The 54335-nt window shown below is 40.7% G+C and carries 56 protein-coding genes and 1 tRNA gene (1 of these 57 running past the window's edge); 51 read left to right on the top strand and 6 right to left on the bottom strand.

The window, feature by feature from the left end:
• The first annotated feature begins 492 nt into the window (after nucleotides 1-492).
• From F8N35_RS04205 to aroB, 25 genes are all read left to right on the top strand, one after another.
• A complete protein-coding gene (locus F8N35_RS04205; protein WP_293050100.1) occupies nucleotides 493-1191 on the top strand; it encodes a Bax inhibitor-1/YccA family protein in 699 nt (232 codons plus the stop codon).
• 11 nt (nucleotides 1192-1202) lie between these two features.
• Nucleotides 1203-1781 (top strand): NAD(P)H-dependent oxidoreductase, encoded by a 579-nt coding sequence (locus F8N35_RS04200; RefSeq protein ID WP_293050099.1) that lies wholly within the window; start codon nucleotides 1203-1205, stop codon nucleotides 1779-1781.
• Nucleotides 1782-2013: 232 nt separating this feature from the next.
• Nucleotides 2014-2667 (top strand): HD domain-containing protein, encoded by a 654-nt coding sequence (locus tag F8N35_RS04195; RefSeq protein ID WP_293050098.1) that lies wholly within the window; start codon nucleotides 2014-2016, stop codon nucleotides 2665-2667.
• A 376-nt stretch (nucleotides 2668-3043) separates the two neighbouring features.
• Nucleotides 3044-3283, top strand: coding sequence for a hypothetical protein (locus F8N35_RS04190; RefSeq protein WP_293050097.1), 240 nt, complete (start codon nucleotides 3044-3046; stop codon nucleotides 3281-3283).
• A 2-nt stretch (nucleotides 3284-3285) separates the two neighbouring features.
• Nucleotides 3286-3633, top strand: a complete 348-nt coding sequence (locus F8N35_RS04185; protein ID WP_293050096.1) for a hypothetical protein — start codon at nucleotides 3286-3288, stop codon at nucleotides 3631-3633.
• A 192-nt stretch (nucleotides 3634-3825) separates the two neighbouring features.
• On the top strand, nucleotides 3826-5790 hold the full coding sequence (locus F8N35_RS04180) for an ATP-binding protein (protein ID WP_293050095.1): 1965 nt from the start codon (nucleotides 3826-3828) through the stop codon (nucleotides 5788-5790).
• 233 nt (nucleotides 5791-6023) lie between these two features.
• Nucleotides 6024-6821, top strand: a complete 798-nt coding sequence (locus tag F8N35_RS04175; protein WP_293050094.1) for a PKD domain-containing protein — start codon at nucleotides 6024-6026, stop codon at nucleotides 6819-6821.
• Nucleotides 6822-7110: 289 nt separating this feature from the next.
• On the top strand, nucleotides 7111-7923 hold the full coding sequence (locus tag F8N35_RS04170; RefSeq protein WP_293050093.1) for a KilA-N domain-containing protein: 813 nt from the start codon (nucleotides 7111-7113) through the stop codon (nucleotides 7921-7923).
• A gap of 97 nt (nucleotides 7924-8020) precedes the next feature.
• The gene (locus F8N35_RS04165) at nucleotides 8021-8617 is read left to right on the top strand and encodes a DJ-1/PfpI family protein (protein ID WP_293050092.1); all 597 of its coding nucleotides are present in this window, start codon (nucleotides 8021-8023) and stop codon (nucleotides 8615-8617) included.
• Between the two features lie 147 nt (nucleotides 8618-8764).
• Nucleotides 8765-9265 (top strand): GNAT family N-acetyltransferase, encoded by a 501-nt coding sequence (locus tag F8N35_RS04160; RefSeq protein WP_293050091.1) that lies wholly within the window; start codon nucleotides 8765-8767, stop codon nucleotides 9263-9265.
• A 55-nt stretch (nucleotides 9266-9320) separates the two neighbouring features.
• Nucleotides 9321-10736 carry an SDR family oxidoreductase gene (locus tag F8N35_RS04155; RefSeq protein ID WP_293050090.1) on the top strand — a complete coding sequence of 472 codons (1416 nt, stop codon included), beginning with the start codon at nucleotides 9321-9323 and terminating at the stop codon, nucleotides 10734-10736.
• Between the two features lie 309 nt (nucleotides 10737-11045).
• A complete protein-coding gene (locus F8N35_RS04150; RefSeq protein ID WP_293050089.1) occupies nucleotides 11046-11261 on the top strand; it encodes a hypothetical protein in 216 nt (71 codons plus the stop codon).
• A 166-nt stretch (nucleotides 11262-11427) separates the two neighbouring features.
• On the top strand, nucleotides 11428-11733 hold the full coding sequence (locus F8N35_RS04145; RefSeq protein ID WP_293050088.1) for a hypothetical protein: 306 nt from the start codon (nucleotides 11428-11430) through the stop codon (nucleotides 11731-11733).
• A gap of 65 nt (nucleotides 11734-11798) precedes the next feature.
• Entirely contained in the window at nucleotides 11799-12515 is a 717-nt protein-coding gene (locus F8N35_RS04140) for a hypothetical protein (RefSeq protein ID WP_293050087.1), read from the top strand.
• Between the two features lie 308 nt (nucleotides 12516-12823).
• Nucleotides 12824-13519 (top strand): DUF5020 family protein, encoded by a 696-nt coding sequence (locus F8N35_RS04135; RefSeq protein WP_293050086.1) that lies wholly within the window; start codon nucleotides 12824-12826, stop codon nucleotides 13517-13519.
• 57 nt (nucleotides 13520-13576) lie between these two features.
• Nucleotides 13577-14950: an NCS2 family permease gene (locus F8N35_RS04130; protein WP_293050085.1), complete on the top strand. Its 1374-nt coding sequence runs from the start codon at nucleotides 13577-13579 to the stop codon at nucleotides 14948-14950.
• 136 nt (nucleotides 14951-15086) lie between these two features.
• Complete coding sequence (locus F8N35_RS04125) at nucleotides 15087-16007, top strand: TIGR01777 family oxidoreductase (protein WP_293050084.1); 921 nt, start codon at nucleotides 15087-15089, stop codon at nucleotides 16005-16007.
• A 249-nt stretch (nucleotides 16008-16256) separates the two neighbouring features.
• Nucleotides 16257-16991 carry a subclass B1 metallo-beta-lactamase gene (gene bla / locus F8N35_RS04120; RefSeq protein WP_293050107.1) on the top strand — a complete coding sequence of 245 codons (735 nt, stop codon included), beginning with the start codon at nucleotides 16257-16259 and terminating at the stop codon, nucleotides 16989-16991.
• 84 nt (nucleotides 16992-17075) lie between these two features.
• Nucleotides 17076-17495, top strand: a complete 420-nt coding sequence (ruvX, locus tag F8N35_RS04115) for a Holliday junction resolvase RuvX (RefSeq protein WP_293050083.1) — start codon at nucleotides 17076-17078, stop codon at nucleotides 17493-17495.
• A gap of 28 nt (nucleotides 17496-17523) precedes the next feature.
• Nucleotides 17524-18078: a peptide deformylase gene (gene def, locus F8N35_RS04110; RefSeq protein WP_293050082.1), complete on the top strand. Its 555-nt coding sequence runs from the start codon at nucleotides 17524-17526 to the stop codon at nucleotides 18076-18078.
• 9 nt (nucleotides 18079-18087) lie between these two features.
• Complete coding sequence (locus tag F8N35_RS04105) at nucleotides 18088-18630, top strand: LptE family protein (RefSeq protein WP_293050081.1); 543 nt, start codon at nucleotides 18088-18090, stop codon at nucleotides 18628-18630.
• A 13-nt stretch (nucleotides 18631-18643) separates the two neighbouring features.
• Nucleotides 18644-19279: a hypothetical protein gene (locus F8N35_RS04100; protein ID WP_293050080.1), complete on the top strand. Its 636-nt coding sequence runs from the start codon at nucleotides 18644-18646 to the stop codon at nucleotides 19277-19279.
• Between the two features lie 4 nt (nucleotides 19280-19283).
• Nucleotides 19284-19661 (top strand): preprotein translocase subunit SecG, encoded by a 378-nt coding sequence (gene secG / locus F8N35_RS04095; protein ID WP_293050079.1) that lies wholly within the window; start codon nucleotides 19284-19286, stop codon nucleotides 19659-19661.
• Between the two features lie 78 nt (nucleotides 19662-19739).
• Nucleotides 19740-19816, top strand: a tRNA-Pro gene (locus F8N35_RS04090).
• Between the two features lie 95 nt (nucleotides 19817-19911).
• Nucleotides 19912-20970, top strand: coding sequence for a 3-dehydroquinate synthase (gene aroB / locus F8N35_RS04085; RefSeq protein WP_293050078.1), 1059 nt, complete (start codon nucleotides 19912-19914; stop codon nucleotides 20968-20970).
• 12 nt (nucleotides 20971-20982) lie between these two features.
• Here aroB and F8N35_RS04080 read toward each other — a convergent pair whose 3' ends face one another.
• Nucleotides 20983-21507 (bottom strand): shikimate kinase, encoded by a 525-nt coding sequence (locus F8N35_RS04080; RefSeq protein ID WP_293050077.1) that lies wholly within the window; start codon nucleotides 21505-21507, stop codon nucleotides 20983-20985.
• A 245-nt stretch (nucleotides 21508-21752) separates the two neighbouring features.
• Between F8N35_RS04080 and pyrB the strand changes: the two genes are divergently transcribed.
• The 16 genes from pyrB (at nucleotide 21753) to F8N35_RS04000 (ending at nucleotide 38063) form a co-directional block, all read left to right on the top strand.
• Nucleotides 21753-22658: an aspartate carbamoyltransferase gene (gene pyrB / locus F8N35_RS04075; RefSeq protein WP_293050076.1), complete on the top strand. Its 906-nt coding sequence runs from the start codon at nucleotides 21753-21755 to the stop codon at nucleotides 22656-22658.
• A 41-nt stretch (nucleotides 22659-22699) separates the two neighbouring features.
• On the top strand, nucleotides 22700-23314 hold the full coding sequence (locus F8N35_RS04070; RefSeq protein WP_293050075.1) for a hypothetical protein: 615 nt from the start codon (nucleotides 22700-22702) through the stop codon (nucleotides 23312-23314).
• Nucleotides 23315-23322: 8 nt separating this feature from the next.
• On the top strand, nucleotides 23323-23790 hold the full coding sequence (gene pyrI, locus F8N35_RS04065) for an aspartate carbamoyltransferase regulatory subunit (protein ID WP_293050074.1): 468 nt from the start codon (nucleotides 23323-23325) through the stop codon (nucleotides 23788-23790).
• Nucleotides 23791-23795: 5 nt separating this feature from the next.
• Nucleotides 23796-24371 carry a flavin reductase family protein gene (locus tag F8N35_RS04060; protein ID WP_293050073.1) on the top strand — a complete coding sequence of 192 codons (576 nt, stop codon included), beginning with the start codon at nucleotides 23796-23798 and terminating at the stop codon, nucleotides 24369-24371.
• A gap of 62 nt (nucleotides 24372-24433) precedes the next feature.
• Complete coding sequence (locus F8N35_RS04055; RefSeq protein ID WP_293050072.1) at nucleotides 24434-25861, top strand: glycosyltransferase family 39 protein; 1428 nt, start codon at nucleotides 24434-24436, stop codon at nucleotides 25859-25861.
• A 54-nt stretch (nucleotides 25862-25915) separates the two neighbouring features.
• Nucleotides 25916-27001, top strand: coding sequence for a peptide chain release factor 1 (gene prfA, locus F8N35_RS04050; RefSeq protein ID WP_293050071.1), 1086 nt, complete (start codon nucleotides 25916-25918; stop codon nucleotides 26999-27001).
• A 452-nt stretch (nucleotides 27002-27453) separates the two neighbouring features.
• On the top strand, nucleotides 27454-28578 hold the full coding sequence (gene dnaN, locus F8N35_RS04045) for a DNA polymerase III subunit beta (RefSeq protein WP_293050070.1): 1125 nt from the start codon (nucleotides 27454-27456) through the stop codon (nucleotides 28576-28578).
• Nucleotides 28579-28617: 39 nt separating this feature from the next.
• On the top strand, nucleotides 28618-29049 hold the full coding sequence (locus tag F8N35_RS04040) for a thioredoxin family protein (protein WP_293050069.1): 432 nt from the start codon (nucleotides 28618-28620) through the stop codon (nucleotides 29047-29049).
• Nucleotides 29050-29057: 8 nt separating this feature from the next.
• Nucleotides 29058-30275: an S-adenosylmethionine:tRNA ribosyltransferase-isomerase gene (locus F8N35_RS04035; RefSeq protein WP_293050068.1), complete on the top strand. Its 1218-nt coding sequence runs from the start codon at nucleotides 29058-29060 to the stop codon at nucleotides 30273-30275.
• A 110-nt stretch (nucleotides 30276-30385) separates the two neighbouring features.
• The gene (locus tag F8N35_RS04030; protein WP_293050067.1) at nucleotides 30386-31906 is read left to right on the top strand and encodes a metallopeptidase TldD-related protein; all 1521 of its coding nucleotides are present in this window, start codon (nucleotides 30386-30388) and stop codon (nucleotides 31904-31906) included.
• A 119-nt stretch (nucleotides 31907-32025) separates the two neighbouring features.
• Nucleotides 32026-33345, top strand: a complete 1320-nt coding sequence (locus F8N35_RS04025; RefSeq protein ID WP_293050066.1) for a TldD/PmbA family protein — start codon at nucleotides 32026-32028, stop codon at nucleotides 33343-33345.
• 180 nt (nucleotides 33346-33525) lie between these two features.
• Nucleotides 33526-34788, top strand: coding sequence for a sigma-54 dependent transcriptional regulator (locus F8N35_RS04020; protein WP_293050065.1), 1263 nt, complete (start codon nucleotides 33526-33528; stop codon nucleotides 34786-34788).
• Complete coding sequence (locus tag F8N35_RS04015; protein ID WP_293050064.1) at nucleotides 34788-35369, top strand: TIGR00730 family Rossman fold protein; 582 nt, start codon at nucleotides 34788-34790, stop codon at nucleotides 35367-35369. The genes F8N35_RS04020 and F8N35_RS04015 overlap by 1 nt, the downstream gene beginning before the upstream one ends.
• 27 nt (nucleotides 35370-35396) lie before the next feature.
• Entirely contained in the window at nucleotides 35397-36230 is an 834-nt protein-coding gene (locus tag F8N35_RS04010) for a DUF4271 domain-containing protein (protein ID WP_293050063.1), read from the top strand.
• Nucleotides 36231-36246: 16 nt separating this feature from the next.
• Nucleotides 36247-37005, top strand: a complete 759-nt coding sequence (locus F8N35_RS04005; protein WP_293050062.1) for a uroporphyrinogen-III synthase — start codon at nucleotides 36247-36249, stop codon at nucleotides 37003-37005.
• 68 nt (nucleotides 37006-37073) lie between these two features.
• Entirely contained in the window at nucleotides 37074-38063 is a 990-nt protein-coding gene (locus F8N35_RS04000) for a methyltransferase domain-containing protein (protein ID WP_293050061.1), read from the top strand.
• Here the strand turns inward: F8N35_RS04000 and mazG are convergent.
• From mazG to F8N35_RS03975, 5 genes are all read right to left on the bottom strand, one after another.
• A complete protein-coding gene (gene mazG, locus F8N35_RS03995) occupies nucleotides 38058-38846 on the bottom strand; it encodes a nucleoside triphosphate pyrophosphohydrolase (RefSeq protein WP_293050060.1) in 789 nt (262 codons plus the stop codon). The genes F8N35_RS04000 and mazG overlap by 6 nt on opposite strands.
• Nucleotides 38847-38886: 40 nt before the next feature.
• Complete coding sequence (locus tag F8N35_RS03990) at nucleotides 38887-39447, bottom strand: manganese efflux pump MntP family protein (RefSeq protein WP_293050059.1); 561 nt, start codon at nucleotides 39445-39447, stop codon at nucleotides 38887-38889.
• Between the two features lie 85 nt (nucleotides 39448-39532).
• Nucleotides 39533-41050: an alpha-isopropylmalate synthase regulatory domain-containing protein gene (locus F8N35_RS03985; RefSeq protein ID WP_293050058.1), complete on the bottom strand. Its 1518-nt coding sequence runs from the start codon at nucleotides 41048-41050 to the stop codon at nucleotides 39533-39535.
• A 225-nt stretch (nucleotides 41051-41275) separates the two neighbouring features.
• The gene (gene fabG, locus F8N35_RS03980) at nucleotides 41276-42022 is read right to left on the bottom strand and encodes a 3-oxoacyl-[acyl-carrier-protein] reductase (protein WP_293050057.1); all 747 of its coding nucleotides are present in this window, start codon (nucleotides 42020-42022) and stop codon (nucleotides 41276-41278) included.
• Nucleotides 42023-42312: 290 nt separating this feature from the next.
• Nucleotides 42313-43323, bottom strand: a complete 1011-nt coding sequence (locus F8N35_RS03975; protein WP_293050056.1) for a hypothetical protein — start codon at nucleotides 43321-43323, stop codon at nucleotides 42313-42315.
• 434 nt (nucleotides 43324-43757) lie between these two features.
• On the opposite strand from F8N35_RS03975, the gene F8N35_RS03970 reads away from it, so the two are divergent.
• The 10 genes from F8N35_RS03970 to F8N35_RS03925 all read left to right on the top strand — a co-directional run.
• Nucleotides 43758-45683 carry an ABC-F family ATP-binding cassette domain-containing protein gene (locus tag F8N35_RS03970; RefSeq protein WP_293050055.1) on the top strand — a complete coding sequence of 642 codons (1926 nt, stop codon included), beginning with the start codon at nucleotides 43758-43760 and terminating at the stop codon, nucleotides 45681-45683.
• Nucleotides 45684-45881: 198 nt separating this feature from the next.
• Nucleotides 45882-46733, top strand: a complete 852-nt coding sequence (locus F8N35_RS03965) for an ABC transporter permease (RefSeq protein ID WP_293050054.1) — start codon at nucleotides 45882-45884, stop codon at nucleotides 46731-46733.
• Nucleotides 46734-46954: 221 nt separating this feature from the next.
• Nucleotides 46955-47638, top strand: coding sequence for a class I SAM-dependent methyltransferase (locus tag F8N35_RS03960; protein WP_293050053.1), 684 nt, complete (start codon nucleotides 46955-46957; stop codon nucleotides 47636-47638).
• A 27-nt stretch (nucleotides 47639-47665) separates the two neighbouring features.
• Nucleotides 47666-48970: an ABC transporter ATP-binding protein gene (locus tag F8N35_RS03955; RefSeq protein ID WP_293050052.1), complete on the top strand. Its 1305-nt coding sequence runs from the start codon at nucleotides 47666-47668 to the stop codon at nucleotides 48968-48970.
• Between the two features lie 6 nt (nucleotides 48971-48976).
• A complete protein-coding gene (locus F8N35_RS03950) occupies nucleotides 48977-49813 on the top strand; it encodes a class I SAM-dependent methyltransferase (protein ID WP_293050051.1) in 837 nt (278 codons plus the stop codon).
• Entirely contained in the window at nucleotides 49813-50844 is a 1032-nt protein-coding gene (locus F8N35_RS03945) for a glycosyltransferase (RefSeq protein WP_293050050.1), read from the top strand. Before F8N35_RS03950 ends, F8N35_RS03945 begins: the two co-directional genes overlap by 1 nt.
• A 19-nt stretch (nucleotides 50845-50863) precedes the next feature.
• Nucleotides 50864-51754 carry a glycosyltransferase gene (locus F8N35_RS03940; protein ID WP_293050049.1) on the top strand — a complete coding sequence of 297 codons (891 nt, stop codon included), beginning with the start codon at nucleotides 50864-50866 and terminating at the stop codon, nucleotides 51752-51754.
• Nucleotides 51751-52944, top strand: a complete 1194-nt coding sequence (locus F8N35_RS03935; protein WP_293050048.1) for a glycosyltransferase family 4 protein — start codon at nucleotides 51751-51753, stop codon at nucleotides 52942-52944. Before F8N35_RS03940 ends, F8N35_RS03935 begins: the two co-directional genes overlap by 4 nt.
• Nucleotides 52945-52946: 2 nt before the next feature.
• The gene (locus F8N35_RS03930) at nucleotides 52947-53906 is read left to right on the top strand and encodes a glycosyltransferase family 2 protein (RefSeq protein ID WP_293050047.1); all 960 of its coding nucleotides are present in this window, start codon (nucleotides 52947-52949) and stop codon (nucleotides 53904-53906) included.
• Between the two features lie 24 nt (nucleotides 53907-53930).
• Nucleotides 53931-54335, top strand: partial view of a glycosyltransferase gene (locus tag F8N35_RS03925; RefSeq protein ID WP_293050046.1) — the start only. The gene runs 591 nt beyond the window's last position; the window shows 405 of its 996 coding nt (coding positions 1-405); its start codon is at nucleotides 53931-53933; its stop codon lies off the right edge, out of view.

Here is a 54335-nt window from a genome sequence, read left to right as displayed (position 1 = left end):
ATGATCTGCGGAAGTTAGGGAGCGCTTCTCTTTGGGAAAAGAGAAGCCTCCTGTTTTTTAAAACGACCCTCTGCTAAACTACCACCATTCTGCTTCTCCGAAGCAAAAGATCGGCATTATATCACTTTAGACACAATGTATATCTTTGCTTTTTTACCCCAAACCCCTTAAGGGGCTTTAATCTGCTTGTTGATATTTCTTCTCGTTTTGCAAATATGTTTTGTTCCATCCCGGAAAACGTTTTCAAGTCTTTCTGTTTGCACCGGTCAAAAGTCCCCTTAAGGGGATTAGGGGTAAAAACAATTTCTATTTACAACACATTTAACTAAAATTCAATCACATATGTCGTATTCACATAAAAGAGACCATTTCGTTTGAGCATTATCGGAAGCACTTTCTCTAATATCTTCAATACACAATCTCTGCCCGAATATTTTTCCCGTTTAATTTTTTGCTCATATATTTGCATCGTTACATTCTAACCTCCCAAAGATGGAAAACAACGACAAATATTCTGCACGGCAAATTGCGGCCGAAACGCAACGTTACATCACCAAAGTTTACCTGTGGATGTCGCTGGCATTGATCATTACCGGCGGTGTGGCAGTATGGACGGCTTCAAGTCCCGATCTTATTGCGCTCCTTCTGGGCAACAAATACGTCTTCATGGGACTGCTGATTTCCGAATTCCTGCTGGTGGCATTTCTCGTCGGATGGGTCAAACGCATGTCTCCCGAAGTGGCTTCGCTCGTATTTTTGGGCTACTCGGCACTCAATGGATTCACCTTTTCGGTCATTTTTCTGACCTTTACCATGTCGTCCATCGCCACCACGTTTTTTATTACGGCCGGAACATTTGCCGTCATGAGTATATACGGCTATTTCACAAACACGGACCTCACCCGGTGGGGTAATCTACTGATAATGGCACTTTTCGGTTTGGTCATCGCTTCGTTTATCAACCTGCTGTATCAAAGCGAAACGCTTGACTGGATCACTACGTACGCCGGCATCTTCATCTTTGTGGGACTGATTGCCTACGACACGCAGAAAATCAAGCAAATGAATATTATCGGCAACGAAGGCTCCGACGACGACAAACGCGAAGCCATCATCGGTGCGCTTACGTTGTACCTCGATTTCATCAACCTGTTCTTAAAACTGCTTCGCCTTTTCGGCAGAAGAAAATAAACACTCACGCAATGAAAAATATACTGATCATAAACGGTCATCCCGACAAAGAGAGTTTGTGCTCAGCGCTTGCCGAAGCATACGCTACTGGATTAAAAGAGTCCGGCGCCGAATGCACCTTACTGCACCTCGCCGACCTGCAATTCAATCCTATATTGCAACACGGCTACCGCAAGCGCACCGACTTGGAGCCCGACCTGCTAATGGCGCGGGAATTGATCACCAAAGCTGACCATCTTGTTTTCGTATACCCGATTTGGTGGGCTACCGAACCGGCGCTTCTCAAAGGCTTTATCGACCGCACCTTTCTTCCGGGCTTCGCCTTCCAACCAAGAGAAAATTCGCCTTTATGGGATAAGTTGCTGACCGGCAAAACCGCCCGTCTGATAGTAACGATGGATGCACCCAAATGGTACAATGCGCTGATGTACCGCAACGCCGGAATCATCGCCTTCAAAAAGGGCATTCTGGAATATTGCGGCGTGAAGCCGGTGAAAGTCACCTCATTCGGACAGGTAAAAAACTCTACAGAAGCTACCCGCGCGCAGTGGCTCGAACAGGTAACACAACTCGGACGAGCCGTAAAATAATATGACATTATATCGTTTAATTTGCTTCTTCATTTTAGCATTTGACCTCTCCCCAACCCCTCTCCCGAAGAGAGGGGCTTCACATCTGAATGAATGAGTTTTATCTCTTATTTTTACTGACGTGTTCCTCCTCGCCTTGGGAGAGGAGGTTAGGAGGAGAGGTCTAAACAAAGTAGTATTTTTATTCGATATAAACTAAAACATTTACCCACCACCCTACTCTTATATATCAATGGATCAACAGGAAATCATCGACCAGACAGCAACCTTCATTAAAAAACAACTCAGCGGCGAAAGCTCCGGCCACGACTGGTGGCACGTGTATCGTGTATGGAAAAGCGCCGTACACATTGGCAAGCAGGAGCAGACCAACCTGTTTGTGGTGGAACTGGCCGCACTGCTGCACGATATTGCCGACTGGAAATTTCACGACGGCAACGACGAAGTGGGCCCTCAACGGGCTGCCGAATGGCTACAAACGCTGCATGTTGACGATGCGACCATTGCCCACGTGTGCGACATTATCCGCCACATCTCTTTCAAAGGCGCCGGAGTAACTACCGCAATGCAAACCATCGAGGGCAAAGTGGTACAGGATGCCGACCGGCTCGATGCAATCGGCGCTATCGGCATTGCGCGTACGTTTGCGTATGGCGGCAGCAAAGGGCGCGAAATGTATAATCCCGACGTATCGCCACTTCTTCACGACTCGTTCGAAGCATACAAGCAAAACCAAAGCCACACTATCAACCATTTCTACGAAAAGCTACTGCTGCTGAAAGAGCGCATGAATACCGCCACCGCCCGCCAACTTGCAGAACAACGCCATCGGGTGATGGAAGACTACCTCAACCAATTCTATCGCGAATGGGACGGCGAAGCATAAAGCTTTGCCTCCCCGCCGATAGCCATAAACACCCATTCTGCTTAACAATCTTCTGCAATTATTGGGTTAGTCAATCGTTGATTAATCCAACAGAATCTTCTTTTCTGCCCATCCACTAAGTAGCATTTATTTTATTAAATAAAGTTTTTATATTTACAACTCGTTGATTTGTTGTTTTACCTCAAAGCTTTGTGACAAAACACACATCACAGCACATTAAATAACAACCGATTACAACAAGTCGATTCTCAGAAATCACATTTGAACAGAAACTTGTTTTAGCAAAAACACTGATACAGATTTTTCAAAACAGCATACGAATATTCTAAATTGGAAATGCACGAATGTTCGTAAATTATACGTTATTGGTTATTTTATGGTGACATACAAATTGACAACATATAAGATTTTATCAACTGGTGTAGACGGTGGACATCATTACATTTCGGCAGAAATAAATTTTGGCGGACAACCAAGAAAAATAACTGTCCTATTTAAAAATAAATCAGACGAGAAATTGCTAAAGGAGAATACAGAATTAACTGTTTCAGGAAACTTTATTGACGACGGCTTACAACAATCATTAATGCTTTTAGATGCAGAAATTGTAAATTAACAATGAACGAAATAGAGTTGCTAAATAGAATTAAGAATGCAATCGTATTACTGACTGACGGACATTCATATAAAGTTGGAGACTTGACTTTTAGTTGTCGAGACAAAAGTCATTTTTCTGTGACTGGTTGGTCATTAATGCATGATTTAAAAAACGTTACAAGAGACTCTGCCATATCTGAACTAAACAAAATAAAAGAGCTGTTTAAAAATATGACTTGTTTCTCAATGGAACTCGCAGACTTTGTAAATGGTCGACAAATTGAATATCATTTGGGTTTTGACTATGGAATGGGAGCAATTGAGATTTGTAGTGAGTCAGATGATCAATTAAAATGGAAATTAGTTTGAACAATTGAAAACAACTAATAACATCAGTTACCCGTCAAGGTCGGCAGCGGTGGTTTTCGGAGTATATCTTTCCGCTCGGGCTGCTTGTCGGCTAGACAGGAAATCGCCTGCAATCCGCTCCTGCGTGTAGCTGCCTATGTTAGCTGAAACCTTAAACGAACGGCCTAAGTAAAATAAAAAACCTAAATAATCTTGGAAAAACTAAATAATAATAAAGATATTATCAATTCAAATGAAGCATTTCAAGGTTCATTATTTGAAGAAGATTATCTTATTCGGACATTGGGGACATTAGTTCATTCACCCGAAATTGCATTAACAGAACTTGTCGCAAATGCTTGGGATGCAGGAGCTACAACTGTTGACATTTTTATACCTGAGACTTACGACCAAAAACTTATAGTTGAAGACAATGGAACTGGATTGACAGAAACGCAATTCAAAGAACGTTGGATGAAGTTAGGATATAATCGCATCAAACATCAAGGTAAAAACGTTGTATTTCCACCAAATGTTGAAGGGAAAAGATTAGCTTATGGCAGAAATGGAGTTGGTCGTCACGGATTACTCTGTTTTGACAATGAATATACTGTAATTACAAATGCAGAAGGTAATAAATCAACGTTTGTAATTACGACACAAGATGAGACACATCCATTTGTAATAAAAGATTCGCATTTTTCTAAATCCAACTCTTTTGGAACACGTCTTGAAGTGGTTGTAACCAAAAATCTTCCTAATCCTGATAAAATTTTGCAAATAATTTCTGCACGATTTCTGCACGACCCGAAGTTTATTGTTTCGATAAACAGACAAACTGTTCAATTAGAACAACATTCTGGATTAATCGACACAACAAAACTCAAAGTTGAAGAAAATATCAAACTTATAGCCCATTTCATAGATTCTCAAAAATCGGCTCGTTCAACACTATATCAAGGAATTGCCTTTTGGCAAAGCAATAGGCTTGTTGGAGAACCGTCGTGGATTTTAGGAAATGAAGTTATAATTGATGGCAGAACGAAATTTGCAAAACGTTATACTGTTGTAATTGAAACTAATGATTTAGCTGAATTCATTTACGAAGATTGGACTAGTTTCAAAAAAGCAGAAACAATGGAAAAAGTTTATATCGAAGTTTCGAATTATGTAACTAAAATGTTCGCAGAAATTGCTAAAGACACAATAGAAGAAACTAAACAACAAATTAAAAGCGATTTTCATTCAGAACTATCGCAACTTACTCCATTAGCAAAATATGAAGTCACTGAAGCTATTGAAAGTATTTCTATTATCCATCCAACTGCAAAACCGGAATCTATTTCAATTGCTGTAGAAGCAATTATAAATCTTGAAAAGACTCGTTCCGGAAAAGACTTATTAAGTAAACTGGCCAATCTTTCAGAAGATGATATTAATGGGTTAAATACACTTCTTGAAAAATGGTCAGTCAGAGATGCTTTAAGTGTTTTAGATGAGATTGATAATCGAATATCTGTAATAGAAGCCATACGTAAACTTTCAAAAGATAAAGATGTTGATGAGTTACACGTATTACATCCATTAGTTACTGGGGCAAGATGGTTATTTGGACCCGAATTTGAATCTGCCGAGTATTCATCAAATAGACAACTACAAACGGCTGTTGAAACAGTTTTTAAAAAGAAAATTGGGAAAGAAGTCTTTAATAATCATAAAAAACGTCCTGATATTGTTGTTTTACAAGATTCAACAGCATCTATAACAGGAACTGAAATTTTTGATACGGATTCTAATTTAGCTACTCTAAATAAAGTTCTTATTATCGAACTTAAAAGAGGAGGTTTTAAACTAACAAGAGACGAGAGAAATCAAGCACAAAGTTACGTTGAAGATTTTATTAATTGTGGTAATATTATAGGCAGTCCATATATTGAGGCTTTTGTTGTTGGAGAGTCTTTTAGTGAAAAAGTTCAACCTATCAGTAAAGTTGAAAATAATAACTCTGTTGAAATGGGAAAAGTTCGTATCACTACTTTTGGACAGTTAGTTGACACAGCAGAAAAAAGATTATTTGGACTACGACAAAAACTTAGTGACAGATATGACGACATTACAGGAATGGAATTATTCAAACAGCAAGCTAAACAATTAAAAGTTGATTTCGCAAGCAACTAAATATAAAATAGTTAAATAAAAGACAGACTGCTAACAATGGCTCATAGACAATGGAGGTTGAATGTTCCGACTCCTCGGATATGTAGCAAACGGTAGTATCGGCACATCTCTGATCCCGAACAAAAGAACCCCTCCGCTGCCCCACGATTAGTGGAGTGTATCGTATGCAGTCGGAGTTCTTATAAAAACAAATTGAACCATTTTTGAAGTATAAATCAATTAAAAATGAAACTATGAAATACAAATTAATTGTTTTGGTGATTTTAACGACTGCAATTTATAGTTGCAGCAAGGATATAGTAGCGCCAGTTTCGTCCTTTACACTTAACGGAGATACAATTAGCACTTTGAAATTGGGAACCTTTGATGAATTTCGGGTTACCAATAATTCAATAAATGCTGATTCAGTCCTATGGGATCTGGGAGATGGTCGCACTTCAAAAGAAAATAACTCTATATTATCCTATGCCAAATCAGGGACTTATACCTTAAAACTTATTGCCAGAAATAATAACGGAAGTTTTCGGGAATCATCAAAAAAAATTATTGTATTAGATAGAGTTCTAAAACGAATAGAAATTTCAGCTGTTTACTGGGATCCTACGAATACAACTCAGGGTTGGCCGACAACTAATTCAAATGTTGATATATATTTCCAAATTCAACAGTTTACGGATAATACGATGGATCCGATTGGCATTTATCCTAAATGTCCGGTATTGTACACATCACCAATTGTTAAAAATATCAGCAATCATACATACCGACCGAATAATCCGATTGTCTTCTATCTTGACCAAAAGTTTATCATAAATAAAGCACTTGTTCACAATCCTTTATATGGAGAGAAAAATGCTTATTTGTTTAGTGTCATGGCCAAAGACATCAACGGCAAAACTTATTGTTTAGTTAGCAGCACCTTTGTTGGAGAAGCGTTTGGCTTTCAAAGAGACAATGTAAAAGAAAATTTATTTACAATAATAGGCGGAGCAGCCGGAACATATTTCACTTTAGCAGGAACATTTGAATGAGGCTTCTCGTCCCGGAGATCTGCGATCTGTTCCGTGAAGAGTATAGGGATTTGTGATCCTGAACAAAAGACCACCCTTGCTCCTGGGCGATTACATCGCATGGGCAAACTATCCGGTGGCATAGAGCCGGCAAAAACAATAAAAATGTATGCTTATGAAAATCTACAACGGTTTAGAACCAAGGAAAGCCAATACAATCAAATTGCTTTATATCACACATAATCAACATGCTTTCCCCTTTTCAGACCGGCCGAATAACTAAACAATATAACAGATAAAAATCAACAGGATGGCAAAAATCAATGTTAAGGATACAGATATCACAATTATATCGGTTGAGGAGAAAGACTACATTTCACTTACCGACATGGCAAATGCGAAAGAAGGAGAAAGCCGTGCTGCTGATATTATTAAAAACTGGTTGAGAAACCGCTATACGCTTGAATTTCTAGGCACTTGGGAGCAAATAAATAATCCAAATTTTAAAGTGGTCGAATTTGACCACTTTAAAACTCAGGCTGGATTACCAAGTTTTGTGATAAGCGTTTCGGAATGGATAGAAAAAACTAATGCCATTGGAATTATTGTAAAAAAAGGCAAGTATGGCGGAACTTTTGCTCATAAAGACATCGCTTTTGAATTTGGTTCTGCTATCAGTGTCCCTTTTAAACTGTATTTGATCAATGAATTTCAAAGGCTAAAGGAAGAAGAACAAAAACAACTTGGTTGGACTGCAAAACGGGAATTGGCTAAATTGAATTATCACATTCATGCCGATGCAATTAAACAAAATCTCATTCCGCAAGAGCTTTCAGCGGCGCAAACATCAATCATTTACGCGAATGAAGCCGACGTTCTGAATGTTGCCTTATTTGGGATTACCGCTAAACAATGGAGAGATACAAATCCTGATTTGAAAGGAAACATTCGTGATTATGCCTCCATAACTGAATTGATTTGCTTATCAAATATGGAAAACCTGAATGCTGTATTTATCAACGAACAGATACCCCAAAAAGAACGATTGATAAAACTAAACCAAATAGCAATTCAGCAAATGAGTATTTTACAAGGTGTTGAAAATGGGAAACTACTGAAATAAAATATTAAATCCGACTCCTCGGATATGTATCAAATTTACGGCACATAGCCTCAACCGTTGTAGGCAAGCAAAAAACCAGTGCTGAAAATAAACTGACATGAAAAATAAAAAAGTATTACTCTTTCTTTCTCAAGGATTCGAAGAATATGAAGCCGGAGTATTCACAGATGTGATTGGTTGGAGCAGGGAGTTAGGAATCGAACCTGTAGATATGATATCCACGGCACTCAGACCTGAGATTAAATGCAAATGGAACCTAATTGTTCGTCCTGAGATTGAATTTGACAAAATAGACTTTAATGAATATGACGCTTTAGCAATTCCTGGTGGATTTAAAAATTCAGGATATTATGAAGATGTTTTTGATGAGCGATTTCAGGATGTAATACGCCGTTTTGACAAAGACAATAAAATAATTGCAGCGGTTTGCGCCGCCGCAGCACCTGTTGCAAAATCCGGTGTTTTAAAGGGCAGAATGGCTACTACATACGATTTAACGGATATATATGGAAGAAACTATCTTGCTGAATTTGGCGTAAACGTGCAGGATAAGCATGTAGTAATTGATAGAAATATTATTACCTCGACAGGCCCTGCCACAGGATTAGATGTCGCATTTAAGCTATTAGAAATGTTGACTTCGAAAAACAACGTAGATGAGGTAAAGAAATATATGAGATTTACGAATAAATAAACAGTCAACTTGATGGCGCCAGTACGCTGATATCGGACTTTTCGGATATGTAGACGGGATTGGGTTGTATGCCTGATTTGCAAGAGAGTCAGATGATCCGCAATAGAGAGAAACCTGCACAAATAGTGACTTAATTTATCTAACAAAATGATCCTTGAAACACCCCGGCTATATCTTAGGCTGTTAACGCCGGAGGATGCCTCCGAACTCTCTTTAGTCTTGTCTGACAAGGAGTCCATGAAGCATTATCCGCATCCGTTTTCACAAGAGGAGGTTATGGCGTGGATAGAGCGCAATCTGCAACGTTATCAAAATGAAGGATTTGGATTGTGGGCTGTCATCCGGAAAGCAGATAATCAGTTTCTGGGAGATTGTGGAATTACCTTACAGAATATCGATGGTGATATTTTGCCGGAAATTGGTTTCCATATCATTAAAAAGTACTGTAATGCGGGCTATGCCACCGAAGCGGCTGAAGCCTGTAAAAGATATGCTATTGAACAATTAGGCTATCAGTCGGTTTACTCCTATTCGGAGGTGGGAAACAAGGCGTCACAGAAGGTTGCGTCGAAAATAGGAATGCGTCCGGTCAAAACGTTCTGCAAAGATGGAATAGAAAAAGTGGTATATGTTTATAGACGCGAATAGAGAAATGCATTTGCAAATAGACAGAGCTTAGTTCGTTGTTTTTTATTGAAACAAAATGAAAATACTGCTAACCGGATCTTCCGGATACATTGGGAAACGGCTTCTGCCTGTGTTAATTGAAAACGGGCATTCTGTAATTTGCTGTGTCAGGGACATTAAGAGATTCTCTGTTCCGGAATCATTAAAGTCAAAAATACAGGTCATTCAGATTGACTTGCTTGATAATGATTCGCTGGCAAATATTCCCAAAGAGATAGATGGAGCCTTTTATCTGGTTCATTCTATGTCGTCATCATCCGACTATCATATTCAGGAACAGAAATCGGCAGAAAATTTCAGGAATGCAATGGCTCAAACCAGTGTGCGTCATGTTGTTTATTTAAGTGGAATAGTGAATGAAACGACATTGTCGAAGCACTTGTTATCAAGAAAAAATGTTGAACTGGAACTGAGTAAGGGACACTATCAGTTTACTACACTCAGAGCTGGTATTATTATCGGATCGGGAAGCGCATCATTCGAGATAATGCGTGATCTGGTAGAAAAACTACCCGTTATGATTGCTCCGAGATGGTTAAACACCCGATGTCAGCCTATAGCAATATCAGATGTGATCAACATTCTCTCGAAAACAATATTCAACCCCCAAACATTCAATAACAATTTTGATATAGGAGGCCCCGATATTTTGTCATATAAAGAAATGCTTTTGAAATTTGCCGGTGTCAGAAAGTTAAAACGGCACATTTTGATTGTACCGGTTATGACTCCTAAATTATCGTCTTACTGGTTGTATTTTGTCACTTCAACATCGTATAAACTGGCAGTTGCCCTCGTAAATAGCATGAAAGTAGAAGTAGTCTGCCGTAACGATGATATTAATAAAATACTGGAGATTGCCCCCATCGACTACCAGACCGCATTAGAAAGAGCATTTAGTAAAATTGAAAGCAATGAGGTAGTCTCAAGTTGGAAAGATGCTTTCATAAGCAGTAGTTTTAACCTGAACGTATCAGAATTTATTCGGGTACCAATTTTTGGATGTTTTCAGGACATTAGAGAAAAAACATTCTTTGATCGGGATGATTGCATTAACAAAATATGGTGTATTGGAGGCGAAAATGGGTGGTATTATGCCAATTGGCTATGGCGCACAAGGGGTCTTCTCGATAAGATAGCCGGTGGGGTTGGGCTAAGAAGAGGTCGCACATCGGCCAATTCTTTAAACGTTGGTGATGCATTGGACTTCTGGAGAGTATTGTATGCAGACAAAACGGAAGGCCGATTACTCCTGTTTGCAGAAATGAAATTGCCGGGTGAAGCATGGCTGGAGTTCAGAATTGTTGAAAATAAATTGATACAAACAGCGACATTCCGACCAAAGGGTTTAATGGGGCGTTTATACTGGTTTGCTGTTCTTCCATTCCATAGTTTTATTTTCAAAGGGATGATTCAAAAACTAACCCAATAACGTAAAAGTACGCAAGAAAGCGGCCATTCCAGGCATGATGTCTGAACAGAACAGTTTGTTTCGTTCCGGCTGATCTGCTATCCGTCGCCGTGAAGAGTGTTGGGATCTGTGATTCTGAACAAAAGAGCAACTAAATAATCAATGCCAAACAAACGACATCAGTCAATTGTTATCAGATTAGAAATCCTTTAACTCGATTAGCTATCGCTGATTTTAAATTCCACCGTAGGATTGCAATTGAATATCAACGCAAGTTAAATCCGACAGAACACGCAATTGCAAGAAAGTCTACATATAACATTATAATTCATGGACTTACAGAACAAAACGGAAAAGTTAAAAAAGGCTCTGACAGCCTTCGTGATGAATCTGATCATGTGTATTTTTTCTTTAATCATGTCAATCAAATCGATCGACAGCCAGATTATATGGAAGGTCATTGCTTCTTGTGCCAGTTTTGTGATCTTTCTGACCATGACTATCTTAGTTTTCAGACAATTGATGCGATTAAAGAAAATTGCCTGATATTAAAACCCGCTACTGATTGCGCTTATATGACCGATGTGCCAGCGCAGCACAGGCATAACTAATGCTCTCTCAGACCAACAATAGAATGATTAACCAGAACACACTATAACAACCTCATTTAAAACTATTTATTATAAAAAGAACAGTAGTAATAGCCGTTTTGATGGCCGGATGTTTTTTGCCGGCATTTGCTCAGCGCGTCACAGTATTCCGCAACAAGTTGCTTCAGCCAGACTCTACTCTTTATCAAAGGGCATTAAAAAACAACCAGACTGCAATCTACACATGGAAATCTGACAACTCTAAATCGAAATTAAATAATCCGGCAACCGACAATCTGAATCTAACAATGAAAAGTCACCTTGAAATGGAAAAAATGCCGTGTGTAAAATCGCCTCAAAAATTCCGGATGCCTGTAAGTAAATCTGATACGGTAGTAAAACGCACCATGCTGATAAAGAAGTTCTGATAATTGTTTCGTCGGCTTTGTAATCACCAGCGGTTGAAGCTACCCCAAATGAAAATTATCATTTTATGAAACAGCTCTTTTTTATTCCATTTCTTTTTTGTGCATTGCACTGCTTTGGACAATCGTATGACATTAAGATCAACAACGATTATTTTCTTTTGGGAACCCTGAACGATTACATGGGCAGGGACAAATACAGTGCGGTAACAAATCGGGTTGATGAGTATTATCCGAATGAACAATCTCTTGTATCCTATCTTGATTCCATCTTTCAAAACAGCTATCCGGATTTGGCTCCGTCAAAAAGCCCCAAAACGGGCAGATTAGAATTGCGATCAACGCTTTTAGCGCAAAAGATGAACGATTTCTATGATTTTCAATCTTCCGGTCGTGGCATTTATTGCGGAAAAGCCGATTTCAACACATTAGAACTTGACTCCTTAGCAAAAACACCTGATTTTCGCTCAAAATATTTCGAGTCCGTTTATACAGGACGTGTGAAGGCTGACATTTTCACAAGCGACTCCGAACGGTTTTCTTTCATTGTGGGAGCATTCATACGGTTTGGGGGCAAAAAAGATTCCCTTTACTACATAAGCATTCCCAACTCCGTTAGTAAGGTAAACGTTCTGGCAGAACAGCTGAAATACCTGAAATGTACCAACGTGAACTACATCATCAAAAAAGACTACATCCCCTGTAGTCACACGGTATATTTCACCCCAACAGAAGAATTGAAAAATTATCTTGAAACGAGCCGACACAAATTTGGAGGTTTATAGACAAACTCATTCACGCTGTTGTGTCAACATCCGCTCTCGTCCGTTAGTTTTTTCAACTCAACAACAGTTATTTAAAACAAATACTAAATTCAGACCTGTTTTGTAATTAAAATAAAATTCGCACCTTTGCATTTCCAATTAATTTTTCTGACAGCCATTTTATGAGACTCATATTCTGGCTGTTTTTTAATTTATCAGTCATGGTATTATCTGTCATTTTTCCGAACTGATGAAATATTTATCGTCAAAACCCTATAAACGTTACGAAACAATTTCAAATTTTCCACTAAAACCAAATTAATTTACAAATGAAAAAAATTCTGACTTTAGCTGTAGTATTGATGGCAGCTGTAACCATGAAAGCTCAAACGGACGTGCAAGCATTGTATCATTTCACAAACGGAGAAAAACACCTTACCTCAACGGTCGAAATGTTTAAGACAGACAATAATGGCAGCAACTATTTCTTTGTCGACTTCGACTACGGTATGCAAGGAGTAAAAGGAGCAACTCAGGCCTACTGGGAAATTTCCCGTGGTATCAAATTCTGGAAAGCTCCATTCGAAATTCATGTGGAATACGATGGCGGGTTAGGACAATTTGTATCTACTCCTTTCAATGGAGCTTACACCATCAAAGATGCATGGTTGTTTGGCGGACAGTATACATGGAACACTGCGGATTTCTCGAAGATCTTTACTCTTCAGGCTATGTACAAAACTATCCGCAACAAAAACAAAGCCTCTTTCCAGATCACTGGTGTTTGGACATTAAACTTCTTTAAAAACAAATTTACTGCCAGTGGGTTCCTCGATTTTTGGAAAGAGGATAACACATTTGCTGATGGTGCTACAAGAAGCTACACAATGGTATCACAACCTCAGTTCTGGTATAACTACGACAAACACCTTTCTTTAGGTAGTGAAATCGACTTAAGCTATGGTTTTGCCAGTCACAAAAATTTCTATGTGAATCCGACCATCGCCGCTAAATGGACATTCTAAATTCAGAACAAAGATATTAGATCATTATCTCAACAAATCATTTATAAACAAATTATTATGCTGGATCGTTTTTTCAAACTCACCGATAATAAAACCAACGTTCGCACGGAGGTGATTGCCGGTGTTACCACATTTATGACGATGGCATATATCCTGTTCCTCAATCCGAACATTCTCTCGGTGACCGGAATGGATAAAAATGCTGTGTTCTTCGCTACTGCCGTTGGTGCAGGTATCGTAACTATCGCTATGGGTCTGATTGCCAACTTCCCGATGGCATTAGCTCCTGGTATGGGCCTTAACGCGCTGTTTGCTACCGTTGCCGTAGCTGGTGTTGGTATGATGTCATGGCAGGTCGGGCTGGGTGCCGTATTTATCTCGGGTATCATCTTTATCATTCTTACGGTAACCCGCATCCGACAAATACTGGTTGTGGCCGTTCCCACGTCTATGAAACTGGCCATAACGGTCGGTATCGGATTGTTCATCACCATTATCGGGTTGAAGCTCTCCGAAGTAATGACCGTTAGCACAGCGGCTATTCAACCTACGATGGATGCAATGGCCAAAAACGGTGGTCATGCATTGCTGAAATTCTTCGAATGGAATGTGGGCATCGGTTCGTTCAAGAATCCTTCTATGTTGCTTTGCATCATTGGCCTTACCATCACTGCTATCCTGATGGCACGCAAAATCAAAGGAGCTTTATTGATCGGCATCGTGGCTACCACCCTGATCGGAATCCCGATGGGTGTTACCGTTATCCCGGCTAACTTCACCTTCTTCGCATTGCCCGATTTCCACAATTTGGCAGTTGGTGCACTCGACATCAAAGGCGCATTCAGCATGGGTATCTGGACGGTAGTGTTCACCTTTACCTTCGTTGAATTGTTCGATACGTTCGGAACTCTGGTCGGAACTGCCAACAAAGCAGGCCTGATCGACAAAGACGGCAACTCTCCCAAAATCGGGAAAGCGATGCTGGTAGATGCTATCGGGGTATCGTTCGGTGCATTGATGGGAACTTCAACCATTACCACTTACGTGGAAAGTGCTGCCGGTATCGGCGAAGGTGGCCGTACAGGTCTTACTGCTATCACCACCGGTTTACTCTTCCTGTTGGCGCTGTTGATTGCTCCGCTGGCTCAGCTGATTCCCGATGCTGCCACTGCTCCCGCCTTGATTATCGTGGGTGTTTTGATGGCCTCTTCCATAGTAGATATCGACTTCAAAGACTTTACCGAAGGTTTCCCCGCTTTCATGACTTTTGCCCTGATGCCTTTCACATATAGCATCGCTAACGGTATTGCAGGCGGTATCGTATTTTACACCATTTTGAAAGTAGTAACCGGTCAGGCTAAAAAAGTACACTGGATGATGTACCTGCTTTTCGCGCTGGTAGTAGCACGTTATATATTCCTGAGCGAATAAAGAAACTGCTAATAAACAATCGAAAGCCCTTTGAAGCTCAATTGCTCAAAGGGCTTTTTTTATGAATTAAAATTTGCTTTTGACAAAGAAATTATTCACCTTTGGAATCTGTTCTTTTGTCTATAACCTTATTACTATGGCAACAATCCTCATTACCGGTGGCACTGGCCTTATCGGCAATTATCTTTCGCGGTTTCTCAAAGAAAAGGGCTACACGGTTGCCCTGCTGAGCCGTTCGGGCAAGCATTCGGAAGAATTTCCGGTCTACTTTTGGGACATCGACAAGCAGATTATCGACCCGAAAGCCATCACTTCTGCCGACTATATCATCCATCTTGCCGGAGAAAATATCGGGGCAAAACGATGGACGGAAGAACGCAAAAAAGAGATTATCTCCAGCCGGATTCTGCCAACACAGCTTCTTTTTGATGCCATTTCGAAAAGTACACACAAACCCGCAGCCTTTATTTCGGCGTCAGCCATAGGATATTACGGAGCCATCACATCGCAACATATCTTTACCGAAACCGATCCGGCGGCAAACGACTTTTTGGGTCATACCTGTCGCCAGTGGGAAAGCGAAGTGGACAGAATCGGCGAACTAGGCATCAGAACCGTCAAAATCAGAACCGGAATTGCCCTAACCTCGACGGGAGGAGCTCTCGAAAAAATTAAAAAACCGATAGCACTCGGTCTTGGTGCTCCTTTAGGGACAGGCAATCAATATATGCCATGGATACATATCGATGATTTGTGCCACATTTATCTGAAAGCCATTGAAGATACAACCATGCAAGGTGCTTATAATGCCATCGCTCCGGAGCACGCAACCAACCGACAGCTAATGGAAGCCATTGCCCAGGTGCTGCACAAAAAAATCCGTCTTCCGAAAATACCATCCACCGTGCTCAAATTAGCTTTGGGTCCAATGTCCGAAATGTTATTAACCGGCAGCCGTGTTTCGTCCGAAAAGCTCATTGAGTCAGGCTTTCAGTTCCGTTTCGCAAACCTGCAAAATGCACTTACTGATTTATTTCAAAAAGAAATCCGGTTATAATGAACATTAAATCAAATTGATTATTAATGTTTTATTCGGACCTCTCCTCTCACGACGACTTCGTGTCGGAGTCAGATATTTATCGTCTGACCTAACCTACTCTCCCAAGGAGAGGAGGAACAAGACAGTAAAGATATAAGACAAAGCTCATTAATACAGATGTAAAGCCCCTCTCTTTGGGAGAGGGGTTGGGGAGAGGTCAAAGACTAAAAATAAGAAATAAATTAAACAACATAATGTCTAATGAAAATTAAATCAATTGTACTGTTTGTTCTTATCCTGTTGCACAGTCCGGTAACAGGGCAAAACGCAACAGTTAAAATCAAAATATCCGACGACATCGATCTAATCCGGCTTTCGCCCAATGCCTATATTCACGTATCAAGGGCACCCATGGGCTCATTCGGGCTGGTTTCCTCTAACGGGTTGATCTTTATAGAAAAAGGCAAAGCATTCCTTTTCGATACTCCGGCCAACAACACCCAAACAAAACAATTGATAAAATGGGTGGAAGATTCGCTACATGTCAGATTTGTCGGATTCGTACCCAACCATTGGCATGAGGACTGTATGGGAGGACTTGGCTACCTCAAAACGCGTCATATCCCGTCATACGCCAACCGGATGACCATCGCTCTTGCCAGGCAACATCACCTTCCTGTTCCGGAGAAAGGATTCAAAGATTCGCTGATTCTGCATCTTGGCAACAAATGGATAGAATGTTATTATCCGGGCAAAGGCCATTCCACAGACAATATCGTGGTATGGATTCCTTCCGAAAAGATATTGTTTGCCGGCTGCATGGTCAAAGAGATGAAGGCTAATACCAAAGGTAATCTCTCGGATGCAGACATAAAAGCCTGGCCTTCTACCATCAAAAAGGTGATGGCAAAATTTCCATCTGCCCGCATCGTGATTCCCGGACACGGAGAAGCCGGAGGGTTTGATTTGCTTCAACACACCATTGAAGTAGTCTGCAAATAGTCTCTACCAGACGATTCCGATTTTCACACAGTTGCAATCTAACTCTATTTTACTACCTTTGCATGAAGTTTTTAAGATACAGACATGGGCAGAATACTCGCCATTGATTACGGACAAAAACGCGTCGGAATCGCAGTTACCGATATACTGCGCATTACGGCTAATGGACTGACAACAGTACCTGTTGCTCAGATATTTGAGTTTCTGACAGACTATTTTGCGAAAGAGCAGGTAGACATAGTGGTGGTAGGCTTACCAAAGCAAATGAACAACCAACCATCGGAATCGATGCGATTTATAACTCCGTTTATCAACGGATTCAAGAAGCGTTTTCCTGCAATGACGATAGAGATGTACGATGAGCGTTTCACTTCCGTTTTGGCACACAAAGCCATGCTTGACGGAGGACTCAAAAAAAAAGCACGTCAGGACAAAGCGTTGGTCGATCAAATCAGTGCCACCATCATTTTGCAATCGTATCTTGAAAGCAAAAGACAATTTTGATTTATTAATAGCTAACCATTAACGACAAGTGATTTATCCTATTTACACTTACGGCCAGCCTGTTTTAAGAAAAGTAGCAGACCCAATTGACGCCAACTATCCGGATCTAAAGAAAGTAATCGACAATATGTTCGAAACCCTCTATAATTCAGAAGGTATCGGTCTGGCTGCGCCTCAGGTTGGACTTTCCATACGTTTGATTGTAATTGATTTAGCTCCACTTTCAGAAACAAAAACAGAACTTCGCGACTTCAAGAAAGTACTTATCAATGCTGAGATTCTTGAACGCAGCGGAGAAGAAGTCAAAGAGGAAGAAGGCTGTCTGAGCCTCCCCGGAATTCAGGAATATGTTCCCAGAAGTAATAAAATCACCATTCGTTATTACGACGAAAACTTCACAGAACATACCGAATCGTACGAAGGTTATACTGCCAGAGTTATTCAACATGAGTACGATCATATTGACGGGCACATGTTTATCGATCATATTTCACCTATCCGCCGCCAGTTAATCAAAGGAAAATTGTTGGCAATAAGCAAAGGAACGGTAAAATGCAGCTATAAGATTAAGCCTGTAAAATAAAGCGACGATATGTCTTATTCATCCAAACATATTTGCTCAAAAATCGGATACCTCCGTTTCATTGCAGTAATCTGCATCGGACTGTTGGTGAACTCATGTTCCATTTCGTATAAATTCAACGGATCATCCATTGATTATACGAAAACCAAAACAATCACCATTGCCGACTTTCCGAATAACGCGACATTGGTTTACCCGCAATTGGCGTCGAAACTCAATACCGCACTGAAAGATTTCTTTAACCGCAGAACAAAATTGCAGCAGGTTAAACGCAATGGAGACATGCAAATTGAGGGTGAAATTACCGACTACAGACTGACTCCGCTATCGATTCAGGCAAATGCCTTGGCTGCACAAACACAGCTAACAATGACGGTACGCTTCAAATATACCAATACTAAGAACCCGAAAGATGATCTAGAGACCACTCTCTCAGCCTCTCAGACATTCGACAGTTCAAAGATGCTGACTGCCGTTCAGGAAGCACTTGCAGATGAGATGGTAAAAGAAATTACCGAAAAGATATACAACCAGACAGTGGCAAGATGGTAATCAAACGTTCGTTATGACAATAGAACAGCTTTCTCAATGGATGCACGAGCCACACACTCTCAATCAGGAACAGGTGGCCGAACTCAGGAAACTTTGTGAAGAGTTCCCCTATTTTGCCGTTTGCAGAATGCTACTACTAAAAGGACTTCGCAACACCAACGATGTTCTTTTTGAATCCGAAATCCGCAAAACAGCAATCTATTGCCCTGACCGACGAAAGCTCTACTTTCTGCTTTATCCTGTTACCGACACGCAAACTCAGTCGGGAAATCTTTCTAAAGCTTCTTACAATGATGTGCCCGGTGATTACTTCAGCCTGCAAGAAGTTAATGAGCCGGCAGACAAATCTCAGTCGCTCAAGAATCTTGCTCAAAAGCTAAAAGAAGCACGCCAACAAAAAGCTGCGACAGCAACAACCATCCGGACAACTACTCCTTCACCGGAAATCGAAGAAGAACCCACGAAACCCGTAGAGGAAGAACTTATTTTCACGGAAGATGAAGCAATTCGCCTGATTAGAGCCAAGGATTTTGAAAAAGCACTTAAAATATTACGCGTTTTACATTTGAATATTCCAGAAAAAAGTGTTTACTTTGCAGACCAAATTCGGTATTTAGAAAAAATTATCGCAACTATTAATAAATCATAGCTATATGTACATTTTAGCAACTATTTTGATTGTTTTGGCAGCCATTTTGATGGTACTTGTCGTATTGGTTCAAAATTCCAAAGGCGGCGGGTTAGTATCTGGTTTTTCATCTTCCAACCAAATTATGGGTGTTCGTAAAACCACAGACTTCCTTGAAAAAGCAACCTGGGTATTAGCAATTACAATCGTAGTACTGAGCGTTGTTGCCACAGGTTATGTAGAAAAACAATCTATACAGGCAGGTTCTGATGTAACTGAAGGTGCAAGCGCTGCACAACAACAGGAAGCTTCAAAAACTAAGATCCCGAATTTCAACGAAAACGCTAAGCCTCAATCGCAACCTCAGCAACAACCGGCTCAGCCTGCCAAACCGGCAAAATAAAAAAGAAAAAATTACGCGCTAAGTGCAAAATTGCATTGGTTTTTTTGCAATAAAAATTGTACCTTTGCAGCGCAAAATCGGGGTGTAGCACAGTTGGCTAGCGCGCCACGTTCGGGACGTGGAGGTCGGAAGTTCGAGTCTTCTCACCCCGACCAAAAAGACCTGCAAATAGATCATTTGCAGGTCTTTTTTATTATAAATTTTCAACTACAATCAAACGACACGTCCTACATCGCAAATAAACAACAACATGGATAAATCAGTTATCATTACCCGCAACCTGACACAGGAAATAAACAATCAAATAGAACGTCTTTCTCCTGATTCGGTATTTCTCTTGGCAGACACAAATACCTACCGTCTTTGTCTACCTCTGCTGGCAAAAGATAACAGTATAGCGGCTTATCCTATCATTGAAATACCCGCGGGTGACGAGAACAAAAATCTGAACTCGTTGTCGATCGTTTGGGAATACCTTTCTTCGCACGGAGCTACCCGCAAATCGATGCTCATCAATATCGGAGGAGGAATGACTACAGATTTGGGCGGCTTTGCTGCATCCACGTTCAAACGGGGCATTCATTACATCAATGTCCCCACAAGCTTACTGGGAGCTGTAGATGCGGCCGTAGGAGGGAAAACCGGCATCAATTTCAATGGACTAAAAAATGAAGTGGGGGTAATACAGTCGGCAGATGCTGTAATTCTCTATCCTGAATTTTTCCGCACTTTGGATACTAAAAATATCTTGTCGGGATATGCAGAAATGTTGAAACATGCGCTATTGAAATCAAAACAAGAGTGGAACGAGGTCGTTTCTTTTGATTTCGACAATATCAACTACGATCTTCTCGGCGAACTAACGCAACGTTCAATTGCCGTCAAAGAAGCTATTGTGGCGCAAGATCCAACTGAACAGAATATCCGCAAAGCGCTTAACCTGGGACACACTTTCGGTCATGCTTTCGAAAGCTTCTCTTATACTTCGAAACAACCGCTGCTACACGGTTACGCCGTTGCATTCGGAATGATTTGCGAAATTTACCTGTCTCAGAAAAAGCTGGGCTTCCCTGCTGCCATACTTTCACAGCTCGTACAACTTGTGAAAGAGAACTACGGAATAGTACAATACAGTTGCAAAAACTACGATACGCTGTATGAGTTGATGACTCACGACAAAAAGAATGATCGTTCAGGAATTAATTTCACGCTGATGGGCGGCATTGGAGATATCCGCATCAACCAACATGCCACCAAAGAAGAAATTTTTGAAGCATTCGATTTCTTAGCCGATTGCCTGGGAATTTAAGCAGGGTGTTAATTATTTTCGCTCCTCCTCTACCCGATTGACAATATCGTCGACAAAGCTGAAATCGAGCACCGCTTTCGAATCGACAATCATTTGTGCCTGAGAATAAAACGGGTCGCGGGTTTGTAACATCTCGTCGATGAATGAATAAAGCTCCGCGTCAGTTTTCTGACTCACCAAAGGACGTTGAGAACGACCGTATTTAAGCCTCTCCACCAAAATTTCTACAGGAGCACGCAAATAGATAGTCAGCCCTGCCTCATTCATCAATTTCATATTATCATGGAAACAGGCAGCACCACCACCTGTCGCAATCACCGTATCTTCAAATCCGCTTACCTCCTGCAGCATGGCATGTTCGAGATCGCGAAATCCGCTTTCACCTCTCTCTTCAAAAAGTTGTGCAATGGTTTTATGAAAACGGTTTTCAATAAACGTATCGAGATCAATAAGCTGTAAGCCAAGTCGTGCCGAAAGCATTTTTCCGACAGTTGACTTACCGCTACCCATATATCCTACAAGAAAAATCGGATGCATTAACAATGAATAATTAAAAGTTACAGAGATATGCCCCACATGTTTGCGCTGACCATATCTATTTCGCTGCAAAAAAAACAAAAAAAAGCGACATTCTCATCCTCTTATAGAGCCTTTTAAAAAAAAGAAGTAAATTTGCCCAACTAACGAGTTTAATGAGTTTTTTGCTTAATTGTCTGACAAACACCAAACACCCTTTAAGCAAACCCATTACTCAACCAGCCATTTCGATACAACTCCTATCTATGCAAAAAAGTTTAGTATCCATTACCGATTACTCCAAAGAAGAGATGCTTCGGATTTTGGACTATGCGGCGGAATTTGAAAAAAATCCCAACCAACACATTTTGGATGGCAAAGTGGTAGCCACCCTTTTTTTTGAGCCCTCAACACGGACTCGTCTGAGTTTTGAAACTGCCGTAAACCGCCTGGGCGGACGTATTATCGGATTTTCAGATGCATCTACTTCCAGTTCCTCAAAAGGAGAGACGCTGAAAGACACCATTAAGATGGTAAGTAACTATGCCGATCTTATCGTGATGCGCCATCCGCTCGAAGGAGCCGCACGTTACGCTTCGGAAGTAGCTAAAGTGCCGGTAATCAATGCCGGTGACGGTTCTAACCAACACCCTACACAAACTTTGTTGGATTTGTACTCCATCCGCAAAACGCAGGAACGCCTCACCGACCTGAATATATACATGGTAGGTGACCTGAAATACGGGCGTACGGTACACTCGCTGCTTATGGCGATGGCTCATTTCAAACCAACTTTTCATTTCATTGCTCCTGATGAATTGAAGATGCCGAATGAATACAAACAGTTTTGCGACGAACAAAACATCCCTTATTTCGAACATAAGGAACTAAACGAAAACATCAACGAAGCCGACATTTTGTACATGACCCGCGTGCAGAGGGAACGTTTTACCGACCTGATGGAATACGAAAAGGTGAAGAATGTCTATACGCTGAAAAGCAAGATGCTCGAAAACACCCGCAATAATTTGCGTATTCTCCACCCGCTACCCCGTGTCACCGAAATTGACTATGATGTGGATGACAGCGAAAAAGCATACTATTTTGATCAGGCTCAGAACGGACTTTACGTTCGTCAGGCTGTCATTTCCTGTTCTCTCGGATTATTGTAAACTTAATATTTAAGCTTTTAACCTAACAAAAAACATAACAAATGAAATCCAGAATTCTGTTACTTGCAGTTTTTATTTTATCAATAGTGTCTGTGCAGGCTCAAACCCAAAACCGTCAGGATCGTGATCCGAATAAAAACGAAGACCTCTATTTCATTCCTGAAATACGGATTGGATACGGCTTTTTGGACACAAATAACCCAACGGTCTTAATTCCGGGTGCAAGCAAAACCACTTACGATAACTACACACCCATGTCGTACAGTGCATTTATGAACTTTGGTTATCACTTCACACCATTGTACGCTGCCGGTATTGGCGTTGGTTTAATGCAATATGGCGGACCAAAATCCACCTCATTGCCTACCTACCTTGATTTCAGAGGTTATTTGCATGATGCTAAAAACACTCCGTTTGCCTTTGCCAAAGTTGGGGTATGTCTTCAATGGTGGAAAGCCTTTACTCCGGGATCATGGACAACACTAGGTGTCGGTTACAAATTTTTCTCTGGTAAACAATGCTTCACAGCATCTGTTGGATATGAATTTAAACACATCACTCCGTGGAATGATCTTCTAACCGAAAATTATCAAAGTGGACAGTTTTCTCTCAACCGCCACTCCATCACATTCACACTCGGTATGATTCTTCAATAAACAAAATAATGAGCAAAACAGAAAACAAGCAGGTGAAAATTGTTGCCGCCATCAAAGACGGCACAGTGATCGACCGTATTCCCTCCGACAAACTATTCAAGGTTGCATCGATCCTGCACATAGAGGAATTATCAAATCAGATTACGGTTGGTAATAATCTTGAAAGTCAGGAACTGGGTACAAAAGGCATCATTAAAGTATCTGATAAGTTCTTTTCGGACAAAGACATCAATAAAATTGCGCTGATCGCCCCTAATGCCAAACTGAACGTCATTCGCGACTATGTGGTAGTTGAAAAAAAGACGCTAAAACTACCGTCTGTTCTTGAAGACATCGTAAAATGTGGCAATCCTAATTGTATCACCAACCATGAACCGATGATGACTCGTTTTCATGTGGAAGATAACCACACTCTGACTCTCCGTTGTCAATACTGCGAACGAGTAATGAGCGGCGACGAGGTAAAAATTCTGTAAAACATATGGAAGAGCACGCAAAAACTCTCTGGAAACCCGGCACCATGATTTATCCCTTACCGGCCATCATGGTAAGTTGCGGAGAATCTATAGAAGAATACAACATTATAACCATCAGCTGGTTGGGAACAATTTGCACCAATCCTCCAATGTGTTATATTTCCGTACGTCCCGAACGTCATTCCTACCCCATCATTAAGCGGACGGGCGAATTTGTTCTGAATCTGACAACCGAAGATATGGCTTTTGCTACCGACTGGTGCGGAGTACGATCGGGCAAGGATTACAACAAATTCGAAGAAATGAAGCTTACCCCGGGTAAAGCCTCTGCAATTAATGCTCCTATCATCAAAGAATCTCCGCTCAACATCGAATGTCGTGTAAAAGAGGTACTGGCACTTGGCTCGCACGACATGTTTATAGCCGATGTGATAGCCGTACAAGCAGATGAACGCTTCATCACTCCAGAAACAGGTCAGTTCGACATGAAGGCGGCCAATCTGATAGCATATTCTCATGGTCATTATTACAAACTCGGTGAAGAAATAGGAAAATTCGGATGGAGTGTGCAAAAAAAGTAGTAACGCTACAGACTCCCGTCTAATCACCGATCTTAAACCGCAATTGCTTTGTGTAAACGCTTATGATACAGGAAACCAACTTTTACCTCTCCAAGTATTACAGCAACAAGGCAATTGCGGCTTTTTTTATTGCAATAGCTGTTTGCAATCTTCTCTTCTTCCACAAGATGCTGCCCGTACTGTGGATGATTTCAGCCACCATTGAAGCAGTCTGCTTTTTTTACTTCACACAATCACTCTCCCGGCAATGGATACGTTATTCTGAAAAACGTTTCGCAAAAAAACTCTTTATAACGACTCTTATTTTAAGAGTCTCCTGGGTCTTTGTTGCCTATTTTTTATACACATGGCTCAACGGCGAACCTTTTGAGTTTGCTGCTGCCGACTCTCATTTTTACCAATCTATTTCGGGAGAATTTGCAGATTTTATCAAAAACGGAAACTGGAGTGGTATCGTCAATTATCCCAAGCTCGATGCGTCTGACACCGGCTATCCTGTATGGTTAGCTATCGTTCATCTGTTTTTCGGAGATTCGATACTAATGCCGCGCTTAATTAATGCTGTTTTAGGTGCCTGGACAGCCGTCTTGCTTTACAAATTTACGACCCGTAATTTTGGCGAAGCAGCAGGCCGTTTGACGGGCATCATGTGTATGCTTCTTCCCAATTTTTTCTTTTATACTGGTATTCACCTGAAGGAGACATTTATGATTTTTCTGGTTGTCTCTTACGCCTACAATGCCGACAATCTACTAAGATCCACTAAAATAACCTGGCAAAACATTACTCTCACAATTTTGGGGGCATTGGTACTGTTTTTCTTCAGAACCGTTTTGGGGGTCATCGCCTTGTTTGCCCTTTTTACTGCATTCGTGTTTTCTAAAGGGCGCAACATGAAACGATGGGGAAAACGCATTATCATTGCTTTATGGGTCTTCTTTTGCATAGGAATTCTGCTTTCCGGACGAATTATCCAAGAGATAGAAATACTGTACCAATACAGCGGATCGAATCAGGCTACCGGTATGCAATACCGTTCCGTACAGGAAGGAGGCAACTCTTTTGCACGCTACGGTTCGATGGCTGTTTTCGCCCCGATGATTATCGCCATTCCCTTTCCCACTTTTACGGAGGCAAACGAAGAACAACAAAACCAGATGATGTTTTCCGGGGGATATTTCGTGAAAAACATTTTCAGTTTTTTCGTCATTGTGGCTATGATTATTCTTATCCGACGGAAAGAATGGAGAGAACACCTCTTCCTTATTTCGTTTTTTGTTGCCTACCTGCTGGCCATTGCAAAAAGCAATTTTGCCGTTTCCGAACGGTTTCACCTGCCGGCCATGCCTTTTCTTCTGGCAATGGCCGCATTCGGAATGACACGTATCGGCAAAAAAGAGAAAAAGTGGTTCTCTGCTTATGTATTTTTCATTGTGCTTGTCGTTATCGGATGGAACTGGTTTAAACTTGCCGGGCGAGGTCTTTCCTGACAGTAGGCAGATACGGTTAAAAATCGTAACTTTGCCGTCCGAAAAATAACAGACATGGATCACAATACACTACTATCCCGACTGGAAGGTTTATCCGGTCGTTTCGAAGAAGTTTCCACGCTTATTACCGACCCGGCAGTGATAGCCGATATGAAACGGTTCGTAAAACTCAACAAAGAGTATCACGATCTGGAGAAAATTGTGGCTGCCCGCAACGAATATAAACTCGCACTTGACCACCTGAATGAAGCCAAAACGCTGCTCGATACCGAATCGGATCCCGAAATGAGGGAAATGGCCAAAGCTGAAATTGATGATATTCAAAACCGCCTGCCCCAAATGGAGGAAGAGATCAAACTGATGTTGGTTCCAAACGATCCACAGGACAGCAAAAATGCCATTCTCGAAATACGTGCTGGTACCGGAGGCGACGAAGCATCTATCTTTGCCGGTGACCTCTGGCGCATGTACTCCAAATATTGCGAGACCAAAGGTTGGAAAACACAGGTTACCAGTTTCAGCGAAGGGACATCCGGAGGTTACAAAGAAATTGTGATGGAAGTATCCGGTGAAAATGTTTATGGAACTCTGAAATATGAATCGGGTGTTCACCGCGTTCAACGCGTACCAGCCACCGAAACCCAGGGTCGTGTACACACCTCGGCGGCAACCGTTGCCGTACTTCCGGAAGCAGAAGAATTTGATGTTGAAGTGAAAGAATCGGATATCCGTGTCGATATTTTTTGCGCCTCCGGACACGGAGGTCAGTCGGTAAACACCACCTACTCCGCTATCCGTTTGGTTCACTTACCGACAGGAATCACCGTTCAGTGCCAGGACGAAAAATCGCAGCTAAAGAACAAAGCCAAAGCCATGGTGGAACTCCGTAGCCGTATCTACAACATGGAATACCAAAAATACCTTGACGAGATTGCGTCCAAACGTAAAACGATGGTATCTACCGGCGACCGTTCGGCCAAAATCCGGACATACAACTACCCGCAAAGCCGTGTCACAGATCATCGCATCGACCTGACACTCTACAACCTGCCCACCATTATGGATGGCGAACTGCAACCCATCATCGACAAACTGATTGTAGCGGAAAATGCAGAGCGATTGAAAGAATCGGAATTATAAAAATAAAGGTCACGCCTTTCCCATAGCAGTAGTCGTTTGGCTACTGCTTTTTTGCTTTAAAGACCTTGTATTTTGGATTTCATAATTGAAACTCATGCTATCATTCTCGCTCTAAATATTTGTTGAAAAAATCATTTGGAGGTATTGAATTGAAATCTTAACTTTGTCTGTTGCAAAAAAATATACTTGTTATTTTTACAATGCAACCCTAACTCCCCGTAAATGGGGTGTTTTTGTAATCTGATATAAACACAAAAGCTATAAGCCGGAGCAATACCTGTAATTCAGAATAGCAACTGTTTTACAACGACGGATTAACTCCTGCATGCTATTGGTCTAAAAATTAACTTATAAACAAATGAAACGAATATGTTTCTCAGGAACATCCAAGAAGATGAGAATCCTGTAACATAAAGTTCCATACTCCCTTAAACGAAAAAAATTATTACAGTATGAAATTTGTAGCCTCAAGCACAGCCCTTTTAAGCCATTTACAGGCTATCAGCCGCGTGATCAACAGCAAAAACACGTTGGCTATCCTCGATAACTTTTTATTCAAACTGGAAGGTACCACTCTGACATTAACAGCTTCAGACCTGGAAACAACCATGATCACCTCTATGGAAGTTGTTGACGTTGATGGTGAAGGAAGTGTGGCTATTACAGCCAAGTTACTGCTGGATACTTTACGCGAGTTCTCAGAACAACCTCTTACTTTCGATATTGACGATGAGAACCTGGCTCTTGTAATTTCATCTGATAACGGGACATACAATTTCATCGGTCAAAAAGGAGATGAATATCCACGCATCCCATCACTGTCTGAAAGCACAAACACTTTCTCAATCGATGCTTCGGTGTTAAGCAATGGTATTCAAACCACATTTTTTGCAACTGCCGACGATGAATTACGCCCGGTAATGAACGGTATTTTCTTTGATATTACAGCAGAACACACCACCATCGTGGCTACAGATGCTCATAAACTGGTTCGCTTCCAAACAGAATCGCCGGAAGGTTCAGCCAACTTTTCTTTTATTCTTGCAAAGAAAGCTGCCGGTTTGTTGAAAAACATTCTTCCGAAAGAGACAGGTGATGTTGCTGTTAGCTTTGATGAAAAAAATATTTGCTTTAAGTTGCAGAACTATACATTATTTGCCCGTCAAATCGAAGGTCGCTACCCGAACTACTCTGGTGTAATTCCGGTAAATAACCCAATTCGGGTAATTGCAGACCGCACAACGTTGCTTAATGCTGTAAAACGTGTATCCGTATTCTCCAATCAGGGAACCAGCCTTGTAAAATTACACATTGCCAGCAACCAGATTAATATTTCAGCTCAGGATATCGACTTCTCCATTTCAGCAGAAGAAACCATTGCTTGTCAATTTGAGGGTGATAAAATTGAAATCGGATTCAAATCTTCTTTCCTCATTGACATCCTGAACAACCTTTCTGCGACAGAAGTGACTATCGAATTATCAGAGCCTTCCCGCGCAGGCTTGTTCCTTCCTTTCGATCAGGGAGAAAACGAAAACGTGTTGATGCTTTTGATGCCAATGTTGCTCAACAGCTAAGTCATACCCGAGAATAAACAGAGTTACTATTCATTTTCTATGAGAAAACAAATTCTTACAATAATTGCCCTGTGTTTTTTGGTTGTTCCTGCATTAGTTGCGCAAACTTCGACAGTGAAACAAATCTCCGACACCGAATTTCGGAAGCTTGTTTGGGATTATTCAAAAAGCCCTGCGGTAAAGTTGCAGTCACATTTGCCTGTCATAATTGACTTCTTTGCAACTTGGTGCAGACCTTGCAAAGAACTGTCGCCTTCTATTGAACGACTACAAAAAGAATATGCCGGTAAACTGATTATTTATAGGGTAGATGTTGACAAAGACCGTGCTCTGGCAGAGAAAATGAACATACCGGCCATGCCTACGTTGATTTTTATAAACACGAAAAATCAAAAATCGGAAACCGTAGGCCTCATATCGTATGATGAGCTTAAGCAAGCCGCAATACAAAAATTACAGATCAAGAAATAAACGGATTGATGACCAGACGTCCACAGCAAATTGATATTGATGAGTATAACTATCTGCTACCAGACGAACGAATAGCAAAATTCCCCTTAGCAGAAAGAGATGCATCAAAATTATTGATATACAATAAAGGCAATATATCAGAATCACGGTTCAGAAACCTTGTTGATTATTTGCCTGAAAAAACACTTTTAGTACGGAATAACACGCGGGTTGTACAGGCCCGTGTGTTGTTTTTTAAAGAGACCGGTGCCCGAATTGAGGTATTTTGCCTCGAACCCCATTCACCCTCCGATTACGCGGTAGCCTTTCAACAAAGGGAACAATGCGAATGGACATGCATGATAGGCAACCTGAAGAAATGGAAAGAAGGCATTCTAACCCGTCGGTTTGAAGTTGATGGAACCTCTGTGACGTTAACCGCAGAACGTATCGATTCGAGTGGTTTGTCGCATACCGTACGGTTCTCATGGAATTCATCTGCACTGACATTTGCCGATATTCTTGAAGACGTTGGTGAGTTGCCCATTCCGCCATATCTTAATCGGGAGACAGAAGAATCGGATAAAGAAACATATCAAACTGTATATGCCAAGGTAGAAGGATCGGTTGCGGCTCCTACGGCGGGACTACACTTTACGGATTCCGTTTTGGAAGATCTCGAAAAACATGCGATTCGCTCCACTGAAGTAACCCTCCATGTTGGTGCCGGCACATTCCAGCCGGTCAAATCAAAATCGATTGGTGACCACACCATGCATTCCGAGATGATTTCCGTGACGAAAGACACTCTTGAGGAGCTTATTCGTAATCTGGGATCGATTATCGCCGTTGGTACTACTTCTGTACGTACGCTCGAAAGCCTTTACTTTCTCGGAAGACAACTGGTTTTGTCGCCTGAAACTTTTCAATTTCAGGTAAAACAATGGGAACCCTATAATAGTACCGCACTGTACCCACCAACGGAAGAAGCTTTATCAGCTCTGATTGACTATATGAATGCGCACCAGCTTCAGAATTTGAATGCTGCCACGCAGATCATTATAGCCCCGGGGTATAAATTCCGTCTGATAAGTGGAATGATTACCAATTTCCACCAACCCAAAAGCACGTTATTGCTTTTAATCTCGGCCTTTGTCGGAGCAGACTGGAAGAAAATTTACAACTATGCCTTCGACAACGAATTCCGTTTTCTGAGTTATGGCGACAGTTCGTTGCTCTTGCCATAAAAACATCTGATTAATTTATTGCGTCTCAGATTTTATAACTAATATTGCATAGTATTTTAGTTGCAGCCTGCAACGAATTATCTTAATAAAAATCATACACATACATCAATATGAGCTGTAGCAGAAGAGAATTTTTAAAGACCGGAGGAATGTTGGCTGGTGCAGCACTAATCCCAGGTGCAGCCATCCTGGAATCGTTTTCTCCTAAAGCACTTACGCTACAATGGGTGCTTGATCATTTCAAAGTAACCGAAAGCGACTTGCGGAAAATCATGGCAATTGCTTTGGAAAATGGCGGAGATTATGCTGACATTTTCTTTGAACATACCCTTGACAACATGCTTGTTCTTCGGGATGGCAACGTAAATTCAACCTCTTCAAACATTGACTTTGGAGTTGGAATCCGGGTTATAAAAGGAGATCAAACCGGATATGCTTATACCGAAAACGTAACTTTACTTGACATGATTAAAGCAGCACGAACTGCGGCTAAAATTGCCAACGGAATGGCAGGTGTCAAAGCGAATGTTATTAAAGAATTCACGTTGAAAAAGAATTATTACAGCGTTATTTCATCGTGGGAAGAGACCGGTGTAAAACTCAAAAAGCCATTTCTTCAAAAAATCAACGATCGCATTTTCAGTCTTGACAAAAGAGTTTCAAGAGTTATCGTTTCGCAAACCGACACCACTTCTTATATCTTGTTTTTCAATTCTGATGGCGTGATGATGCACGACTATCGCCCGATGGGAACATTAGGTGCAACCTGCATTATGGAGCAAAACGGGCAAATCGAAAATGGACGTTCTGCCCGTTCTTTCAGAATGGGTGCGGAGTTCCTCACTGACGATCTTGTTGAAACCATTTCACAGGAGGCCGTAAAGCAGACAGCTCTGATGTTTGAAGCAATTAAACCCAAAGGAGGCGAAATGCCGGTAGTGATGGGAGCCGGAGGTTCTGGCATTCTACTGCATGAAGCTATCGGACACGCTTTTGAGGCCGACTTCAACCGCAAAAACACTTCTATTTTCTCCGATAAATTAGGCAAAAAAGTGTGCGATTCTTCTATTTCGGTACTTGACGACGGAACTATTCCATTCAACCGTGGTTCTGTAAACATGGACGATGAAGGAGTTTTGGGTCAGAAAACGTATATTATCAAAGACGGAATCCTGAACAGTTATCTCCACGACCGGATAAGCGCAAAACATTATGGTGTTGCTCCAACCGGCAATGGACGCCGTCAATCGTTCCGTTTCACCCCTATACCCCGAATGCGGGCAACGTATATGGAAAATGGATCCGCACATGAAGAAGATCTGATAGCATCCGTAAAAAACGGAATCTATGTTGACAATTTCACGAACGGACAGGTTCAGATTGGAGCCGGCGACTTTACTTTCTTTGTAAAATCGGGACGTTTGATCGAGAACGGGAAACTATCGCACCCGATAAAAGATATCAATATTATTGGCAATGGTCCCAAAGCGCTGGCTGACATCACCATGGTAGCCAACAACTATAAAATGGACAACGGCACCTGGACTTGTGGCAAAGACGGACAAAGCTGTCCTGTCACCTGCGGAATGCCATCCGTATTAGTTTCGAAATTAACGGTTGGAGGGGAATAGCAGAACCTTCAACGTTAAACGCATTATTTAAAATCGAAGATTTCAGATTAACAGGTGATTCGTTTACTTGTTATTCTTGTACCAATAACTCTTTCTCCAAATAATCATTTATTGGATTTATGATAACGAAAGAACAAAAAGAACTGGCACGTTGGGCAATGCAATATGCATTAAAAAAAGGATGCCAACAGTGCCGTGTCGGCATATATTCAGGCTCGGAAACCTCATTCGAAGTTCGGGATACTCAGCTGGACAAACTCCAACAGGCCACTGAGAATCAAATGGTGATATACCTGTTTGTTGACGGCCGTTATGGTTCAATATCAACCAACCGGATGGAACGTCGGGGACTTGAAAAATTCATCTCTGATGGCATTACATCGGTACGGTTTCTTGCTGAAGATCCAGCACGCAAACTCCCCGACCCTTCTCTCTATTTTTCAGGCAGCGAAGCTTCATTAGCACTGTACGATCCGAATTTCGGGTCAATTTCTGCCGACGAAAAACTCAAATTAGCGAAATCTGCTGCTGCTGAAATCTACGGTCAGGATTCGCGTCTCATCTCTGTATCATCAGGATATGGGGACAACGAAAGCTTTGCCTACATTGTAGCGAGCAATGGTTTTGAAGGAGAAAGCGCCACTTCATCTTTCGGAGTTTCTGTAAGCGCCTCCGTAAAAGCAGAAGGTGACGCCCGTCCCGAATCGTATTGGTATGACGAAACACTGACATGGGCAGATTTGCAAAAACAAGGTGTCGGCAAAAAAGCGCTTGAACGTGCTCTACGAAAAATCGGACAGAAAAAGATACAATCGGGCAAATTCCAGATGCTGGTCGAAAACACTGCCGTCAGAACCATTATCTCCCCAATTCTTTCTGCTATAAACGGTGCTTCCATTCAACAAAAAAACTCCTTTTTGCTCGATAAAATGGGGCAAAAAGTAGTGTCCGATAAAATGACGTTGATTGACAACCCGTTGATACCAAAATCGCTGGGTGCAAAATGTTTCGATCGTGAAGGTATAGCCACAAAAAAACGCAATGTGTTTGAAAATGGCGTTTTGAAAACCTACTATATCGACTCTTATATTGCCAACAAACTGAATGTAGCACCTACAACGAGGTCGCCATCTCTCCTGTACTTTGACAATGGTAATTATAGCCAGCAGGAATTAATCGGCAAAATGACAAAAGGCATTTTTGTTACAGGATTCAACGGAGGCAACTGCAACAGCTCAACCGGTAATTTCTCATATGGCATTGAAGGGTTCCTTGTAGAAAACGGAGAACTGAAACAACCCATTTCAGAAATGAATATAACGGGTAATATGCTTGGCATGTGGAGTAACCTTGCCGAAATTGGCAACGATGCATTGAAATCTTCGTCATGGCAATTACCGTCACTCTTGTTCGACGCTGTCGACTTTAGCGGATTGTAAGGATTAACGCACTATTTCAAATAAGCGGGGCTTTTTTCGTAAAGAAAATTGTCCCGTTTCTTTTATCCTTTTTTCATATTCAACTATCACGAAAAAGATGTAATTTTGTCAGTCTTTTCCTGACAATATAGACAGGTTGTTGATGAAAAGTATTGTTTAGTTCGTTGATCAATTTGTTTTATGCAACCATCAGAATTACAATCGGTAAAACAACGATTCGGGATGATCGGAAATTCTCCGCTTCTGAATCGCGCCATTGATATAGCCGTGCAGGTATCTGCGACAGATCTTTCTGTGCTGATTACCGGTGAAAGCGGCGTGGGTAAAGAGACATTCCCTCAAATTATCCATCAATTCAGTCACCGGAAACATGGCCCGTATATTGCGGTCAACTGCGGAGCTATTCCTGAAGGCACAATTGATTCTGAATTGTTTGGCCACGAAAAAGGATCGTTCACGGGTGCTTTGGGAGAAAGAAAAGGCTATTTCGAAGTAGCCGATGGAGGGACTATTTTCCTCGATGAAGTCGGCGAATTACCACACTCCACTCAGGTAAGGCTTTTACGGGTACTCGAAGCCGGAGAATTCATCAAGGTCGGTTCATCTAAAGTACAGAAAACCAATGTACGTGTCGTCGCCGCAACCAACCTGAACATGATCGAAGCTACACGACAGGGCAAGTTCCGGGAAGATTTATATTACCGTTTGAATACGGTACCCATTTTTATTCCGCCTTTACGCGAAAGAAAAGAAGATATCGTACTGCTATTCAGAAAATTCGCTCTCGACTTTGCTGATAAATACAGAATGCCTCCGGTTAAACTAACTGAAGATGCCCAGCAGATACTGAGTAACTACTACTGGAGAGGTAACATTCGTCAATTGAAAAATATAGCCGAACAAATTTCTGTTATCGAGCAAAACAGAGAATTAACAGGAGCTGTTCTTCGCACCTATCTGCCGGACAACGAAATGGAGACCTTGCCATCTGTTTTTGGAGGAACCCATCAAGACGAACAACGCTCATTCCACAACGAACGTGAAATTCTCTATCAGGTGCTTTTCGACATGCGCAAAGACATGAACGACCTGAAACAGCTCGTGCATGACATCATCATTAAAGGTGGAAACATTGACGTTGCTACTGCGGCCAAAATTGAAGAAATGCAACTCGCCAGGACTCAATTTGTAAAACAAACAGAAACTACAATAGTTACTCCTCAACATCAGCCATCTGCGTTTATGAAGGCGAATGGCAAGCATGATCACATTGAAGATACGGAAGAATATGTTGAGGAAACCTTATCGCTGGAAGAGGTCGAAAAAGATATGATTCGGAAAGCTCTTGAGCGACATAAGGGCAAACGCAAATTTGCAGCGCAGGAGTTAGGAATCTCCGAACGCACACTTTACAGAAAAATCAACGAATACGGATTGGAATAATGATTAAAACAGTTTGTGTATATTGCTCTTCGAGTAGTAAACTCAACCCGGTTTACTACAAGGCTGCCGAACGCATGGGCGAACTCTTTGCAGAAGCTGACATGCATCTGGTTTTTGGTGGAGGGAAAAGCGGATTGATGGGCTCCATCGCCGACAGTCTTCTGCAACAGGGAGGCAAAGCCACCGGCATTATTCCCGGATTTATGTGCGATGAAGGCTGGCAACACAATGGGCTGACGGACTTAAAAGTGGTTGATACGATGCACCAGCGTAAAGCCATGATGGCAGAAATGGCCGATGCCGCAGTTGCCCTGCCGGGAGGAATCGGCACTTTCGATGAGCTTTTCGAAATAATTACGTGGAAACAACTGGGCTTATTTGCAAAACCGGTTGTAATACTCAATACCAATAACTATTTTCACCATTTCATCGAACTTCTTCATGTTGCTGCATCAGAGAACTTTCTACGCGACGAGCATCGACAAATCTGGAAAGTAGTCAACACCCCGGAAGAAGTAATTCCGGCAATTAAAAATGCCGTTGAATGGCCTGACGACGCAAGAAGTTTCGCCGCAGTCTGAACAGATACATATTAAAGATTTATTTTGGTGGCAGACACTAATATACATACAAGCAACAACGACACATCTTTGGTCAAGATAACCCCTATCGACACACTATGGGGCAAACATGGCACCAATATATACCTGAGAACACAAGCCACTCCGAGCAAAATTCTGAAAATTTCAGGTTTTGAAGGAAAAGTTGCTCCTCAGGGCCTTTTCTCTTACGACACTTCAAGTGGATTGCTGCTTTTCATCACTTTGATTTACTCCTATTTACTATTCCGCTCCAAAGCGGTTGCTAGGGGAAGTTTTAATTCAATTTTCAAGAAACAACGGGAACGCTCCAGCATATTTGAACCTGAAATTACAGCCCCTGAATTACGGTTCAGAATGTTAGTCAGAGCTTTGGGAGTAATTGGTCTTTCGGTTTATGCATACAGTTTTGTTGCCGGACTGGTGCCCGGAGCCAACAACCTGATGGCTTTAATACTGTTAATCGGGATTAGTGTTGGAGTTATGTTGTTACTTTGGATCAAATACATCCTCTTTTCGTTCTTATCTTTCATTTTCTTCGACAAAAAACAAACTGCACCCTTTGTAAGCGCTTATTTCACTACAATCTTCGGGCTTGGAGTATTCCTTCTTCCGATGGTTGCTTTCCAAACATTGGTAGCATTAAGCTTTGTTCCCTGGCTACAAATTATGAGTATAATAGCCTGTATTATAGCCATTTTATTAATCCTTTATAAGATTATACAAATTTTTTGGCTTGACTATTATTCAATCTTCTATATAATTTTGTATCTTTGCACTCTCGAAATACTGCCAATTTTGGTAGCTATTCGGGCAATACAATTATTTAATATTAGCCTGTAAATAAAGTATTTGAGCTTTGAAGATTAAAAAAATTCTGGTTTCACAACCACGGCCGACTTCAGAAAAATCACCCTATTTCGACATTGTTGAAAAATATGGAGTGAAAATAGATTTTCGTCCCTTCATCAAGGTTGAACCGGTTCCTGCGAAAGAATTTCGTCAGCAAAAGGTGTCAATTCTTGAGCATTCCGCAGTAATGTTTACTGCGAAAACTGGGATAGATAATTTCTTCCGCATTTGCGAAGAAATGAGAATAACTATGCCGGAAACGATGAAATACTTTTGCATTTCAGAGTCAGTGGCTCTGTATTTACAAAAATACATTCAGTATCGTAAGCGCAAGGTATTCTTTGGTGCAACAGGAAAATTACCAGACTTGTTCACCGTAATATCAAAACACCTGAGTGAAAACTTCCTTGTTGTTTTGTCCGACGTTCACAATGAAGAAATTCTGCATTTACTTGACAAATATCAGGTAAAGCATGATGTTGGAATTATGTACCGGACGGTCAGCAATGACTTTACACCGGAGGAAGAATTTAACTATGACATGTTGATTTTCTTCAGTCCTCAGGGAATTGCTTCTCTGATGAAGAACTTCCCGGAATTCGATCAGGGAGAAATTCAGATCGGATGTTTTGGTGCAACAACAGCAAACGCAGTTCGTGATGCCGGTTTGCGTCTGGATTTGGAAGCCCCCAGACCTGATGCGCCATCTATGACGACTGCACTGGATCTTTTCATTAAGGAGAATCATAAAAACGCCAAGAAATAAGTATTCTCTCGACAATAAAAAACAAAAGGCTCTTCTCATAAAAAAGAAGGGCCTTTACTGTTCTATTTATGGCCAAACAATTGATTGAAGATATCGAAAATGATTGTATTCACCGGATTTTGAATCTCGACTACAAAAGCCTTGGCATCAACGAATATAACCTGCAATATATCTTCGACATATTGCCAAAAATCAACTACCATTTCAGCATTTACAAACGCTGCATCGACCTGTTAAAGACCGGTAAGCACAAAGGCACAATCGTTGATTTTGGAGGAGGACACGGATTTCTGAGTTGCTTTCTGAAAATGTTGGGATTCCATGTTATTTACTGCGACAACAACCCGTTGGCAATATCCACAGTCAAGAAAATCGGAACAGCATTACAAACCGCCCCTGATATTATAATCGAAGGTTCTACGATAGAGCTTTCTGCATATTGCAAGACTAATAATATAATACCGGATTATTTGATTTCCATCGATGTCATCGAACATATTTATGACCTCGAAGGGTTGTTTTCTCAATTACACGACATCAATCCGAAGATGAAAATGTGTTTTACAACCAGTGCAAACCCCTGTAATTTTCGACACCGGAAACGCTTGTTCAAGATGATGGATGAAGTCGAAAGAAATTTCTTTCTCTCGATGAGAGAAGAATATATCAGCAAACACCATCCGGAGTTCAATAAGCAGGATATCCAGATGCTTTCGCTTTTATCGAAGGGTAAAATCTATGATGATATTACGAAAATGACAAACGATTACCTGTTAAACGGCAGTTTGCCTCAAAGGCTACCCTCACACAACACCTGCGACCCCAATTCCGGGAGCTGGATAGAGCGGATTTTACCTTTGAAAACATACAAATCAATCATTAACGCCGCTGGATTTGCAGTCAGCTTCAGCAATGGTTTTTATACGATTAATCAGCAGTCGTCCGCAAAAAAGATATTCTTTCACACTTTGAATCAAATCCTTCAACATGGAGGCAAACCAGCAATGACGATTGCACCCTTTATCATCCTAAAAATAAAAAGCAAAAGAGTATCATAACCCTTTTGCTTTAGCTTCATCCCAGATTTGGTTCATTTCATCAAGGCTTAAACGCTTCAGTTCAATTCCCTTTTTAATCGTTTGATCTTCGAGATAATTAAACCGTCGCATAAATTTCGCATTGGTTTTTTCAAGCGCATTCTCGGGGTTTATATTGTAAAGTCGGGCGGCATTGATTATGCTGAATAGAAAATCACCGAATTCAGCTTCTGTTTTGTCTAAATCACCCTTAGCCACCTCTACTTTAAGCTCTTCGAGTTCTTCGGCTACTTTATCCCAAACCTGTTCCTTTTGCTCCCAATCAAAACCAACGCCACGGGCTTTATCCTGCATACGGTGAGCTTTAATCATAGCCGGCAAAGCCGAAGGGACTCCACTCAATACGGTTTTGTTGCCCCCCTTTTCTTTCAGCTTAAGTTGTTCCCACTGATCCTTTACCTCTTGAGGCGTATTCGCAGTATTATCCGCAAAAATATGAGGGTGACGATAAATTAGTTTTTCCGACAAAGCATCAATAACCTGATCGATGGTAAAATCACCTGTTTCGCTTCCGATTTTAGCGTAAAACACAATATGAAGGAGAATATCGCCCAATTCCTTTTTAATCGAGAGAGGACTCTCTTTAGCTATTGCATCGGCCAGTTCATACGTTTCCTCTATAGTGAGCGTGCGAAGGCTCTCAAACGTTTGTTCTTTATCCCAGGGGCATTTCTCACGCAGTTCATCCATTATCTCCAAAAGATTCCGGAATGATACCAGTGCTTTATCTATATTTGTCTTCATTTTCTTACAATTAAATATTCATACTTTGATTCTTGTTCGATTACGAACAAAGATGCTCAATAACAATTTTGGCGCCAATAGCAATCAACAAAAAACCTCCGATGATTTCTGCCGATTTTTGAAATCTATGCCCCATTTTTCTGCCAAGCCAAATACCGGTAAGAGCAAATAAAAAGGTACAAACACCAATAATAGTGGTTGGATACCAAATACTTTGACCTAAGGTTGAGATGGTAAATCCGACAGCAAATGCATCGATACTGGTAGCAATTGCCAGCGTTACGACGACTTTATATGAAGATATTTTGAGCTTCATTTTCTCCGGATGCCCACAAATACCATCGTAAGCCATTTTACCACCCACAAGCGCTAAAAGAGCAAAAGCTATCCAGTGATCAAATTCAGAAATAAGATGAGCTACACGTTCTCCCAAAAACCAGCCAATGATTGGCATTCCGGCCTGAAAAAGAGCAAGGATCAACGCATAGCGAAGTATCACCTTAGGCTTGAAGTGGTGCTTATTACAACCGGCTGCAATAGAAACGGAAACCGTGTCCATGCACAATCCGATCGCAATGGCAAGAATAGTTATAAAGTTCACAACAAAAATCAGTTGATGGTTTGAAAATCAGAAAGATAAAACCGGACTAAATTGCATAACAACTTTGCATGCCAAACATAGAAGGCTACATTTCTTCAATAAGATTAAGCATCTTGATAGTGGCTTTGATTGCTGCAACTGTTTGGTCACCATCCAGCCCCCTGGTTTTAAATATCTTATCCTTGAATTTCCAGGTAATAATAGTCTGAACAAAAGCATCCGTCTTTCCACCGGGGGGAATTACAACCACATAATCAATCAATTCGGGAGCCGGCTTATGCAGTGTTTTGTAAATTTTCCACATCGCTTTCGATACCGCATTATACTGACCATGCCCTGCTGCCGTTTGCTCGTGAATTTCGCCATTGATCTCCATTTTGACTGTAGCAACAGGATGAAGCCCGTAAGTTAGTGCCAAAGAGTAATTGAGTATCTTGATAGCCTGGTCTTCTTTTTCGCTCTTCAGTACGTCGGCAACAATATATGGCAATTCATCAAGAGAAACCATCTCTTTTTTGTCACCTAACTCGATAACGCGAGCCGTCACCCGGCGCATCATATCATCGTCAAGCTCAATTCCAAGAACCTGTAGATTCTTTAGAATATTAGCCTTGCCCGATGTTTTACCAAGCGCGTACTGACGTTCCCGCCCAAAGCGTTCAGGCAAGAGATCGTTATAATAAAGATTTTTCTTGTTATCTCCGTCGGCATGAACACCTGCCACCTGTGTAAAGACACTTTCGCCGATAACCGGTTTATTGGGCGGTATGCGAATACCGGAATACGTTTCCACCACTTTACTGATCGAATTTATTTTATCTTCGCACAGTTTGGTTTCGATATTTAAATGGTCGTGCAACACCGCTATAACGCTTGAAAGCGGAGCATTTCCTGCTCTTTCACCCAAACCATTTACTGTCACGTGTACACCTTTAATGCCGGCCTTAATAGCTTCGAACACATTGGCAACGGCAAAATCATAGTCGTTATGCGCGTGAAAATCAAAGAAAACATCCGGATAACGGGCGATCATCCTACTGCAAAAATCAGCTGTTTCAGATGGATTGAGAATTCCAAGTGTATCAGGGAGCATAAAACGCTTAATATCCTCGTCTTTCAGAGAATCTACCATAAAGTAGACATACTCCTCAGACTCACGCATCCCGTTCGACCAATCCTCCAGATAAACATTGACACTGACACCCACTTCTTTGGCAGCCGCAAGTACCTGTTTAATATCCGCCACATGCTGTTCGGGACTTTTCTTTAGCTGATGCTTACAGTGCTTCAGCGAACCTTTACACAAAAGATTAAGGACGGTACAACCTGCATCGCGAATCCAGTTCAGAGAAAGATTACCGTCAACAAAGCCAAGAACTTCAACCCGATCAATATGACCGTTTTTCTGTGCCCATTCGGCAATTCGTTTCACAGAATCAAATTCACCTTCCGACACACGAGCAGAAGCAATTTCAATGCGGTCGACCTTAAGTTCTTCGAGCAAAAGCCGTGCTATACTTAATTTTTCGTGTACGGTAAAAGAAACGCCGGAAGTTTGTTCCCCGTCACGTAACGTGGTATCCAATATTTCGACTGAAGCCATATTCATTTACAATTTACGATGTACGATTGAAGCTGAACATTTCACCTGAGAGATTAACACGGAAGCATTCATATACTCAAATCCGGTTAATTCTACCGATAAAATGGCGATAAAATCATTTTTATCCTCTGATGGTATTATCTTAATAAACGGCAACGCAGAACACACAAAGAATTTGATTTGCGTGCCTGCGTTGTATTAATTAATTTGATTGACGGAGAATGATCAGGTGTTCATTCCTCCACAAACATGAATAACCTGACCAGATACATACGAAGAGAGATCGGATGCGAGGAACAGGGTTACTTTTGCAACTTCGTCAGGCGAGCCTCCGCGGCGCAAAGGAATTGTTTCTGCCCATTTAGCGCGTTGTTCGTCAGTCAGTGCATGAGTCATTTCTGTTTCAATGAAACCCGGAGCAATTGCATTGGCACGAACGCCTCTTGAACCAAGTTCTTTTGCAATTGATTTAGCAAGGCCAATCATACCTGCTTTAGATGCAGAATAGTTACATTGACCGGCATTACCAGAAACTCCTACCACAGAGCTCATATTGATAATACTGCCCGATTTTTGCTTCATCATGATTGGTGTACAGGCATGAATGAAGTTGAAAGCCGACTTAAGGTTTACATTAATTACCGCATCCCATTGAGCTTCGCTCATACGCATCATCAAACCATCTTTGGTGATACCTGCGTTATTTACCAAAACATCAATATGACCGAATTCTTTAGCAATCTCAGCAACAACATTGTGAGTATCTTCAAAATTGGCTGCATTGGAAGCATAACCTTTGGCTTTAACACCTAAAGCTTCAATTTCTTTTTGAGTTGCCAAAGCATTTTCATCGATATTCAAATCGGTGAAAGCAATATCGGCACCCTCGCTGGCTAATTTAAGAGCGATGGCTTTGCCGATGCCACGAGCGGCACCCGTCACAATAGCGACTTTCCCTTCTAATAATTTCATTTCTTACAGTTTTAATTTTCAGGTTAGACGTAATTTTTGGTCTGATACTGCGATTGTCATTAAAACAACCAACAGCTTGAAATTTCAAAGTTTACAATCCTTTTTGGTTATAAACGGGCTGCAAAGATAGGCAATTTTGTTTCAAATTCCTAATTGATTGACACAGACAACAACCACATACCGAACCGAAAATCACTTAGTATGTTACAACTAAACAATTTCTTTCTAATGTCTATATTACCTGAGATTTGAAGGTTTTGGCCTTTAGAACAAGACAGAACCAACCACATTTACGAGGAACAGATCACGGAGGCTACTTTTCTTGTAAAATAGTAGCTTCGTTTGGCAAGCTGCTTCAGGGAGTGAAGCGCCTGATATTTTGTTGCTATAAGACGGGGTTTTACATACGGAATACCTCCATACTTCTTTTTATATTCTCCGCCACCGCCCAGTTCAAAAACAGTTGCACCCGCATTTTTCCAATAACGCATTGCCTCAAACCACATCGCTTCATTTGGAAAAAGAGAATGAGAATCCTTATAACTAGCCTGTCCCCAAGCCGAAGAAAAGTTATTTTTTCCAAGGAAAAGACCAGTCGCAATAGAATTACCTTCCGGAGAAAGCGACTCGAGTAGCAAAAGATGACCGGTTGGATATAAAGTATCGACAAGCGCGGCAACTCTATTCTTTGAATAAGTCGGCTTCATGCCCTGTTTGCAAAACACATCCTGCAACTGTCGGTAATAATCATCCATAAATTTCTTCGGGTCTTCAGCCTGCCTGAGTAGCACTCCGCGCCTTCCCGACTTATTGACATTCTTCCGGCTTGACTCATTAAAATCCCGAAGAATTGCGTCTTCCGGCCGGGTAAGATCAATCGAATAACCGTTGACTGGTTCATATTGCAAAACCGAATGTGCCAAATCTTCAACACTCATCTGCCAGTCGGTTGCCTGAAAAAACAGACATTGCTTTGATTGGAACAAAAACAAAATCAGCGATTCATATATCTTCACCCGCTCTGCAGATGTAATTGGTTTTAGCATATTCAATCCCTGAAAACCGGTGGAGCAGCCCTCAAACGGACTGGCAACGATTTTAATCACCTTCCTTAAATTCTCACCCACAAAATAGCCGATAAGATTTCCATTGTCGTAAATTTCAACAACGCATGGCTCTGCATGTTGTGTTTTTTGCAAAAATGCCAACCACTCTCTTGTTTTGAAAATATTCTGGTCTTGACTTTTATCAAGCAAATTCCATGAAATCAGAGTATTTTCCAAATCATTAAATTCGTACATGAAGAAGTGATATTAATACGCAGCATTAAATATTCCAGACAAACGTTTCACCACCAACTGAAGGAATTCTGAGGTCAGAATGAGTACACTTGTTTGCCATTTAAGAATCAAACACATCTTTTATTCAATATTACTTAACTACAAATATAAACACTCAGCAAAAAAAATATTCTCTTGCTGATGTTAATCTCCTGGCAAAGTCCGGCGTATACTTTGTGGTGAAGAATCTGTGTTAACCACAAAGAACACAAAGCAATCACAAAGAGCAAAATGGAAATGTAGAATGCTTATGACTTGGCGTTCACCAGTTCGCTTTCTCACTAACTAAACACTCATTACTCATTACTACTTCGCTCTTCCCTACTCTAACGACACGCTTCTGTACCGCTATCTATTTTTTCGTATCTTTGCAAATTCAATTTTCAGTTTAAAAAATGATTTCTGTAGAACAGCTTACGGTCGAATTTGGCGGACATACGCTCTTTGATTCAATCTCTTTTCTTGTAAACCCGAAAGACCGCATTGCCCTTGTTGGTAAAAACGGTGCCGGAAAAACTACCATGTTGCGAATCTTCGCTGGCGGGCAAACCCCTACTTCGGGAAGAGTTTCCATACCGTCTGACGTCTCCATAGGCTATCTTCCTCAACACCTGTTGCCCAGCGGAAACCTTACCGTGATTGAAGAAGCAGAAACTGCCTTTGCCGAACTGCAACAACTTCAGGCCGGCATTGATGAAATGAGTAATCAACTGGCCACCCGCACCGACTACGACTCTCCGGAATATCAAAAACTGATAGAACGCATGACGCATGATACGGAGCGCCTGCACATGCTTGGCGGAACCAATTTCAGAGCGGAAGCTGAAAAAACATTGGTCGGACTGGGTTTTGAACGAACCGATTTCGACCGACCTGTCGGAGAATTCAGCGGTGGATGGCGGATGCGCATTGAGCTGGCTAAGTTACTTCTCCGCAAACCGGATGTACTACTTCTGGACGAGCCGACCAACCACCTTGACATCGAATCAATTCAGTGGCTGGAGACTTTTTTAGCAACCCAAGCAAACGCTGTGCTGCTCGTATCGCACGACCGCGCTTTTCTTGATGCTGTCTCGAACCGCACTATCGAACTCTCTTTAGGTCGTATTCACGATTACAAAGTTCCTTATTCTCAATATGTGGAACTACGTAAAGAACAACTTGAACAACAACAGCGGGCTTTCGAAAATCAACAAAAAATGATTCAGGACACGGAAGATTTCATCGAACGATTCCGTTACAAAGCTACCAAAGCCGTTCAGGTACAGTCTCGCATCAAACAGTTGGAACGGCTCGACCGCATTGAAGTAGAGGATGTTGACAACTCTCGCCTCAGCCTGCGATTCCCTCCGGCTCCCCGTTCGGGAACCATTCCCGTAGAAATTGACGGACTGACCAAAAAATATGGCAATCACACAGTGCTCGACTCTATCGGAGTAATAATTAACCGTGGAGAAAAAGTAGCATTTGTCGGCAAGAATGGAGAAGGAAAAACCACCCTGGTAAAATGTATTATGGGCGAGACCGACTACAGCGGTGTGCTTCGTCTGGGTCACAACGTCAAAATCGGTTATTTTGCGCAAAATCAGGCAGCATTGCTGGACGAGAACAAAACCGTCTTCCAAACCATCGACGATGTTGCCGTTGGTGATATCCGCACCAAAATCCGTGATATTCTGGGGGCTTTCATGTTTGGAGGGGAAGCCTCGGATAAGAAAGTAAAAGTGCTTTCGGGTGGAGAGCGGAGCCGTTTGGCAATGATTCGTTTATTACTCGAACCGGTCAACCTCCTGATTCTCGATGAGCCCACCAACCACCTGGACATGCGATCGAAAGACGTGCTCAAAGAAGCCATCAAAACGTTCGACGGTACCGTTATTGTAGTGTCCCACGACCGTGAATTCCTCGATGGTTTGGTCACAAAAGTGTACGAATTTGGCCATAAAAAGATCAAAGAGCACCTCGGTGGCATTTACGATTTTCTCCAAAGCAAAAAAATTGAGAACCTACAGGAGCTGGAGCGCAAAACAATCGCCTCTACAGCGAAAGAACCTGCTGCAAAACCCGTTACCGACAACAAGCTGGATTACGAAGCCCGCAAAGAACTCAGCCGGCAGATCAAAAAACTGGAACGCCAACAACAGGAGGCTGAAGTTGCCATTGACAAACTCGAAAAAGAGATCGCTTTGCTCGAAATCAGCATGAACGACAACCCGACCCCTGACATCTTCACCGATTACGAAAAGCTGAAACAACAATTAGCGGACGAAATGGAAAAATGGGAAAACGTACTGTTGGAAAAAGAAGAGCTTGAACGATGAATTGTTAATTATTAATGACGAATGTTTAGTGTTTAGTGTTAGCATCTATGGTTCAATATTGAAGATTCATCCTTACTCATTTCTCGTCTCTGTTTTCTATTTCAACTTTCACAAAAAATCGGACGACTTGTTCATTTCATTTTGTATATTTGCATTTCGACCAACATTTTTTCACAAGCTGAATGCATTGATTCGAAGATGGAAAATACACAACAAGAATGGACAACTGTCATCAAGCCTAAAGGTCATTTGCTGGACATTGATTTCAAAGAAATCTGGCGATACCGGGACTTATGGCAGATGTACGTTAAACGCGACATCATAACTTCTTACAAACAAACGATCTTAGGCCCGCTCTGGTTTTTTATCCAACCGGCCATGACCACCATCATGTACATGTTAGTCTTCGGTAAAATTGCCAAAATCTCTACCGATGGACTGCCTCAACCATTATTTTATTTAGCGGGCATCTGCATGTGGAATTATTTCTCCGAATGCCTCAACCGTACCTCGAACACGTTTACCAATAACGCCGATATTTTTGGTAAAGTATATTTTCCAAGATTGATTGTTCCACTCTCGACAGTCACTTCCAGTTTGATACGCATGGGCATTCAACTTTCGTTACTCATTGCTGTATATCTGTTTTACGTCTTTAGCGGCGCCAACATCCACCCCAACGAATATCTATTGCTTTTTCCGTTCTTGGTTGTGATGCTGGCAGGGCTTTCGCTGGGTTTCGGAATTCTCATCTCGTCGCTCACAACAAAATACCGCGACCTGACACTTTTGTTCGGGTTCATCGTGCAATTGTGGATGTATGCCACACCGGTAATTTATCCGCTAAGCGTGATGTCTGAAAAAAGGCAATGGATCATGGCGTTAAATCCGCTGACCGCGATTGTAGAAACTTTCAAGTACGGAGCTTTAGGTATCGGCACTTTCAGCTGGGGCATGTTGACCTACAGCTTTGGCTTTATGTTGGCACTTTTGGCCATCGGAATCGTGGTGTTCAACAAGGTGCAAAGAAGCTTCATGGACACAGTGTAATACAGGAAGTGAGGTGGTGAGAAAGTGCCATTTGGCACGATATATTTATAGCATATAGGATTATCTCCTGGAACAGAGTGCCGTAGGTACGACATAGCCAGGCAGTTCATCGTTAACATAAGGAGCTTGGAATCAATTATTAATGGGTAGCCTTCCTGATTCATTAAACTTTGAACTTTATAACCTTGAACATTAAACACGACACATTAACTACGGGCTCCATGGCATATAACTGGGACTATTTAGATAAAAGAGCATACAATAACCGGGTGGGTCATTATAAATTCAAATGTCAGTTTGAGTTCATTACCCGATACGGGGAAGGTCATTTTGACAAAGTACTTGATATTGCAGGGGGGTCCGGCCGTTTTGCACTTCCTCTTTATGAAAAACAGTTGAGTAAAGACATCACCATGATCGATCTGAATCAAGAGGCTTTGCAGTTGGCGAAAGAACGAAATCCGAAACTAAAAACACTCTGCGGAAATTTTGAAGAGAGCGAATTAAATGATACCTTTTCTCTTATTTTGTGTATTGAAGCATTGGGCTATTTCAACGATCTAAAAAGATATTTTTCAAAAGTGAATCTATTGCTTGAAAAGGAAGGCCGATTTATTTTCACTTACCAGAATCCGCAAAGCTGGCGTTTCACTTTACGCAAAATCAGACATTGGATAAAAGGAGATGGTTACACCTATCACGACATAGAGCTGAATGATTTGAAAGAACTATTACTTCAAACCGGATTTGAGATTGAAAAAATGGAAGGAATGAACTGGATGCCTTTTCCTTTATCTTCGAATTCCATTTTTGTTCCGGTCTTTGAATGGTTGGAAAAACTATTACACTTAAAATGTTGGCTGTCGCAAAGTCCGTGGATACTGTTTTGCGTCCGACAAAAATGAACCTATTAAACGTTAACCGAATACGTCATGCCTACGGCAATTAAATTTGAAAATATCTCCAAGCAATACCGCTTAGGTCTTGTTTCTACCCGAACGCTCTCCCACGATCTGAACCGGTGGTGGCAGATGAATATTCTGCGCCGGGAAGATCCTTACCTGAGGATCGGGGAGGTAAACGATCGCGCCCATAAGGGAAGCAGCGAGTACGTTTGGGCGCTAAAAGATATTAACTTTGAGGTGGAACAGGGCGATGTAGTGGGCATTATCGGCAAGAACGGCGCAGGCAAGAGCACCCTTCTTAAAATACTCTCCAAGGTAACTGCTCCCACTACGGGTAACATCAAAGCCAAAGGACGCATTGCCTCCCTGCTCGAAGTAGGTACCGGCTTCCACCCCGAGATGACCGGCCGTGAAAACATCTATATGAATGGTGCCATTATGGGGATGCGCAAATCTGAAATTGACCGTAAATTTGACGAGATTGTCGATTTCGCCGGTGTAGAACGCTACATCGATACTCCTGTGAAACGTTACTCCTCGGGAATGACCGTTCGCCTCGGTTTTGCAGTAGCCGCTTTCCTTGAACCGGAGATATTAGTGGTAGATGAAGTCCTTGCCGTGGGCGATGCCGAATTCCAAAAAAAAGCCATCGGCAAAATGCAGGATGTATCTCGAGGAGAAGGAAGAACGGTATTGTTTGTAAGTCATAATATGGCGGCAATCACAGATTTATGTACTAGAGGCATTTTACTAAACAATGGAAGAATATTGATTGAAAACAATATTAAATCGGTGGTAAAACAATACCTATCTTCCACAAATACAATTTCTCCCCAAAGAATTTGGAATGGATCTGAATGTCCTGGAAATCATTATATAAAAATACGCAAAGTATATTTTATCGATAGCAATAACAACCAGATAGATTTTGCGTTCATTAATCAGAAATTCGGATTTTGCATCGAATATGAAGTAACCGAAGATGTCCCTTTCTTTACTCATGGTATTAATGTTTTTAATAATATAGAGACACATTTATTCACCTCACACGATGGGAATTCATATGAAGGAATCAAGACCATTAAGCGAGGAAAATACAAAATAATATCCTGGATTCCAGCAAACTTACTACAAAGCGACACACTTGATTTTAGCTTCGCCTGTATGAGATATAACCCTTTTGAAATACTATTTCACGAGATGCAATTAGCACGCATCAACATTATCGAAGCAATGAATGCATTAACCCGGAATGAGCACCATCGAGGGGATTTACCCGGGATAATTCGACCGAAATTAGATTGGACTCAACGAGTTGAAATTATTAAATAAGTATATATGCAAGCAACTGGAGAAAGATTCATTCCCGGTGAAAGCGGAATAATAGAATTAGAACACCTCAATCGCTATTATTTTGTTATAAATCAAATTGATTTATGGGGAAAAACTGTTCTCGATATTGCATCAGGGGAGGGATATGGCTCACATCTCTTGTCTCAACATGCTAAAGAGACTGTAGGTGTTGACATAAGCAATGAAGCAATAGAACACGCTAATAATAAATATAAGTCTAACAACCTTAAATATGTTCAAGGCAATGCGACTGCAATCCCTTTACCTAACAATACTTTTGACATTGTCGTAAGTTTTGAAACAATTGAGCATCATGACAAACATAAAGAAATGATGCTTGAAATAAAGCGAGTCTTAAAGAATAATGGCATCCTTATAATTTCTTCTCCTGACAAATATTACTATTCTGATCTACCTAATTATCAAAACAAATTCCATGTAAAGGAATTATATTATGAAGAATTTAGAGATTTAATAAAAAATCATTTCTCAAGATCTATTTTTTATGCTCAAAGAACTTTTGTTGGATCTATAATTGCACTCGACGAAGATTCTTTAAATTATAAGACACCGTTAATTATAGACAAGAAAGGAAATTCATCTAGATTGAATCCTATTTATAATATCGCCATAGGAACAGACGATCTTAACTTCACTCCTAAAAATCAAATAATTTGCTATCGTGAATTTGAGCAAATAATTACGGATAACGATCTTATTGAAACAGAAAGATCAGTTCGCAACACTAATGCATTTAAACTTGGAAAGATTCTCATAAGTCCGCTTTCTTATATTAAGCATAAACTTTCATTGATTCGTTAATGCCAAAAATATCCGTAATAATCCCCAATTACAATTATGCTATCTATTTAAAACAACGAATTGAGAGTGTAATCAATCAAACTTACCAGGATTTTGAAGTGATTATTTTGGATGATCATTCTACAGATAATAGCAAATCAATTATTGAAGAATACAAGAATCATCCCAAAATAAAAAAAATCGTATATTACGAAGCAAACAGTGGATCCCCTTTTATTCAATGGAATAAAGGAATAGAATATGCAACGGGAGAGTGGATCTGGATCGCAGAAGCAGATGACTACGCAGATAAACACTTCCTTGAAAAAGTAATTAAAAATGGAATAGAATCTAATGACATTGTCATTTCATATTGCCAATCATTAAAGACAGATTCAATGGGTAACATAGCAGGAAGTTGGAATGACTGGACAAAGGATTTAGGATGTATATTCGATAATAATTTTATTATTGATGGGTTGTCTTATATAGAGAAGTTCTTATATTTCAAGAACACCATTCCGAATGCCAGCGGAGTCATATTCAGGAAAAAAGCTTTTATTGAAGTGGGTAGAACTGATATTGATGTAAAATACTGTGCAGACTGGCTTTTATGGTTAAAGTTACTCACAATTGGAAAACTTGCATTTTGTGCAGAAAATTTAAACTATTTCAGAGATCATCAACTAAGCGTAATTGCATCATCAAACAGAGAGAAAGAGCTGTTTATTTACAAATATGACATTTTTCTACGCAAAAAATTTATTGCCTTTTTAAAAACCAAGATTCATTCAAAAAAAAATCTTGGAAGTTTTTTATATCTCGTTGAAATATTCAAACATCAACTTTCAATAGAATGCGAAGCTGAAGCTATTTTTTTAAGAGATAATGGAGAAAAAAGGCATGCATTGTATCATATGATTAGGGCATTAAAATACACAAATCAAAAAAAAAGAATTTTTTGTGCACTGCTATCAAAAATTTTATTGCCTAAAAGTGCAAGACATCTAGTAAAGTCTTACCTGATTAAAAAACAGAAAAAAGGCATGTAAATTTACAAAAAACAATTTTATGCTATCCGTCATCATTTGTTCCCGAAGCTCAACCATATCGCAAAAGTTAAAAAATAATATAGAAGAAACTATTGGGGTGGAATATGAAATCATCTTTATAGATAATTCCATGAACAATTACTCTATATTTTCGGCCTACAATGAAGGTGTAAAAAGAGCTCAATATGCCTATTTGTGCTTTATGCACGAAGATATACTGTATCACACCCCAAACTGGGGAGAAAAAGTGATTGAATATTTAAGTGCTGAAAACGTCGGGATCATAGGGATTGGAGGGTCTCATTATCTTTCAAAGATTCCATTAGTATCTTGCTGGGATTTACCCAATAAAGACCGATTTTACTCTTTGAATCTGCTTCAAGGATATACCGAAAACAAAAATTATAAAACTCAACTTCATTATAATGTGAGTAGTAATATACCCATATATGGCGTTACGTTAGATGGGGTATGGTTTTGTATAAAAAAATCATTATTCGAGGCAACTGACCATCGAATCAAATTTGATGACGTGACTTACAATGGGTTTCATTTATATGATTTTGACATTTGCATGCAAATCCACGAACTAAATCTTCAGGTACAAATTGTTCCTGATATTTTAATAGAACATAAATCTGAAGGGTCCTTTAATCAAGAATGGATCAAAGCAACGTTAACTTTTTATGGAAAATGGAGAGAGAAACTGCCTTTATTTCGTGGAATTCAACTTTCATACCAAGAAATTGAGAGTATTGAATCAACACTGATGGATCTATATATTCGACGTTCGCATGAAACACAAGATCAACTTCAAAAAGAACTACAATCCATACGGAAATCAAAAAACTATCGATTAGGAAAGCTTCTTCTCAAACCATTACGCTGGATCAAATCATTACAGTCATGAAACATCAAATATTATTTGTGCCTGATGGATGGCCGGCAAATTTCTTTGAGGATCAGATGAATGCTGTATCTGACTTGTATGAGTTTAAAGTGATACTGGGCACTCAGGAAACATTGGGGAAGAAGAAAGCAATCAACCAATTTGTTCTGCATAAGATTCCTGCATTTTCAATTCAACAAGATGACATTTACAGAATTCATTATAGTTTCATCAATCATCTGCCCTCTATTTTAGGCAAGAAACAATCCAATTGGTTAATGCACCGATTGGATAAGTGCATTCGAGAATTATACAAAGGAAGCCAACCTGATTTGGTTCACATCCATCAAATTAGCGACACTGCTGTTTTTATTTGTGAATGGGCTAAATCACATCAGATTCCGGTAGTGATGAGCGAACACATATTATTTGTACGACACGAAGCAAACCGTTTTCAGCGCCTAAAAGAGCTGGTGTATGAAAAAGCGGACATGGTTTTATGTGGCAGTAATTACCAATATCGCACACTCTTAACCAATGGTATAAAAATGCGATATACGGAAATTGTCGGTAATCTGTTATTGGACAGCTATGTGCCAGAGCAATTTGATTCCAAGTTTGAAAACCGAAATATTATGTTTGTTGCCAGCCATTTCGCAGACAAAGACATCGATGTACTTTTAGATGCAATTTCTTTATTAAAAACAGATGAATTTACCAATTTTCATCTTGATATAATTGGCATTGACTGTAATCGGGAGTATCAGATTGATGATAACCCCCGCTATAATTTACAGCAAGACATTGAAAAAAGAGGCTTGTCAGAGCTCATTAGTATTAAAGGAAGAAAAGAGAGGAAAGAATTATTATCATCCTACCGACGCTATTCTTTTTTGGTTTCCTCCAGTTTATCAGAAACCTTTGGAGTAGGCATAGCTGAGGCCATTATGAATGGCTTACCGGTGGTCTGTACCGATAGCGGAGGAATTCGCGACTTTGTAGATCATACAAACGGAATTATTGTCCCTATTCGCAATCCGAGGGCATTTGCTGATGCTATTAAGAAAATGTTTGAACAAAGAGCAATCTACAATCCAGAGGTCATTTCCAACCGCATCAGAAAGAGTTTTGGACAGAAAGCTTTCAGAGAAAAACTTCTCCGAATTTATGAAGAACTAATACCTACGTTTTCTACCAAAACAGATCTTTAAGAATGGAATCAGAAACTTTTCTTTCATTGATAGTGCCGGTTTACAACGTAGCTCCTTACGTCGAACAATGCATCAGGAGTCTATACCAACAGGATATTCCTTTAGAAGACTATGAAGTAATTGTAGTGGATGATTGCTCTACAGACAATAGCAAAGATATAGTTATCGGGCTTCAAAAAGAATTTTCGACATTAATATTAATTGCTCTCCCTGAAAATGTAAAACTCGGTTCAGCAAGAAATATCGGATTGCAACATGCCGTCGGCAAATACATCTGGTTTATTGACTCGGACGATTATATTCAGCACAATATTTTGAAAGCGTTGGCGCAAGAACTAAATAATCATCAACCGGAAATATTACATTTCGATTATCTGGTAGTAAATGATGACGGAAGTATAATCCCGTACCACACACATTACACACTGGAAACTTGCAGCGGAGCCGAATTTTATTTTGACACCAACGAATTGTGGTGGCAAAAAGGAGTTGAAGCGTGGCGGCGAATTTGCAAAAAATCATTCCTTACGGAAAACAGCTTGGAGTTTGCTGAAAAAGTAATGTTTGAAGATTCGGATTATTCAATAAAGATGTTTGCGGTGGCTCAAAAAGTGAAACATCTGGATATAGCTCCCTATTTTTATCGAAATAATTCATCCTCAATTACAAACCGGCCAATTTCTCCTGTTCACCTAAAATATTGGATTCAGTTAGCATTACGATGTGATAAGCTGCGCAGTATTTTCTTAAATAATAAGAATATAAATCAGCGTTTTGTTACTATTTTAGATGACTTAATCAAGTATCAGTTAGGAAATATAGTCAAACATTTGAGGATGTTTGATCGAAAAAACAGATCACAATACAAAGCTTTAATACGTCAAACTAATCTTAAAAAAATAAGACCCTACCTATCTCTTTTCAAGTATCTATATTTGCGATATCCCTATATCAGGCTATAAACAAAAGCTATTATAATTTAGAATATGCCCCTAATTTCAGTTATCGTTCCAATCCACAATGCAGGCGACAGGCTCTATGAATGTTTAGATACGCTGATTAATCAAACACTACAAGACATCGAAATCATTTGTATTCTGGATGCCCCAACGGATGGAAGTATTGGCATTGTTAAAGAATATGCATTAAAGGATGATCGGATTAAATATATCATCAATGAAGCGAATTTACACATTGCTGAATCCAGGAACAAAGGAATCTCTTTAGCAACGGGTCAATATATTGGATTTTCTGACCATGACGATACCAGAGCCCTAAACATGTATGAACTTCTATATAAAAAAGCGAGGGAATGTGATGCGGACATCGTGTTTAGCAATTCTAGCATAAAGTACAATGACAGAACTGAAATCATCAAATATAACAATCCG

The sequence above is a fragment of the Paludibacter sp. genome, assembly GCF_009712605.1.
In the GTDB taxonomy this organism is placed as follows: domain Bacteria; phylum Bacteroidota; class Bacteroidia; order Bacteroidales; family Paludibacteraceae; genus Microbacter.
This window is presented reverse-complemented; position numbering and strand designations above follow the sequence as displayed.

Bases quoted from the DNA above. Each gene is read 5' to 3' on its own strand.
- F8N35_RS04060 (WP_293050073.1), top strand. From the start codon at position 23,796: ATGGAAGAGCACGCAAAAACTCTCTGGAAACCCGGCACCATGATTTAT.
- F8N35_RS04200 (WP_293050099.1), top strand. From the start codon at position 1,203: ATGAAAAATATACTGATCATAAACGGTCATCCCGACAAAGAGAGTTTG.
- F8N35_RS04155 (WP_293050090.1), top strand. From the start codon at position 9,321: ATGAAAATACTGCTAACCGGATCTTCCGGATACATTGGGAAACGGCTT.
- pyrI (WP_293050074.1), top strand. From the start codon at position 23,323: ATGAGCAAAACAGAAAACAAGCAGGTGAAAATTGTTGCCGCCATCAAA.
- F8N35_RS04190 (WP_293050097.1), top strand. From the start codon at position 3,044: ATGGTGACATACAAATTGACAACATATAAGATTTTATCAACTGGTGTA.
- mazG (WP_293050060.1), bottom strand. From the start codon at position 38,846: ATGAAGACAAATATAGATAAAGCACTGGTATCATTCCGGAATCTTTTG.
- ruvX (WP_293050083.1), top strand. From the start codon at position 17,076: ATGGGCAGAATACTCGCCATTGATTACGGACAAAAACGCGTCGGAATC.
- F8N35_RS03965 (WP_293050054.1), top strand. From the start codon at position 45,882: ATGGAAAATACACAACAAGAATGGACAACTGTCATCAAGCCTAAAGGT.
- F8N35_RS03930 (WP_293050047.1), top strand. From the start codon at position 52,947: ATGGAATCAGAAACTTTTCTTTCATTGATAGTGCCGGTTTACAACGTA.
- fabG (WP_293050057.1), bottom strand. From the start codon at position 42,022: ATGAAATTATTAGAAGGGAAAGTCGCTATTGTGACGGGTGCCGCTCGT.
- F8N35_RS03950 (WP_293050051.1), top strand. From the start codon at position 48,977: ATGCAAGCAACTGGAGAAAGATTCATTCCCGGTGAAAGCGGAATAATA.
- F8N35_RS03935 (WP_293050048.1), top strand. From the start codon at position 51,751: ATGAAACATCAAATATTATTTGTGCCTGATGGATGGCCGGCAAATTTC.
- F8N35_RS04000 (WP_293050061.1), top strand. From the start codon at position 37,074: ATGGCCAAACAATTGATTGAAGATATCGAAAATGATTGTATTCACCGG.
- F8N35_RS04105 (WP_293050081.1), top strand. From the start codon at position 18,088: ATGTCTTATTCATCCAAACATATTTGCTCAAAAATCGGATACCTCCGT.
- F8N35_RS03955 (WP_293050052.1), top strand. From the start codon at position 47,666: ATGCCTACGGCAATTAAATTTGAAAATATCTCCAAGCAATACCGCTTA.
- F8N35_RS04160 (WP_293050091.1), top strand. From the start codon at position 8,765: ATGATCCTTGAAACACCCCGGCTATATCTTAGGCTGTTAACGCCGGAG.
- F8N35_RS03970 (WP_293050055.1), top strand. From the start codon at position 43,758: ATGATTTCTGTAGAACAGCTTACGGTCGAATTTGGCGGACATACGCTC.
- F8N35_RS03940 (WP_293050049.1), top strand. From the start codon at position 50,864: ATGCTATCCGTCATCATTTGTTCCCGAAGCTCAACCATATCGCAAAAG.
- F8N35_RS04030 (WP_293050067.1), top strand. From the start codon at position 30,386: ATGAGCTGTAGCAGAAGAGAATTTTTAAAGACCGGAGGAATGTTGGCT.
- prfA (WP_293050071.1), top strand. From the start codon at position 25,916: ATGGATCACAATACACTACTATCCCGACTGGAAGGTTTATCCGGTCGT.
- F8N35_RS04080 (WP_293050077.1), bottom strand. From the start codon at position 21,507: ATGCATCCGATTTTTCTTGTAGGATATATGGGTAGCGGTAAGTCAACT.
- F8N35_RS04130 (WP_293050085.1), top strand. From the start codon at position 13,577: ATGCTGGATCGTTTTTTCAAACTCACCGATAATAAAACCAACGTTCGC.
- F8N35_RS04150 (WP_293050089.1), top strand. From the start codon at position 11,046: ATGGACTTACAGAACAAAACGGAAAAGTTAAAAAAGGCTCTGACAGCC.
- F8N35_RS03985 (WP_293050058.1), bottom strand. From the start codon at position 41,050: ATGGCTTCAGTCGAAATATTGGATACCACGTTACGTGACGGGGAACAA.
- F8N35_RS04140 (WP_293050087.1), top strand. From the start codon at position 11,799: ATGAAACAGCTCTTTTTTATTCCATTTCTTTTTTGTGCATTGCACTGC.
- F8N35_RS04020 (WP_293050065.1), top strand. From the start codon at position 33,526: ATGCAACCATCAGAATTACAATCGGTAAAACAACGATTCGGGATGATC.
- F8N35_RS03945 (WP_293050050.1), top strand. From the start codon at position 49,813: ATGCCAAAAATATCCGTAATAATCCCCAATTACAATTATGCTATCTAT.
- F8N35_RS04100 (WP_293050080.1), top strand. From the start codon at position 18,644: ATGACAATAGAACAGCTTTCTCAATGGATGCACGAGCCACACACTCTC.
- F8N35_RS04145 (WP_293050088.1), top strand. From the start codon at position 11,428: ATGGCCGGATGTTTTTTGCCGGCATTTGCTCAGCGCGTCACAGTATTC.
- F8N35_RS04125 (WP_293050084.1), top strand. From the start codon at position 15,087: ATGGCAACAATCCTCATTACCGGTGGCACTGGCCTTATCGGCAATTAT.
- F8N35_RS04025 (WP_293050066.1), top strand. From the start codon at position 32,026: ATGATAACGAAAGAACAAAAAGAACTGGCACGTTGGGCAATGCAATAT.
- aroB (WP_293050078.1), top strand. From the start codon at position 19,912: ATGGATAAATCAGTTATCATTACCCGCAACCTGACACAGGAAATAAAC.
- F8N35_RS04070 (WP_293050075.1), top strand. From the start codon at position 22,700: ATGAAATCCAGAATTCTGTTACTTGCAGTTTTTATTTTATCAATAGTG.
- secG (WP_293050079.1), top strand. From the start codon at position 19,284: ATGTACATTTTAGCAACTATTTTGATTGTTTTGGCAGCCATTTTGATG.
- F8N35_RS04040 (WP_293050069.1), top strand. From the start codon at position 28,618: ATGAGAAAACAAATTCTTACAATAATTGCCCTGTGTTTTTTGGTTGTT.
- F8N35_RS04035 (WP_293050068.1), top strand. From the start codon at position 29,058: ATGACCAGACGTCCACAGCAAATTGATATTGATGAGTATAACTATCTG.
- F8N35_RS04205 (WP_293050100.1), top strand. From the start codon at position 493: ATGGAAAACAACGACAAATATTCTGCACGGCAAATTGCGGCCGAAACG.
- F8N35_RS04055 (WP_293050072.1), top strand. From the start codon at position 24,434: ATGATACAGGAAACCAACTTTTACCTCTCCAAGTATTACAGCAACAAG.
- dnaN (WP_293050070.1), top strand. From the start codon at position 27,454: ATGAAATTTGTAGCCTCAAGCACAGCCCTTTTAAGCCATTTACAGGCT.
- F8N35_RS04185 (WP_293050096.1), top strand. From the start codon at position 3,286: ATGAACGAAATAGAGTTGCTAAATAGAATTAAGAATGCAATCGTATTA.
- F8N35_RS04135 (WP_293050086.1), top strand. From the start codon at position 12,824: ATGAAAAAAATTCTGACTTTAGCTGTAGTATTGATGGCAGCTGTAACC.
- F8N35_RS03960 (WP_293050053.1), top strand. From the start codon at position 46,955: ATGGCATATAACTGGGACTATTTAGATAAAAGAGCATACAATAACCGG.
- F8N35_RS03975 (WP_293050056.1), bottom strand. From the start codon at position 43,323: ATGTACGAATTTAATGATTTGGAAAATACTCTGATTTCATGGAATTTG.
- F8N35_RS04170 (WP_293050093.1), top strand. From the start codon at position 7,111: ATGGCAAAAATCAATGTTAAGGATACAGATATCACAATTATATCGGTT.
- pyrB (WP_293050076.1), top strand. From the start codon at position 21,753: ATGCAAAAAAGTTTAGTATCCATTACCGATTACTCCAAAGAAGAGATG.
- F8N35_RS04015 (WP_293050064.1), top strand. From the start codon at position 34,788: ATGATTAAAACAGTTTGTGTATATTGCTCTTCGAGTAGTAAACTCAAC.
- F8N35_RS04195 (WP_293050098.1), top strand. From the start codon at position 2,014: ATGGATCAACAGGAAATCATCGACCAGACAGCAACCTTCATTAAAAAA.
- F8N35_RS04165 (WP_293050092.1), top strand. From the start codon at position 8,021: ATGAAAAATAAAAAAGTATTACTCTTTCTTTCTCAAGGATTCGAAGAA.
- F8N35_RS04175 (WP_293050094.1), top strand. From the start codon at position 6,024: ATGAAATACAAATTAATTGTTTTGGTGATTTTAACGACTGCAATTTAT.